This is a genomic window from Pandoraea pnomenusa (assembly GCF_040391475.1).
Classification (GTDB): Bacteria; Pseudomonadota; Gammaproteobacteria; order Burkholderiales; family Burkholderiaceae; genus Pandoraea; species Pandoraea pnomenusa_C.
The window spans coordinates 1-56,981 of the sequence record NZ_JBEBXS010000005.1 but is presented as its reverse complement, the minus strand read 5'-3'; the positions used below and the strand labels follow the sequence as shown (position 1 = coordinate 56,981).

50 protein-coding genes, 1 tRNA gene and 1 pseudogene are annotated in these 56,981 nt (G+C 64.2%); 34 read left to right on the top strand and 18 right to left on the bottom strand.

What is annotated here, in order from left to right:
* Positions 1-49 precede the first annotated feature (49 nt).
* From ABWO90_RS25035 to ABWO90_RS07370, 3 genes and pseudogenes are all read left to right on the top strand, one after another.
* Positions 50-889, top strand: a pseudogene (locus ABWO90_RS25035) (tetratricopeptide repeat protein); the annotation flags it as partial.
* Positions 890-1,120: 231 nt separating this feature from the next.
* Positions 1,121-2,284 (top strand): glycosyl transferase family 8, encoded by a 1,164-nt coding sequence (locus tag ABWO90_RS25030; RefSeq protein ID WP_502922570.1) that lies wholly within the window; start codon positions 1,121-1,123, stop codon positions 2,282-2,284.
* Entirely contained in the window at positions 2,274-3,119 is an 846-nt protein-coding gene (locus ABWO90_RS07370) for an alpha/beta hydrolase (RefSeq protein WP_353190558.1), read from the top strand. Before ABWO90_RS25030 ends, ABWO90_RS07370 begins: the two co-directional genes overlap by 11 nt.
* A gap of 34 nt (positions 3,120-3,153) precedes the next feature.
* Here ABWO90_RS07370 and ABWO90_RS07365 read toward each other — a convergent pair whose 3' ends face one another.
* Both ABWO90_RS07365 and ABWO90_RS07360 read right to left on the bottom strand, forming a co-directional pair.
* The gene (locus ABWO90_RS07365; RefSeq protein WP_353190557.1) at positions 3,154-4,017 is read right to left on the bottom strand and encodes an NmrA family NAD(P)-binding protein; all 864 of its coding nucleotides are present in this window, start codon (positions 4,015-4,017) and stop codon (positions 3,154-3,156) included.
* A 57-nt stretch (positions 4,018-4,074) separates the two neighbouring features.
* Positions 4,075-5,403, bottom strand: a complete 1,329-nt coding sequence (locus ABWO90_RS07360) for an FAD-dependent oxidoreductase (RefSeq protein ID WP_353190556.1) — start codon at positions 5,401-5,403, stop codon at positions 4,075-4,077.
* Positions 5,404-5,518: 115 nt separating this feature from the next.
* Here ABWO90_RS07360 and ABWO90_RS07355 point away from each other — a divergent pair, with 115 nt between their 5' ends.
* From ABWO90_RS07355 to ABWO90_RS07345, 3 genes are all read left to right on the top strand, one after another.
* A complete protein-coding gene (locus ABWO90_RS07355) occupies positions 5,519-6,391 on the top strand; it encodes an AraC family transcriptional regulator (RefSeq protein ID WP_353190555.1) in 873 nt (290 codons plus the stop codon).
* 10 nt (positions 6,392-6,401) lie between these two features.
* Positions 6,402-7,514, top strand: coding sequence for an ArsO family NAD(P)H-dependent flavin-containing monooxygenase (locus ABWO90_RS07350; protein ID WP_353190554.1), 1,113 nt, complete (start codon positions 6,402-6,404; stop codon positions 7,512-7,514).
* A gap of 91 nt (positions 7,515-7,605) precedes the next feature.
* Complete coding sequence (locus tag ABWO90_RS07345; protein WP_353190553.1) at positions 7,606-8,085, top strand: hypothetical protein; 480 nt, start codon at positions 7,606-7,608, stop codon at positions 8,083-8,085.
* 111 nt (positions 8,086-8,196) lie between these two features.
* Here the strand turns inward: ABWO90_RS07345 and ABWO90_RS07340 are convergent, their stop codons facing one another.
* The 4 genes from ABWO90_RS07340 to ABWO90_RS07325 all read right to left on the bottom strand — a co-directional run bounded on the left by ABWO90_RS07340 (position 8,197) and on the right by ABWO90_RS07325 (position 11,585).
* Positions 8,197-8,874, bottom strand: coding sequence for a hypothetical protein (locus tag ABWO90_RS07340; protein ID WP_353190552.1), 678 nt, complete (start codon positions 8,872-8,874; stop codon positions 8,197-8,199).
* 482 nt (positions 8,875-9,356) lie between these two features.
* Positions 9,357-9,441 (bottom strand) — tRNA-Leu (locus tag ABWO90_RS07335).
* A 130-nt stretch (positions 9,442-9,571) separates the two neighbouring features.
* Positions 9,572-10,456 (bottom strand): NAD(P)-dependent oxidoreductase, encoded by an 885-nt coding sequence (locus tag ABWO90_RS07330; protein ID WP_353190551.1) that lies wholly within the window; start codon positions 10,454-10,456, stop codon positions 9,572-9,574.
* A 7-nt stretch (positions 10,457-10,463) separates the two neighbouring features.
* Entirely contained in the window at positions 10,464-11,585 is a 1,122-nt protein-coding gene (locus ABWO90_RS07325) for an ABC transporter substrate-binding protein (protein WP_502922569.1), read from the bottom strand.
* A 387-nt stretch (positions 11,586-11,972) separates the two neighbouring features.
* Here ABWO90_RS07325 and ABWO90_RS07320 point away from each other — a divergent pair, with 387 nt between their 5' ends.
* Genes ABWO90_RS07320 through ABWO90_RS07310 form a run of 3 tightly spaced genes read left to right on the top strand, consistent with a single transcriptional unit; the run spans position 11,973 to position 15,697 of the window.
* Entirely contained in the window at positions 11,973-13,223 is a 1,251-nt protein-coding gene (locus ABWO90_RS07320; protein WP_353190549.1) for a BamA/TamA family outer membrane protein, read from the top strand.
* A gap of 45 nt (positions 13,224-13,268) precedes the next feature.
* On the top strand, positions 13,269-14,456 hold the full coding sequence (locus tag ABWO90_RS07315) for a hypothetical protein (RefSeq protein WP_353190548.1): 1,188 nt from the start codon (positions 13,269-13,271) through the stop codon (positions 14,454-14,456).
* A 5-nt stretch (positions 14,457-14,461) separates the two neighbouring features.
* Positions 14,462-15,697, top strand: coding sequence for a BamA/TamA family outer membrane protein (locus ABWO90_RS07310; protein WP_353190547.1), 1,236 nt, complete (start codon positions 14,462-14,464; stop codon positions 15,695-15,697).
* 54 nt (positions 15,698-15,751) lie between these two features.
* Here the strand turns inward: ABWO90_RS07310 and ABWO90_RS07305 are convergent, their stop codons facing one another.
* Complete coding sequence (locus tag ABWO90_RS07305) at positions 15,752-16,693, bottom strand: CysB family HTH-type transcriptional regulator (protein ID WP_353190546.1); 942 nt, start codon at positions 16,691-16,693, stop codon at positions 15,752-15,754.
* 133 nt (positions 16,694-16,826) lie between these two features.
* Between ABWO90_RS07305 and ABWO90_RS07300 the strand changes: the two genes are divergently transcribed.
* The 5 genes from ABWO90_RS07300 to cobA all read left to right on the top strand — a co-directional run bounded on the left by ABWO90_RS07300 (position 16,827) and on the right by cobA (position 21,702).
* On the top strand, positions 16,827-17,603 hold the full coding sequence (locus tag ABWO90_RS07300) for a sulfite exporter TauE/SafE family protein (RefSeq protein WP_353190545.1): 777 nt from the start codon (positions 16,827-16,829) through the stop codon (positions 17,601-17,603).
* A 104-nt stretch (positions 17,604-17,707) separates the two neighbouring features.
* A complete protein-coding gene (locus tag ABWO90_RS07295; RefSeq protein WP_502922568.1) occupies positions 17,708-18,424 on the top strand; it encodes a phosphoadenylyl-sulfate reductase in 717 nt (238 codons plus the stop codon).
* Between the two features lie 104 nt (positions 18,425-18,528).
* Positions 18,529-19,476 (top strand): sulfate adenylyltransferase subunit CysD, encoded by a 948-nt coding sequence (cysD, locus tag ABWO90_RS07290; RefSeq protein ID WP_353190544.1) that lies wholly within the window; start codon positions 18,529-18,531, stop codon positions 19,474-19,476.
* 94 nt (positions 19,477-19,570) lie between these two features.
* Entirely contained in the window at positions 19,571-20,872 is a 1,302-nt protein-coding gene (locus ABWO90_RS07285) for a sulfate adenylyltransferase subunit 1 (RefSeq protein ID WP_353190543.1), read from the top strand.
* Positions 20,873-20,910: 38 nt separating this feature from the next.
* Positions 20,911-21,702, top strand: a complete 792-nt coding sequence (gene cobA / locus ABWO90_RS07280) for a uroporphyrinogen-III C-methyltransferase (protein ID WP_353190542.1) — start codon at positions 20,911-20,913, stop codon at positions 21,700-21,702.
* A gap of 21 nt (positions 21,703-21,723) precedes the next feature.
* Here cobA and ABWO90_RS07275 read toward each other — a convergent pair whose 3' ends face one another.
* From ABWO90_RS07275 to lptF, 3 genes are read right to left on the bottom strand one after another with little or no spacing between them, the layout of a single operon-like run.
* On the bottom strand, positions 21,724-22,113 hold the full coding sequence (locus ABWO90_RS07275; RefSeq protein ID WP_353190541.1) for a sirohydrochlorin chelatase: 390 nt from the start codon (positions 22,111-22,113) through the stop codon (positions 21,724-21,726).
* Between the two features lie 14 nt (positions 22,114-22,127).
* Positions 22,128-23,267 (bottom strand): LPS export ABC transporter permease LptG, encoded by a 1,140-nt coding sequence (gene lptG / locus ABWO90_RS07270; RefSeq protein WP_353190540.1) that lies wholly within the window; start codon positions 23,265-23,267, stop codon positions 22,128-22,130.
* Complete coding sequence (lptF, locus tag ABWO90_RS07265; protein WP_353190539.1) at positions 23,267-24,391, bottom strand: LPS export ABC transporter permease LptF; 1,125 nt, start codon at positions 24,389-24,391, stop codon at positions 23,267-23,269. Before lptF ends, lptG begins: the two co-directional genes overlap by 1 nt.
* A 91-nt stretch (positions 24,392-24,482) precedes the next feature.
* Here lptF and ABWO90_RS07260 point away from each other — a divergent pair, with 91 nt between their 5' ends.
* Genes ABWO90_RS07260 through ABWO90_RS07250 form a run of 3 tightly spaced genes read left to right on the top strand, consistent with a single transcriptional unit; the run spans position 24,483 to position 26,766 of the window.
* Positions 24,483-25,994: a leucyl aminopeptidase gene (locus ABWO90_RS07260; protein ID WP_353190538.1), complete on the top strand. Its 1,512-nt coding sequence runs from the start codon at positions 24,483-24,485 to the stop codon at positions 25,992-25,994.
* Entirely contained in the window at positions 25,991-26,407 is a 417-nt protein-coding gene (locus tag ABWO90_RS07255) for a DNA polymerase III subunit chi (RefSeq protein ID WP_353190537.1), read from the top strand. The genes ABWO90_RS07260 and ABWO90_RS07255 overlap by 4 nt, the downstream gene beginning before the upstream one ends.
* 2 nt (positions 26,408-26,409) lie before the next feature.
* Positions 26,410-26,766: a DUF2486 family protein gene (locus ABWO90_RS07250; RefSeq protein ID WP_353190536.1), complete on the top strand. Its 357-nt coding sequence runs from the start codon at positions 26,410-26,412 to the stop codon at positions 26,764-26,766.
* 96 nt (positions 26,767-26,862) lie between these two features.
* On the opposite strand, the gene ABWO90_RS07245 is transcribed toward ABWO90_RS07250, so the two are convergent.
* The 3 genes from ABWO90_RS07245 to ilvD (ABWO90_RS07235) form a co-directional block, all read right to left on the bottom strand.
* The gene (locus ABWO90_RS07245) at positions 26,863-27,252 is read right to left on the bottom strand and encodes a c-type cytochrome (protein ID WP_353190535.1); all 390 of its coding nucleotides are present in this window, start codon (positions 27,250-27,252) and stop codon (positions 26,863-26,865) included.
* A 200-nt stretch (positions 27,253-27,452) separates the two neighbouring features.
* Positions 27,453-29,126, bottom strand: a complete 1,674-nt coding sequence (gene ilvD, locus ABWO90_RS07240) for a dihydroxy-acid dehydratase (RefSeq protein WP_353190534.1) — start codon at positions 29,124-29,126, stop codon at positions 27,453-27,455.
* Positions 29,127-29,327: 201 nt separating this feature from the next.
* Positions 29,328-31,196 carry a dihydroxy-acid dehydratase gene (ilvD, locus tag ABWO90_RS07235; protein WP_353190533.1) on the bottom strand — a complete coding sequence of 623 codons (1,869 nt, stop codon included), beginning with the start codon at positions 31,194-31,196 and terminating at the stop codon, positions 29,328-29,330.
* A gap of 107 nt (positions 31,197-31,303) precedes the next feature.
* Here ilvD (ABWO90_RS07235) and ABWO90_RS07230 point away from each other — a divergent pair, with 107 nt between their 5' ends.
* Entirely contained in the window at positions 31,304-32,269 is a 966-nt protein-coding gene (locus tag ABWO90_RS07230) for a LysR substrate-binding domain-containing protein (RefSeq protein WP_353190532.1), read from the top strand.
* 212 nt (positions 32,270-32,481) lie between these two features.
* Positions 32,482-33,372 carry a prolipoprotein diacylglyceryl transferase gene (gene lgt / locus ABWO90_RS07225; protein WP_353190531.1) on the top strand — a complete coding sequence of 297 codons (891 nt, stop codon included), beginning with the start codon at positions 32,482-32,484 and terminating at the stop codon, positions 33,370-33,372.
* 83 nt (positions 33,373-33,455) lie between these two features.
* On the opposite strand, the gene ABWO90_RS07220 is transcribed toward lgt, so the two are convergent.
* Entirely contained in the window at positions 33,456-34,127 is a 672-nt protein-coding gene (locus ABWO90_RS07220; RefSeq protein WP_353190530.1) for a GntR family transcriptional regulator, read from the bottom strand.
* A gap of 337 nt (positions 34,128-34,464) precedes the next feature.
* Between ABWO90_RS07220 and dctP the strand changes: the two genes are divergently transcribed.
* From dctP to ABWO90_RS07190, 6 genes are all read left to right on the top strand, one after another.
* Positions 34,465-35,511, top strand: coding sequence for a TRAP transporter substrate-binding protein DctP (dctP, locus tag ABWO90_RS07215; protein ID WP_502922563.1), 1,047 nt, complete (start codon positions 34,465-34,467; stop codon positions 35,509-35,511).
* On the top strand, positions 35,508-36,107 hold the full coding sequence (locus ABWO90_RS07210) for a TRAP transporter small permease (RefSeq protein ID WP_353190529.1): 600 nt from the start codon (positions 35,508-35,510) through the stop codon (positions 36,105-36,107). The genes dctP and ABWO90_RS07210 overlap by 4 nt, the downstream gene beginning before the upstream one ends.
* A complete protein-coding gene (locus ABWO90_RS07205) occupies positions 36,104-37,447 on the top strand; it encodes a TRAP transporter large permease (RefSeq protein ID WP_353190528.1) in 1,344 nt (447 codons plus the stop codon). Before ABWO90_RS07210 ends, ABWO90_RS07205 begins: the two co-directional genes overlap by 4 nt.
* Positions 37,448-37,516: 69 nt before the next feature.
* The gene (locus ABWO90_RS07200) at positions 37,517-39,070 is read left to right on the top strand and encodes a malonyl-CoA decarboxylase domain-containing protein (protein ID WP_353190527.1); all 1,554 of its coding nucleotides are present in this window, start codon (positions 37,517-37,519) and stop codon (positions 39,068-39,070) included.
* A 45-nt stretch (positions 39,071-39,115) separates the two neighbouring features.
* On the top strand, positions 39,116-39,919 hold the full coding sequence (locus ABWO90_RS07195) for an enoyl-CoA hydratase/isomerase family protein (protein ID WP_353190526.1): 804 nt from the start codon (positions 39,116-39,118) through the stop codon (positions 39,917-39,919).
* Positions 39,920-40,011: 92 nt separating this feature from the next.
* On the top strand, positions 40,012-41,544 hold the full coding sequence (locus tag ABWO90_RS07190) for a malonate--CoA ligase (protein WP_353190525.1): 1,533 nt from the start codon (positions 40,012-40,014) through the stop codon (positions 41,542-41,544).
* 188 nt (positions 41,545-41,732) lie between these two features.
* Here ABWO90_RS07190 and ABWO90_RS07185 read toward each other — a convergent pair whose 3' ends face one another.
* Entirely contained in the window at positions 41,733-42,440 is a 708-nt protein-coding gene (locus ABWO90_RS07185) for an SIMPL domain-containing protein (protein ID WP_353190524.1), read from the bottom strand.
* A 248-nt stretch (positions 42,441-42,688) separates the two neighbouring features.
* Positions 42,689-43,159, bottom strand: a complete 471-nt coding sequence (locus ABWO90_RS07180) for an EVE domain-containing protein (RefSeq protein WP_353190523.1) — start codon at positions 43,157-43,159, stop codon at positions 42,689-42,691.
* 213 nt (positions 43,160-43,372) lie between these two features.
* Here ABWO90_RS07180 and ABWO90_RS07175 point away from each other — a divergent pair, with 213 nt between their 5' ends.
* Entirely contained in the window at positions 43,373-44,161 is a 789-nt protein-coding gene (locus tag ABWO90_RS07175; RefSeq protein ID WP_353190522.1) for a hypothetical protein, read from the top strand.
* A gap of 90 nt (positions 44,162-44,251) precedes the next feature.
* On the opposite strand, the gene ompA is transcribed toward ABWO90_RS07175, so the two are convergent.
* Positions 44,252-44,920, bottom strand: a complete 669-nt coding sequence (gene ompA / locus ABWO90_RS07170) for an outer membrane protein OmpA (RefSeq protein ID WP_353190521.1) — start codon at positions 44,918-44,920, stop codon at positions 44,252-44,254.
* A gap of 422 nt (positions 44,921-45,342) precedes the next feature.
* On the opposite strand from ompA, the gene gyrA reads away from it, so the two are divergent.
* The 6 genes from gyrA (at position 45,343) to aroA (ending at position 53,507) form a co-directional block, all read left to right on the top strand.
* Positions 45,343-47,964, top strand: coding sequence for a DNA gyrase subunit A (gene gyrA, locus ABWO90_RS07165; RefSeq protein WP_353190520.1), 2,622 nt, complete (start codon positions 45,343-45,345; stop codon positions 47,962-47,964).
* Between the two features lie 141 nt (positions 47,965-48,105).
* Complete coding sequence (locus ABWO90_RS07160) at positions 48,106-48,693, top strand: DUF2059 domain-containing protein (protein WP_502922562.1); 588 nt, start codon at positions 48,106-48,108, stop codon at positions 48,691-48,693.
* Positions 48,694-49,001: 308 nt separating this feature from the next.
* Positions 49,002-50,114, top strand: a complete 1,113-nt coding sequence (serC, locus tag ABWO90_RS07155) for a 3-phosphoserine/phosphohydroxythreonine transaminase (protein ID WP_353190519.1) — start codon at positions 49,002-49,004, stop codon at positions 50,112-50,114.
* Between the two features lie 101 nt (positions 50,115-50,215).
* Positions 50,216-51,298, top strand: a complete 1,083-nt coding sequence (gene pheA, locus ABWO90_RS07150) for a prephenate dehydratase (RefSeq protein ID WP_353190518.1) — start codon at positions 50,216-50,218, stop codon at positions 51,296-51,298.
* 14 nt (positions 51,299-51,312) lie between these two features.
* On the top strand, positions 51,313-52,185 hold the full coding sequence (locus tag ABWO90_RS07145; RefSeq protein WP_353190517.1) for a prephenate dehydrogenase: 873 nt from the start codon (positions 51,313-51,315) through the stop codon (positions 52,183-52,185).
* Entirely contained in the window at positions 52,185-53,507 is a 1,323-nt protein-coding gene (gene aroA / locus ABWO90_RS07140; protein WP_353190516.1) for a 3-phosphoshikimate 1-carboxyvinyltransferase, read from the top strand. The genes ABWO90_RS07145 and aroA overlap by 1 nt, the downstream gene beginning before the upstream one ends.
* Positions 53,508-53,586: 79 nt before the next feature.
* Here the strand turns inward: aroA and ABWO90_RS07135 are convergent, their stop codons facing one another.
* On the bottom strand, positions 53,587-54,912 hold the full coding sequence (locus tag ABWO90_RS07135; protein WP_353190515.1) for an Nramp family divalent metal transporter: 1,326 nt from the start codon (positions 54,910-54,912) through the stop codon (positions 53,587-53,589).
* Between the two features lie 129 nt (positions 54,913-55,041).
* Here ABWO90_RS07135 and cmk point away from each other — a divergent pair, with 129 nt between their 5' ends.
* Positions 55,042-55,719, top strand: a complete 678-nt coding sequence (gene cmk / locus ABWO90_RS07130; RefSeq protein WP_502922561.1) for a (d)CMP kinase — start codon at positions 55,042-55,044, stop codon at positions 55,717-55,719.
* Between the two features lie 112 nt (positions 55,720-55,831).
* On the top strand, positions 55,832-56,981 hold a 1,150-nt coding region (gene rpsA / locus ABWO90_RS07125; protein ID WP_353190513.1), incomplete at its 3' end, for a 30S ribosomal protein S1.

Here is a 56,981-nt window from a genome sequence, read left to right as displayed (position 1 = left end):
GAGCGCCGTGGAAGTATCGTGCGGTCGCTACCGCCTTCCCATCCTGTCGATGTCCTCCGCTTCCTCTTCTTCGCCTTCCGGGGCCGCCCACGCGCCGGGCTCGGCCGATGTGCCTGTCGCCGAGACCCTCACGTTTGCTCAGGCGATCGCACGCGCGCATACGCACTGGCAGGCAGGGCAGGCGCCGCAGGCTGAAGTGCTGTGCCGCCGGGTGCTCGAGGCATCTCCCGGACATCCGGATGCACACTACCTGTTGGGCCTGATGGCGCATGCCTATGGCAAGCTCGACATGGCCATCGACCATTTGCGCGAGGTCTGCAAGGTGCCCGGCGTGCCGGCGGCCTGCTGGTCCGATCTGGCCGAGATGTGCCGTCAGGCCGGGCGCCTCGACGACGCATTGAACGCCGCGCAAAAGGCCGTCGAAGTGGATCCGGCGTTTGCCGCAGGATGGAACAACCTGGGCATCGTGCAGCAGGAATCCGGCCAACTGGCGCAGAGCCTGGCGAGCTTGCGGCGCGTGGGCGAGTTGCTGCCCGAGTCGGCGGACGCACAGAATAACCTCGGCAACACGGCCACCCTGCTCGGGCATGCCGACGAGGCCGAGAAACACTATCGTCGGGCGCTCGCCCTCGACCCGCAGCGTGCCGACGCCCATAGCAATCTGGCAGCGCTGTTGCGCGGCCAGCAGCGCCTTGACGAAGCGGCTGGGCTGGCGCGCCGCGCCATCGAAATCAACCCGCAGTTTGTCGACGCGTATCGGAATCTCGCCGACGTCGAACTGGCGCGCGGTAACGTCGACGGCGCGTTGCAGATCGTGGAAGTGATGTCGGCGTTTGCACTGCGGCATCCGTCCACCCTCGTGGCACGGGCGCGCATCTTGCGTCTTGTCGGACGGCTCGACGAAGCTCTCGCATGTGCGCGCGAAGCGATCGGTCTCGTGCCGGAAAGTGCTGACGCGCGCGCGGCGTTGGCCGACGTGGAAGCGGACATGACGGCGCGGGAGCAGGCGCATGCCGACATCGGTGCGCGGAACCGCTCGCAGGCCGGCGCACACGGGGAAACCGACGCAACGGTAACGCCAGCGCCTGCGTCCGACGAGCAGAGCCCGGCGCAAACCGTCATGCATGACGCCATCGCTGCACGCGTTGCCGCGCACGATTTCGCCGGTGCGGAAACGTTGCTGCGTGACATGGTGGCGAAGGGCGCTGCAGCGATGAGCGTCTGGCGATTGCTGGCGATGGTGCTACGCGCGCAAGGCAAGACGAAAGAAGGTTGCGATGTACTCGACATGCTCGCGCGTCAGGTGCCGGGCGATTTTTCCAACCGTTTCGATCTGGCCGAAGCGCTGCTGCTGCTCGGCGACTTCGAGCGCGGGTGGCGCGAGTACCGGTATCGCTACAGCCTCGAGCATACGCAATCGATCGAGCGCAAGGTGCAACGTCCGCGCTGGGACGGGCAGCCGATCCCCGGCAAGACGCTGCTCATTCACGACGAACAGGGCTATGGCGACACGTTCCAGTTCATGCGCATGGCACGCTGGGCGCGCGAGCGTAGTCAGGCACGGGTGATTTTCGAGGTCAACCACGAGGCGCTGTCCATCGCAAAGCGCATGTGGGGCGACACGGATATCGTGGCGCGCGGCACGCTGACCCAGGCATTCGATATGCACTGCGAGCTGATGAGCTTGCCGATGGCGATGGGGCTCAAGCTCGACGATCTGCCGGGCGAGATGCCATACCTCAGTGCCGATCCGGTGCGCGTCGCGTTCTGGCGCGAGCGACTCGCCAACGTGCCGAAGCCGTGGGTGGCGATGGTCTGGGCGGGCCGTCCCGAGCATGTGAACGACCATAATCGTTCGATGACGCTCGAACAACTGGCCCCGCTGGGTGCCTCGGGTGCCACGTTCCTCTCGATTCAGAAGGGCCCTGCGTCGGCGCAGGCGAACACGCCGCCCGCGGGCATGGCAGTGGTCTCGCTCAGCGACGAGATTCGTGATTTCGAAGACACGGCCGCGATTTTGCATCTGGCCGACCTGCTCATTTCGGTCGATTCGTCACCCGTGCATCTGGCCGGCGCGATGGGGCGGCCCGTCTGGGTGCTGCTCCCGTTCGTGCCTGACTGGCGCTGGCTCGAAGGGCGCGACGATTCGCCGTGGTATCCGGGCATGCGTCTGTTCCGTCAGACGGCGAGGGCGGAGTGGACGCCCGTGGCCGTTCGGGCAGCGCAAGCGCTCGAGGCATTCGTGGGCAATTCCGGCATTGCGGCACCCGGTCATGCGCGCTGAACGCTGGGCGTGCGTACTCATTTGCACGTTGGCGGTGGGGCTCATGTCAGGCTGCGCCAGTCTCGATCGCGACGCTCACGCGCAGACGCTCGCCGAGGCGGGCGGGCTGCATCGCGAGACGGTGCAGGGTGGCCCTTTCGTGTTGACGGCTTTTTCCCGCATCACCCGGCCCGACGCGCCGGTGCGCATCTACATCGAAGGCGATGGGCTCGCCTGGCTGTCACGCACCGAGCCGTCGCTCGATCCAACGCCGGTTGCCGCGACAGGGCTCGCGCTGGCAGCGGCGGATACCTCTCCTAATGTGGTCTATCTCGCGCGTCCGTGCCAGTTCACGCCCATGTCGCAGAACCCGACATGCAACGTGAGGTACTGGACCGGCAAACGGTTTGCGCCGGAGGTAGTCGATGCGATGAACGACGCCGTCGGACGTATCGCCGCGCGCGTGCCGGGACAACGCGTGGGACTCGTCGGCTATTCGGGGGGCGGCGCGATCGCGGCGCTCGTGGCCGCACGTCGTGACGACGTCTTGTCGTTGCGTACCGTGGCGGGCAATCTCGACGTGGCCTATGTCAATCGCCTCCACGGCGTGTCTGCCATGCCCGCGTCGCTCAACCCGATCGACACCGCCGCGCGTTTGGCGACGATCGCGCAGTTGCACTTCAGTAGTGCGCAGGACACCGTTGTGCCGCCGGAAGTCGCGAAGCGTTTCGCTGCAGCAGTGGGCGGGTCATGCGTTCGGACGGTGGTGGTGGCCGGCGTCGCACATGACGGCGACTGGGCCACGCGCTGGCCTGCGTTGCTCGCGCAGGCGCCCGGGTGCCACGCGCCCCGATGATCGGTGCGCGAGGCTTGCTGCGCGCGCGCAGCGATCAGGTCTCGCGAACCAGCGCGGCGATCGCTTCGAGCAGCGTGACTTCGCCACGCAGGGTGTGTTTGCCGTCGTCGCGGAACCGGAACGTGCCGTCGTTGAAACCGTCGAGCATCTGAATGCGTGGCAGCGGATTACGCATGCCCTGCGCGCGGAACAGCGGGTCCCAACCGGCACGCGGCACCGCCTCGGCGCTCACGTCGCGCACCAGCGTGCGGGCGAGTGCTTCGGCGATGTCGTCAGGCGAATATCGATCCGGGCCCTCGATTTCCCATACTCGCTCGTCGCTGAAGTCGTCCCGCATGGCGCGTGCCGCGAAGTGGCCGACGTCGCTCGTCGACACCATCGGTATCGCGCGATCCACCGGCGCAAGATAGCTCGGCAGTTCACCGCGCTCGCGTGCGGGCGTAATGTCCCACGCGAAGTTCTCCATCAACCAGGCCGGACGCAGGAAGGTCACCGGCAACTGCAGCGAAACCAGCGCCGTTTCGAACATTTGCAGCGCCGAGAGCAGGCTCGGCGTTTCGGCATCGGCACCGATGCTCGACAGGCACACCACGCGCTTCGGGCGGGTGGCGGCCAGCGCCTGACGAGTGGCGTCGATCAGATGTCGTGCGTGCGAGAAGTCCGGCTCCGGATCGGCGTTCGGCGGCAACATCACGAACACGGCCTCGCTATTGCGGAAGGCGTTCGTGAGCGCTTCGACGTCGCCGTTCTCTGCCACGGCAATCTCGCCGCCGAGGGTGGCCCATCGGCTTGACTTGACGGGGTCCTGAACGACAGCCCGCAGCGGCAGACCTGCCTGAAGCAGATCGTGCCCGATCACCCCGCCGACTCGTCCCGTGATACCCATTACGGTGTACATGGTCACTCCTAGCGCGCAGTCACATTGCCGTAAAAGTAACACGGGAGCGCGGGACGTTCACAGGTGGACGGCGTCGGCGGCAGCGCGTGCTGGCGCGAGTGGTGGGTTACGTCGGGCGTTGAGCAATGCGGCGCCGGCGTCCGCGAGTCGCACGGCTTCCTGCGCGCGCTCGCACATGTCGCGTTCGTAGGCCGTGATCGCCTGCGACAACGTGCGCTGTCCCTGTGCTGCGGCCTGCAGATGGGCGGCCAGTTGGGCGGCATCTCGCAGCGCGGTGTTCGCGCCGAGCCCACCGGCGGGACTCATCGTGTGGACGGCATCGCCAAGGCCGGTCACGCCGTCGACCTGCCACGGCAGAGGGCTCGTGGTGCTGCGCACAGGCATGGTTCTGACGGTGTCGGGTACGGCGTTGGCAAAAAGCGAGCGCAGATGCGGGTGCCACGTGTCGGTCAGCGATTCGATGCGCGCCAGCGGCACCGCACCCGCCGGTTCGGTCGTCGACGACGCGCCGAGCAGCGTTCGCGAAGGGCCGATGAACGCCCAGTACAGATAGTCCGATACAGGCGACAGCGGCATGCGATCCGGTGTGAGCGGCGCCACGGGGGCGGTGCCGGCGCCGGGGGGGCGGCGAAACAGCATGGCTTCGATCACCACCGCAAAGCCGTCGGCGAAAACGACGGTGCTGCCCTCCATGACCGTGGCTTCGCCGTGACGGTCCATCAGCACGAGCAGTGCGGTGGACAGGGGCGTGAGTCCGTAGCAGCAGACGTTGCCGGTGTCGCGCGGTGTCATGCCGGGCAGGACGTAATCGCGCACGCGGGAGTGACTGCCGTCGGCGGCTACGACGAGCCCCGGTGCGCTGTGCGATCCGTCGTCGAAATGGGCGATTCTGCGCCCGTCGGCGGTGATGGTCGTGCGAGCGAAGGCTTTGCCGAAGTGGACGCGGTCCAGAATGCCGTCGAGCAGGATTTCGCGCAGCGTCTGCCGGTGCAGGCTCACGTCGCCGGGGATGTGGTCGGCGCGGGCGATTCGACGCGCCGCGGTTGACGTGCTGCGGCGGGCGGTGGCGCTTGTTTCGGCATGCGCGTCGTGCCAGCTTGGCGGCAGGACGACATCGGCATCGTCGAGTTGCGGGGTGACGAAGCGCCCGCCGGTCCGAGCGACGGCAGCGCGTTCGCGGATACGCGTGAGGTGGTCGCCGGGGAGGCATTGGGCGAGCGCGTCGAGGCCGTTCGCGTCGATCCGCAGGCGATAGCCCTGGAAGCGGGCGGCGGGTGCGTCGTCGCGCTCGTAGACGTCGAACGAAATTCCCGCCCGGCGCAGGCCCTGAGCGAGGCATAGGCCGCCGAGACCGGCGCCGATGATGGTGACATGCAAGGCAGACATGATGTGAATGACCGCCCGAAGGCGGCTGGCAGTGGCACTGCGTTCATTGTCTGCGCGTGCGCGGGTGACCTGATAACATTGTTTGGTCATAAAACAATGCCAATCGGACAAAGCCATGGGCTTCAATCCCGACGCACCGCTCATCTCGCTCGCGGAGTCGCCGTTCGCCCAATACAAGCCGAACGATCGTCTCGACGGGCCGCCCGTGTGGGCATTCGGCGGACACGATAATGAACGCAGCCTGTTCCGGATCGGCACGCGCGAACTCGACTGGCATTCCCATGTGCGCGGGCAGCTGTTCTGCATACACTCTGGGCTCGTGCACGTGCATACGCCCTATGGCGGCTGGGTATTGCCGCCATATCGCGCGGGTTGGATACCGCCGGGCATGACACACCGCGTCTCGCTCGCGGGGGTGGTGAGCGGATGGATCGTGCTGGTCACGCCATCGGCGGCTGCGGGGTTACCGTCGACGCCAAGTGTGGTGGGGGTGTCGGAGTTGCTCGCGGCCCTCGTCAAGCGCGCTGTGTCATGGTCGATGCGCGATGTGCTGACGCCGGAGGAGACGCGCCTGGCGCAGGTGCTCGTCGACGAAATTCAGCGCGCGCCGGCAGAGGCGCTCGGATTGCCGATGCCGAGCGATGCGCGCGTGCAGCGGGTGGCGCGTGCCGTGCTCGCGGATCTGGGGGCGCACACATCGCTCGAAGTGCTCGCGCAACACGCCGGCGTGTCGTCGCGCACGGCGCGGCGGCTTTTCATCGCTCAGACGGGGATGGGGTTCACGCAATGGCGGCAGCAGGCGCGTCTGGTCAGTGCGTTGGAGCGGCTGGCCAACGGGGAGCCCGTGAGTACGATCGCCGATTCGCTCGGCTATTCGACGCCGAGCAATTTCATCGCCATGTTCCGGCGCGCGTTCGGCGAGTCGCCTGGTCGCTATTTCCGGCAGGTCGGGCCGCGCACGTCACCGGATGAAGAGGAAACGACATGAGGGGGAGGGCATGACGGGGCACGACGAACGTCCGCTACGAACGGTCGACACACTGGTCATCGGCGGCGGTCAGTCGGCGCTGGCGACGGCGTATTTCCTGCGTCGCTGGGCAGTGGATTACGTGGTGCTCGACGATCAACCGTCAGCGGGTGGGGCGTGGCAACGTGCGTGGCCGTCGCTGCAATTGTTTTCACCTGCCCAATGGAGCTCGCTTCCCGGGTGGCCGATGCGCGGCGGCGAACGCCAGTATCCGTCGCGCGATGAGGTCGTGGCGTATTTGCATGACTATGAGGCGCGGTATTCGGTGCCGGTCGTGCGGCCGGTGAGCGTGACGTCCGTCTTCGCTGAGGGGGGGGGACTGCGGGTGCAGACGGATGGCGGAGACTGGCTTGCCCGCACAGTGGTCAGCGCGACGGGGTCGTGGCGCACGCCTTATGTGCCGTCGTATCCGGGGCAATCGACGTTTGGCGGACGTCAAGTACATTCGGCGGAGTATGGCGGCGCCGACGCGTTTCGCGGATTGCGCGTGTTGGTCGTCGGTGGCGGCAACTCGGGCGCACAGATTTACGCGGAGGTATCCGGAACGAGCGAGGCGACGTGGGTCACGCTCGCGCCACCGTCCTATTTGCCGGATGACGTGGACGGGCGCGTGCTTTTCGAACGGGCGACGGCGCGATGGCAGGCGGCGCAGAAAGGTCTGCCAGACCCTTATCCCGACAGTGGGTTGGGGCATATCGTGATGGTCCCGTCGGTCCGCGCTGCGCGCGAACGCGGAGCGTTGCATGCCGTGCGACCGTTCGAGCGATTTGTCGACGACGGTGTGATCTGGCACGACGGCTCGCATTCGGCAGTCGATGTCGTTATCTGGTGTACCGGGTTTCGGCCGGCGCTGCGGCATTTGCAAGGGTTGTCGATCACCGATGTCGAAGGGCGAATTCGCGTGGACGGCACGCGTGCCGTCGACGAACCGAGGTTGTGGCTCGTCGGTTATGGCGAGTGGACCGGGTATGCGTCGGCGACGTTGATCGGCGTGATGCGAAGCGCACGCGCTACGGCGCAGGAGGTCGTCGCGTATCTCGAGACGCAGGCGGCGACGACTACGCAGAGCCGAAAGGGCGGGTAGCGGCGTAGAGTGGTTCTCAAGCAGTGACGGGAACCGAAGCGCGACGGCGAAAGTCGTTCGAATTCTCAGCGGAATTTGCGTGAGAACTCCCGTGACGCACTTCATTTTTCAATGCGTCGACGCCGGCGATTCGCTGGTCGGGACGCGGCAGAAGGTGCTGACAAAGATGGGAACACTCCGGAAGTTGGATCCACGAGCGACGAGATCGAAAGCCAGTGGTCCAGATGGCAAACACACACACGACGAATTACGGTTGAACGACCGCGTCACGAAGATCGAGGCCGTCCTGCCGACACTTGCGACGAAGGAGGATCTGGCGCGCGAGGTCGGTACCGTTCGCTCGGAAATGCATCAGGGGTTCGGGGAATTGCGTAGTGAGATGCATCGCGAATTCGGCGAGGTGCGACGTGAGTTCGCCAGCGAAATCGCTGATGTCCGCCGCGACGTACATGCGATGGGAGCGAATCTCCATTTGGAAATGCATCGGCAGACCTGGCGCCTGATCGGAACGATCGTTACCGTCAGCACGGCGTTGGTCGCGGCAACGCACTTTCTGTCCCGGGCGGGGTGAAAGCGAAATGCCCGTTGTCACGGACGTGGGCACATTCTCGGGGCGGCATCGAAAAGATCGAACGGTCGAACGGTCGATGATCCGCCGTGTGAGGCAGATCATCGAGCCACGTCATCCCATCAGCTTTGGCGGCTTTCCGGGGCCGGGTGAGTGAAGCACCCGGCAAGGACTGATGAACTTGTCACAGGCGACAGCGGCTTGCGCGAACGTGTCGAAGTAGATCGCGTGATCGGCATTTTCCACGTGGGCTTTCTCAATCTCCGACACCGCTTCGTTCCACGCAAAGCCAAGGTATTGGCCATGATGGTGGAACCACACGACAAAACCTTCACGGGGCAGCGACGTGGGGAGTTTCAGCGTCTGCACCTCGGTTAGCCTGCCCGAATCGCGACTTCGCGCGGTTGCGGGCGTCCGTCGAATTTTCTCCCGCGAGCCGGGAGCGAACCCTGGCATTTGCGCCGTACTTTTGCTTGCGTCACTCGCGGCGTGGGGCGCGCGCCGCGCGGACTTGTGAGCGTGCAGCGAGGTGACGTTGGTCGTTGCCTGCACTGTGATGTCACCTTCGGATTCGACGGCTCCGCCTGCAGGCGCCGACTCCCGACGCGAGAGCCCTTTCTCCTCTGCACCTTCGGCCATATCGGATGGGCAATCGGCTTTGATGTGCCGACGCCGCGACTTTGCGCGCGCACTCAATGACGTCGTGTACGAATGGCCGGATCCGGCATCCTGGCATTCCGGTTTTTCGCGCTTATTTTGAGACTTATCGGTGACATCCTTCGGACGACTCATAGGACTCTCCATGAAGTTACCCCGCCGAAACTTGGGGGACTCGTCCATCATGGCAGCCGTAAAGTGACCTGGGTTTCAGTAACGTCCGAATCACCCGGGGAGGTGTGACTCGCAGACAGGATCCGCGTGTTTCCGGAATCCGGCTGTACGCGGGAAGCCGCGCTATTTCTGCATGCTAGCCGACTTGTCCGCAATGGGCGGAGGCGATTGGGTATCGGAGTGGGATTCGGACTGCCCCCATCAACGCGCGTTACGGTTTTTGTGGACGATACGCGGCTTGCGGCCAGTCACCCAAATCGAACAGTTGCAGCCACGCGGTTCGGAAATCGTTCCGGCACGCGTGGAGGGGCAAGTGTTGATGTCAAACGATGTGGAGTCTTCAGTCCGTTCAGGGCTTCCGAAACGCAAAGCGAGTGAGGACGTGTTTTGAGAGGGGATGCTCGGCAGAGATGGGCGGAGTCGCCGGATGCCTTGGAATACTTTGGTGCCCAGGGCCGGAATCGAACCGGCACGCCTTGCGGCGGGGGATTTTGAGTCCCCTGCGTCTACCAATTTCACCACCTGGGCAGGTGTGCGTTCACCGGACGGTGTCGCAGCGTGACTCGTTCGGAAAATCCTTGGATTCACCGGACGAAGGCGAGATTATGACCGAAATTTCCCCCGGCCACAAGCCCGCCATCGCGTCTCGCATGTCCGCTCAATGGACCTTCTGCTGACCCTCGAGCACGCGCAGCAATGACGACGTGTCGTCGTGGCCCCAGCCATGCGCCATCAGCGCAGACAATTGGTTCTTCACCAGTGACAGCGCGGGCAACGACAGCCCGGCGTCGGCCACGGCGTCGAGAATCATCGTGAAGTCCTTGTCGTGCAACCGCGCCTCGATGCCCGCAGCAAAGTCGCGATGCGCCATTTTGGGCCCCATCATTTCGAGCATGCGACTTCCCGCCAGACCCTGCGAAATCGCATCGATGACCTTGTCCTGATCCACGCCGTTGCGCGCCGCAAACAGCATCGCCTCGGCAATCCCCTGAATATTGATCACCTGAACGATCTGGTTGCACGCCTTCGCCACCTGACCCGCCCCAACGTCGCCCACGTGAGTGATCGTCTTGCCCAGGATGGACAACAGCGGTTTGACCTTCTCGAAAACCTCGGGCGAAGCCCCCACCATGATGGACAGCGAGGCATCGGCCGCCCGCGACGGACCACCCGACACGGGCGCGTCCACCAGCGTGATCTCATGCCGCGCGAGCCGCGCCGCCATGCGTCGTGTCGCGTCGGCCGAAATCGTGCTGTGATCCACGCAGATCGTGCCGGGACGTGCCCCATGCACCACGCCATCGGTACCCAACAGCACGGCCTCGACGTCCTGCGTGGTCGTGACGTTGGTCACGACGAAGTCCGCGCCCGCAGCGGCCTGCGCAGGAGTGTCGAATAATTGCGCGCCCAATTCGACGTATGGCGCAGCGGCCTCCGGGCGGCGCGCATACACATGCAACCGATGGCCTGCCGCGATCAGATGGCGCACCATCTGACCGCCCATCGCGCCCAGTCCGATAAACGCTACGGTGTAAGTCGTCATGCCGTCATCAGTCCGAGACGTAGACGAACTTGCCGTTCTTGATCTGGCCCATGACGCCGGCACGCTGATCCAGCCCCACGTGATCCTGCGGGCTCAGATTCATGATGCCGTTCGGAATGGCCAGGTTATGGGTCGACTCCAGCGCGTCGCGCAGCGCCACGCGGAACGCGGGCGTGCCCGGTGCTGCCGTCTTGGCGGCACGCGGTACGGCATCGTTGAGCAGATCCCAAACCCCATAGGCGTCGGCGGCGAATTGCGTGACGGTGTCGGCGCCGTATTTCGCCTCGTACTGCTTGGTGAACGCCAGCGCGGCGGTACGCGCCGGATGGCCGGCCGGCAACGTCTTGGCGACCACGCCCGGCTGCGTCGGGAACAGGGTGCCTTCGACATCCTTTCCGCCAACGCGAACGAAGTCATACGTGGCGATGCCGTGCGTCTGATAAATCTTGCCGGGGTAGCCGCGCTCCTGGAGCGTGCGTTGCGGCAGCGCGGCAGGCGTGCCAGAACCGGCGACCAGAATGGCGTCAGGCTTGGCCGACATCAGCTTGAGCACCTGACCGGTAACGCTCGTGTCCGTGCGGTTGAAACGCTCCTGCGCCACCAGCTTCAGCTTGCGAAGCTCCGCAAACTTGGAGAATTCCTTGAGCCAACTCTCACCGTAGGCGTCGGCAAAACCGATGAAGGCCACCGTCTTGATGCCGTGGTTCGCCATGTAGCGCGTCATCACGTCAGCCATGGCCGAGTCGTTCGCCGCCATCTTGAAGGCCCAGCGGCGCTTCGCGTCCTGCGGCTCCACCACGACCGCCGAACCGATCAACGTGATCATCGGCGTTTCCGCTTCCGAGACCGGATCGAGCATGGCCAGCGCGCTCGGCGTGATGTTCGGGCCGACGATCACATCGACCTTGTTCTCACTGATGAGCTTGCGCGTGTTCTTCACGGCGGTGCCGGGATCGGAGCCGTCGTCCAGGAAGATGTAATGCGCCTTCTGTCCGCCGATCTGGGTCGGCCAAAGCTGCATGGCGTTCTTGCTGGCAATGCCGATGGCCGCCGCCGGGCCGGTTGACGACAGATCGATGCCGACCGTGATGTCGGCGCGCGCCGTTGTCACGATGCCGGTCAGGGTCATGGCCAGCACCACGCCCGACAGGCGGATGCCGCGAAGAGATAAGCGCATGGGGTCTCCTTTTGGTCGAATCGCGTAAGCATACCGCACCGCTTGCGTTCGGCCGGAGAAGAAAAATACTCGTCGTGGTGGCTTCGTTCGTCCGCCTAAACGTGCCCCGACGGTCCGGTCACTACGCATGCCGTCCACGATTCGCGACGATATTCCAGATGAATGAAATTAATTTTTGACTTCGAGGTGCTTGCTGATTTAGTGTTTTATTGAAATTAATTGCCTTTACGTTATTTATTGGTAATTAAATGGTAATTAAAATTACTCGATTGAAATTCTGAAATTAATTTTAAAAGAAGGCGACTTCGGACTCCCGTGCCCGTATGGAGAGAGCGGCCAATGCAAAGACTGTCGGGTGAGAAGCCGCGAGAATGGGCGGCGCAGCACGCATTGGCGATTTTCTTCGCAGTCTTCGGCGCGGTGTCGCTTTCTTGCGCCAATGCGCAGTCACAGGACATGCCCGCAGCATCCGTGACGCAGGCCGAGGCGCCGGTCGTCGTGCCGGGGGAACCGGCGGCGCCGCAAGCGCGGCCACAGCGCACGTCGTGGCGCTCGCCCGAGGACGACAAGTTCGACGCCAGCGAATTCCTGCTCAACCGCAGCGGCGCGCTCCCGGTGCCGATGATCATTACCGAGCCAGCGATTGGTTATGGTGGTGGCGTGGCCCTGATGTTCTTCTCCGAATCGATGGCCGATGCGGCCCGAAGTGCGAAAGAATCCGGCGTAATGTCGCCGCCGAACATCACGGCGGTCGGTGGGATGTACACCGAAAACGGTACTTGGGGTGCCGGCCTGATGCATTTCCACACGTGGGGCGGCGATTCAATTCGGTATCTCGGGGGACTCGCGAAAGTGAATATGAAGACGGACTATTACGGGCTGTCGAATTCACCGCGTTCGTATCAGCTCAACGGCTGGCTGCTTGTTCAGCAGGTGTTGTTTCGCATCGCCAATTCGCATTGGTATATCGGTCCGCGCTACACCTATTTCGATTCGAATACCCATTTCACCGGCGAAGTCGCGCAGGAAGTCGGGCTCCCCGATGCGCAACGCCGCATCGGCAAAGTGGGGCTGGTGATCGACTACGACTCGCGCGACAACATGTTCTTCCCCAATCGCGGCAGCTACATGGAGTTGGAGATTCAGGCGGCGCGTCCGTGGGCGGGAAGTTCGCAATCGTTCGAAACGTACAACGGCCGTGGCTACACATGGCTCCCGATCGGACGCGCCTGGGTGCTGGGTCTGCGGCTCGACGGCCGGTTCTCTGCGGGCGACACGCCTTTCTACGCACAGCCCTACGTGAAGCTGCGCGGTGTACAGCAGGGCCGCTATCAGGATCGCAATGCCGCGATGGTCGAGGCGGAACTGCGCTGGAACGTCACGCCACGCTGGTCGGTGCTCGGCTTCACCGGGGCCGGGCGGGCATGGGGGCGATGGCGGTCGTTCTCCGATGCCGACGCGGTGGTCAGTGTCGGTGTCGGCTTTCGCTATCTGATCGCCAGCAAACTCGGGCTCGGCGTTGGCATCGATATCGCACACAGTAAGGAAGAGAACGCCTTCTATGTCCAGGTCGGCAGCGCCTGGCATTGAGGGTGTTTTGCGTCGCAATCAATTTCTTGATGACGGGAAACACGCATGCAAAGGTGGGGGAGCGCGAGACATTGGGGGGCCGTGGCGGGCGTGATCGCCGCGCTGGGAGGAGCGTCCCGCGAGGCGGGGGCCTGGGGCGCAGGGGCGACCGGCGCCACGATGATTGCGCCGATGCCCGCGGAGGGTGAAGGTGTCACGACGCACCGTGGCTGGTACCGCGGCGTGATCGGGCCGACGGCTACGCCGTCGACCTCGCCATCGACGTCGGCGGCTGAATCCGCAGCGCCCGCCGCATCGTCAACGCCGGACGACGCAGCAGCGGCGAACGCGTCGGCATCGTCGAGCGGTGCTGCGGCACCGCAAGCCGCCGCGCCGACACCCACTGCCACGAGGCACTGGGACCGTGCGCTGCCATTCTTTGCGCAGCGTGTCATCGACCGCGGGTATCACCTGCCGAATCCGTATGACGTCGGCTATTCGTACTTCAACGGTGCGCAACGCTATCAGCTGAGCAACCTGATGGTCGGCGCGAACGGCAATCCGTTGCGCTCCGCCGACTTCGTCCAGTTCGATCAGTCGCACATTCGCAGCGAGTCGAACCAGTTTCAGCTCGGCGCCTGGCTGTTTCCGTTCATGAATGTGTACGCCATCGTCGGCAATGTGCGCGGTGGCGGCGACATCGACATCAACTTCTCGTCGCTCACTGCGCTCGAACAGTTCTTCGGCCTGAATATCGGCTGTGCTGGCAGGCGGCCGCCCCCGAATTGCGCGAATCCGATCAAGCTGCCGACGGCCCGTGCCGATTACAGCGGCCACACGTATGGCGGCGGATTCACGCTTGTCGGTACCTACGGCGATCTCTTCTTCTCGCTGCCCGTGACTTACACGGTCTCGGACATCTCCATGTCCGAATCGCTCATCCATTCCTGGAACATCTCGCCACGCGTGGGCTGGAACCTGCATCTGGGATCGGCGGGCATTCTCACACCATATGTCGGCGCCACCTGGTTCCGCACGCGCGCAACGATCACCGGCCATTTCGATGTCCCCATCGAGGCCGCGGGTGGCCAGACGCAGCGGCTCGATTACCGCATCGACCAGTCGGTGAGCGGAAGCTGGAGCGGGGTGGCCGGCCTGAGTTGGGCGGCGAGCAAGCGCTTCGGGCTGCTGGCGGAGTTCGGTTACGGGTACAACCGTAACGACGTCATCCTCACGGCGTTCCTGAGGTTCTGATGCGCATGACGCTGCCCGCCGGATGGAGACGGGGTGCGCGCAACGGCGCGTTTGTGGCGATGGTCGTCGCGAGCTTCGCAAATTGCGGCGAGGCCAGCGCCGACGACAGGAGGGCCGATGCATCGGCGGCGGCCCCATCGACGACTGCGCCTGCGACGCCCGCCGAGCAACAGGGCTGGCTCGACCGGTTGTTGACCAAGCTGGGAGCGGCCGACAAGGTCGACGTCAGTCATGGCATGGATTGGGGCGTCATGCCGGGACCGTTCTATAACCCGGAGATGGGGTTCGGCATCGGCGCGGCGGCCGTGGGGCTGTACAAGACGCGCGACGCGCTGCCCACGACGCAACTCTCCACCATGACACTCCACGGCTTTGGCACGACGACAGGCGCCTTCGGCATCGGTGTGGACAACACCACCTTCTTCGCCGACGATCGTTTCCGTTTCGTCTTCGCGGGCGCACTCGTCAATATGCCCACGCAGTACTGGGGTATCGGGTACGACCGGGCGAGCAACGACGATAACCGGGAGAAGTACACCAAGCGCAGTGCCTTCGTGCGTGCGACGTTTCTCTGGCGCTTGTGGCCCAACGCCTTCGGCGGCTTCGGCGTGGACGCGCATTTCGACTCGGCGGTCAATCGCGACAAAGGCGACCAGAGCGCCTTCCTGACCGATCCTGCCAACCCGGCGGGGCCCTACGTTCGTAGCATCGGTCTGAGCGCCAACTTCTCCTACGACACGCGCGACTTCATCCCGAATCCGTATCGCGGGCAGGCCCTGACGCTCACAAGCACGGTCTACCGTCGCGCGTTCGGCAGCAGTACGGCGTTCGAGTCGTTCGAATGGTCCTACGACCACTACACGCGGTTTCGCGAGCGCGATGTGCTCGCCGTCGATGTCTACGGGAAGTTCAGCTGGGGAGACGTGCCCTGGAGCATGATGCCGACGTTCGGTGACGGCAAGCACATGCGCGGCTACTTTCTGGGGCAGTACCGGGACCGAAACATGGTGACGGCGCAGGTCGAGTACCGGATGCACATCGTCGGACGCCACGGCGCCGTCGTCTGGATCGGCGCCGGTTCCATTGCGGACCGGCCCGGCGCGCTAGCTACGGGGCATTGGCTGCCCAATGGCGGGTTCGGCTATCGCTTCGAATTCAAGCCGCGGGTGAATGTGCGGTTCGATGTCGGCTTCGGACGGCAGACGCGCGGCGCCTACTTCCAGATCAACGAAGCATTCTGAGAGGACGTTGCCGCCGAAGCGCCGGTCACCCGGGTACGCGGCGGCGGCACCGCATCAAAGCTCGTAACTCTCGTGTTCGCCGCGCAGGGCCTGTTCAACCAGCTTGCGGGTCAGGATGGGCGAGAGCAGCTCGACCATCGTGAAGACGTAACCGCGCAGATAGGCGCCTTGCTTGAGGGCCACACGCGTCACGTTCGTGCCGAAGAGGTGCCCGACCTGAATCGCACGGAGATTGCGGTCACGCTCCGGATCGAACGCCACCCCCGCCAGAATCCCCACGCCCAGCCCAAGCTCGACATACGTCTTGATGACGTCCGCGTCGATGGCTTCCAACACGATGTCCGGCTGGACATGCCGCAGCGCGAACGCCTGATCGATCTTGGCGCGCCCTGCGAACTGCGGGTCGTAAGTAATCAGGGAGTACTTGGCGAGATCCTCGATGCCGACCGACGACAGTTGCAGCAACGGATGGTCGGGCGGCACCACGGCCACGTGCTGCCATTGATAGCAGGGCAGCGAGACCAGATCCTTATAGCCGGCGATGGCTTCGGTCGCAATCGCCAGATCGGCCTGGTCGTGCAGCACCATCTCGGCGATCTGCGTCGGGCTGCCCTGAAGGATCGAGAGTCGCACCTTCGGATAACGCTTCTTGAACTCGGCCACCGCGTGCGGCAGCGAATAGCGTGCCTGCGTGTGCGTCGTGGCGATCGTCAGGCTGCCCTGATCCTGGGCGGCATAGTCCTTGCCGATCCGCTTGAGGCTTTCCACCTCCATGAGGATGCGCTCGACAGACTCGAAAATGATGCGCCCGGGCTCCGTCAGATTACGGATGCGCTTGCCATGCCGGGCAAAGATGTCGACGCCGAGCTCTTCTTCCAGCTCGATGATGGCCTTCGACACCCCCGGCTGGGAGGTAAACAGCGCCTTGGCAGCCTCTGTCAGGTTGAAATTCTGACGGACGGCCTCGCGCACAAAACGGAACTGGTGCAGGTTCATTTGTATAACTTTAGAAAATATACAAACAATTTTTAATTCGTTTGAAGTATATAGCGTTTTCATTACAGTGGGTGCCACTGTTTCGATAACGTTATTCCCGTCAGGCATTTAGACCCCACCAGGAACGTCATCCATGTCGCTGTGGCTCGAACCCCTCTCCGGATTTGGCGTCGGCCTGCTGGTCGGCCTGACCGGTGTCGGAGGCGGTTCGCTGATGACGCCGCTGCTCACGCTGCTGCTCGGCTATGCCGCGCCGGTGGCGGTGGGGACGGATCTGGCGTTCGCCGCCATTACCAAGAGCTTCGGCACGGTCGCGCACCGGTCCCACGGCCACGTGAAGTGGCACATCGTGCGGCGTTTGACGCTCGGCGCCCTGCCGGCGGCGCTGGTCACGATTCTGTGCCTGAAGCAACTGGGCGGCATCGGCGACGCAGCGCTGCATGTCATCAAGCTGACGATTGCCGGCTCGGTGCTGCTCACAGTGCTCTCATTGCTGTTTCGCGCCCGGCTGCTCGCCGCCCTGCGCGCCCATCCGAGCTGGCAACTGACCGGCCGCACGCAGGCGGTGGCCACCGTCGGGGTGGGGGCGGTGATCGGCGTGCTCGTCACGATTTCCTCGATTGGCGCCGGTGCCGTCGGTGCGACGCTGATCCTGATGCTGTACCCGCAACTGGAACCGGCCGAAGTGGCCGGAACGGACATTGCCTACGCCGTGCCCCTGACGGCGATTGCCGCCCTTGGTCATATCTGGCTCGAGACGGTGCACTGGACACTGCTCGGCAGCCTGCTGATCGGCTCGCTGCCCGGAATCTGGCTGGGCGCGAAACTGACTCGCCATCTGCCCGAGCGCATCGTGCGCGGGGCGCTGGCGGCAACGCTCACGCTCGCTGCCGTAAAGCTGGTCGGCTGACGCACTATCTATAAGAAGGAGTTCGCGACATGCGAAACGAATCCCGCTGGGAACCCACCCCGGCCGCCGTGCCCGCCAACGTGACCGATGTCGAACATCAGGACATGGCGTTGCTCGACGAAATGGAGTCCGTGCTGGTCGAGCGCCTGACCCGCATCGCAGGGGCGCATCGTAACGTGAAGTTCGCCAGCAGCCTGGCCGCGGAAGACATGCTGATCACGCACGTGATCCTGCGCCATCAGTTGCCGATCACCGTTTTCACGCTCAATACCGGACGTCTGCATGACGAGACGCTGGGCATGATCGAGAAGATCAAGGCGCGCTACGGCCACGACGTCGTGCAATACGCACCGCAGGCCGACGCCGTTGAGCAATACGTCACCCAACACGGTGCCAATGCTTTCTACGAAAGCGTCGAGCTTCGCAAGGCGTGCTGCCAGATTCGCAAGGTCGAGCCGCTCGGGCGCGCGCTGGCCGACGCCGATGCCTGGCTAACCGGCCAACGCCGCGAGCAGTCGGTCACCCGTGGCGAACTGGCGCTGGCCGAGCACGACGACGCGCGCGGCATCGCCAAGTACAACCCGATCTTCGACTGGACCGAAGCGCAGGTGTGGGCATACCTCACGTCGCGCGACGTACCGGTCAATCCGCTGCATGCACGCGGCTACCCGAGCATCGGCTGCGAGCCGTGTACGCGCGCGATCCGGCCGGGCGAAGACAGCCGCGCCGGCCGCTGGTGGTGGGAGTCGCGCGACAGCAAGGAATGCGGGCTGCACGCGGGCAACCTGAGCAAGATCCCCGTGACGGTGCAGTCGAACTGACGCACCGCGCAAACAGGATGGAGGGCGATGTCGGCGCCGAGCCGGCGTGACATCGCAACCAACACAATCTCGGAAATCTCGGAATCGTCAAGGAAGGGAACACTATGGGTGCGATGCACGAAGTCGCGCAGGCCAATGGCTCGCGAATGGATCATCTGGACTGGCTCGAAGCCGAATCGATGTACATCCTGCGCGAGGTCGTGGCGGAGTGCCGCAAGCCCGCGCTGCTGTTCTCGGGCGGCAAGGACTCGGTCGTCGTGCTGCACCTGGCGCTCAAGGCTTTCGGCCTCGGCCCGGATCGCAAGACCGTGCTGCCGTTCCCGCTGGTGCACATCGACACCGGTCACAACTATCCGGAAGTGATCGAGTTCCGCGACCGTCACGCCAAGGCGCTCGGCGCCGAGCTGGTCGTGGGGCACGTGGAAGATTCGATTGCACGCGGTACGGTTCGCCTGCGTCGCGAGAACGATTCGCGTAATGCGGCCCAAGCCGTGACGCTGCTCGAGACCATCGATCACCACGGCTACGACGCCATGATCGGCGGCGCGCGTCGCGACGAGGAGAAGGCCCGCGCCAAGGAGCGTATCTTCTCGTTCCGCGACGAGTTCGGCCAGTGGGACCCGAAGGCGCAGCGCCCGGAACTGTGGCATCTGTTCAACGCCCGTTTGCACAAGGGCGAGCACCTGCGCGTGTTCCCGATCTCGAACTGGACCGAGCTGGACGTGTGGCAATACATCGCCCGCGAGAACCTCGATCTGCCGTCGATCTACTACGCCCACGAGCGTGAAATCGTCCGCCGCAATGGTCTGCTGGTGCCGGTCACGCCGCTCACGCCGAAGCAGGACGACGAGTCGAGCGAACTGGCATCGGTGCGCTTCCGTACGGTTGGCGACATCAGTTGCACGTGCCCGGTGTCGAGCGTCGCGTCGAGTCCGGTGGAGATCATCGCCGAGACGGCCGTGACCGACATTACCGAGCGAGGCGCCACCCGCATGGACGACCAGACGTCCGAAGCGGCCATGGAGCAGCGCAAGAAACAAGGGTACTTCTGAGGCACGCTGTCGCCCAGTTTCCGTTCAGACACCAGAGCCCGCCGGGCGCGCCGCTTCGACGCGCCGGGGGCCAAGTCATCGAGTTGAAAAGATCATGAGTCTCACCCCGCATCAGGAAGACCTCGGCGTGCTGCGTTTCATCACGGCAGGTAGCGTCGACGACGGCAAGAGCACGCTCATCGGCCGTCTGCTGTATGACAGCAAGTCGGTGCTGACCGACCAGCTCTCGGCGCTCGCCCGGGCCAAGCACAAGCGCACCGCCGGAGAAGACATCGACTTCTCGCTGCTCACCGACGGCCTCGAAGCCGAGCGCGAGCAGGGCATCACCATCGACGTTGCCTATCGCTACTTCACCACCGCCCGGCGCAAGTTCATCATCGCCGACACGCCGGGGCACGAGCAGTACACGCGCAACATGGTGACGGGCGCCTCCACCGCGCATGCCGCGATCATTCTGGTCGACGCCACGCGCGTGACCGAAGTCGACGGCCGTACCGAATTGCTCGCCCAGACCAAGCGACACAGCGCCATCGTCAAGCTGCTCGGCTTGCAGCACGTGATCGTCGCGATCAACAAGATGGACCTGATCGACTACAGCGAAGCGGCGTTCGACGCCATTCGTGCCGCGTATCTGGAGCTGGCCCAGCGTCTGGGGCTGCAGGACGTGCGCTTCGTGCCGGTCTCGGCACTCAAGGGCGACAACATTGTGTACGCGAGCGAGCGCATGCCCTGGTATCAGGACGAGCCGCTGCTCGACGTGCTGGAGTCGCTGCCTGTCGCGCAGTCCGGCGGCGAACTGCGTTTCCCGGTGCAACTGGTGGCGCGTCAGGACGGCTCGCATGCCGACGACTTCCGTGGCTACATGGGCCGCGTGGAGTCGGGGTCGGTGCGCGTGGGGCAGGCGCTGCGCGTGCTGCCCGCCGGGCGCACGGCGAATGTTGCCGAAATCGTTGGCCCGCGTGGCTTGCTCGAAGAGGCCTTCGCCGGCCAGTGCGTCACGATTCGTCTGACGGAAGATGTCGACGTGTCGCGTGGCGACACGTTCGTGGCCGAGGCATCGGTGCTGGAACCGTCGCGCAAGCTGTCTGCCGACGTCTGCTGGTTCGACGAGGACGCGCTCGCGCCGCAACGCAAGTATCTGCTCAAGCAGGCCACGAGCACGGTGTACGTGAAGGTCGGCAGCGTGGATACGGTGCTCGACGTGAGCACGCTCTCGCACGGCACGGACAAGACCACGCTCGCCATGAACGACATCGGCCGGGTGCAGTTGAGCCTGCAAAAGCCGGTGGCAGCGGATCTGTACGATGCCAATCCCGCGACGGGCGCCTTCGTGCTCATCGACGAAGCCACGCATCACACCGTGGCCGCCGGCATGATCCGCGCGCTTGCTGCGTGATCGCCTGACTTTCGCTTACGTTTGCATCGGTGCGCATCATGACGACGACACGCTCCTCTACCCCCGCATTGCCGGGCAAGGTCTTTCTGGTCGGCGCCGGTCCCGGTGCCGCGGATCTCATCACGGTGCGCGGCGCCCGGTTGCTGGCGCAGGCCGACGTGGTGCTGCACGACGCCCTGGTCGAGCCGGACATGCTGGCGCTGTGCCCGCAGGCCAAGCGCGTCGCGGTTGGCAAGCGTTGCGGCAAGCACTCCAGTGCCCAGCACTTCATCAACAAGCAACTGATCGATCACGCCCGTACGCATGCCCTCGTGGTGCGCCTCAAGGGTGGCGATCCGATGCTGTTCGGGCGGGCTGATGAAGAGATACGCGCGCTCGAAGCTGCAGGCATCGAAGTGGAAGTCGTGCCCGGTATCACGGCGGCGCTGGCGAGTGCCGCAGCGCTCGGGCGCTCGCTGACGTTGCGTGGCGTCGCCCGAAGCGTGGCCTTTGCAACGCAAAGCCGTGCGGCCGATTCGGCGGAGATCACGGCGCAGGCGTCGGCGGATTCGCTCGTGTACTACATGGGGCGAGATGCGGCACAACGCATCGCAGGTGAACTGATCGCGAACGGCAAGCCTCGCACCACGCCGGTCGCCATCGTCGAGGCCGCCACGACGGTGCGCGAGCGCCGTGCGTTGCTCTCGCTGGGCGATCTGGCGGATGGCCTCGCGGCACCGTGGTTCGATGCGTCGCAACCGAGCGTGCTGCTTATCGGGGAAGTCTTCGCCGGGGCAAAGGCCGAGTCGCTGACGCAACTCGCACAGCAGGCGGCACGACAGGCCGCCTGATCGGCTGGCAGGACCGGGCGCTCAGCCCGGGGCGTGCCGGTCGAGTTCGCTGGCGCAGTAGGCGGCCAGTGCTTGCAGCACGGCGTCGTTTTCTCCCACCGCATCGCTTACCCGCACCGTGACATCGGGATGTGCCTGACGGCACGCGTCTGCCAGCACCGGCAGGTCGCGGCGCACATGGCCGCCTTGTCCAAGGAAAACCGGGATCACGGTGACCTCGCGGCAGCCACTGGCCGCGAGATCGGCAATCGCCTCGCCGAGACTGGGTGTCATCAGTTCGAGAAATGCCTGCCGGATATCGGCGTCGGGACGTTGTGCACCCAACAGCTCGCGCAACCGCGCGAACGGCTCGGCCCAGCGCGGATCGCGCGAGCCGTGTGCGAACAGAACGAGGCCGGGCCTGGCGGACATGACGGTGGCGACGGTCAGTGCTTGTCCACCCAGCGCAGCGCCCCGATGGCGAGCACCAGATAGAGCAACGATGGCAGCGCGGCGGTGAACCATGAGGGCCACGTATTGAGCATGCCCAGATGCGAGAACAGGTTGTTCAGCAACTGGAAGCTCATGCCGAGCATGATGCCGCCGAACACCTTCAGGCCGATCGCGCCCGCACGGGCATGCAGATAGGCGAACGGCAGCGCCAGTGCCATCATCACGAACACGGCGAACGGGTACAGCAGCTTCTGCCACAGCGCGAGGGTGTAGCGATCGGTGTTTTGCTGGTTCTCACGCAAGTGACCGATGTAGCGATACAGGCTGCCGATGGCCATGTTGTCCGGCGAGACCATCAGCACCGACAGGATCTGCGGCGTAAGCTCCGAGCGCATCTGCACCGTGTCGATGTGCACCTGCTTGCTCTGCACGAGCGCACGCAGCGGGTCGGTGTTGGTCGTTGCATCGTCCGTGGCGCTGAATACGGTCTCGGAGACATTCGTCAGCTTCCAGTAGTTCGGCGCGTCGAACTGCCCCTGCTTGGCCAGACGCACGCTGTTCAGGCGCAGCTTGTCGTCGAACTCGTAGATATGGACATCCGCAATCGTGTTGTCCGGGTTGAGCGTGCCCACATTGATGAAGCGGGTCACGCGCGAGCCGTTCAGATCGACGGTGTCCTTGACCCAGACACCCGAGCGGAATCCCGCCGACACGGAACTGCCCAACGCTTCCAGACGAACCTTCTGTGCGAGCTGTTCGGCGTTCGGCGCGACATACTCGCCGATGACGAACGTGATCAGCACGATCGGAAAACCGATCTTCAGCAGCGAGCGCAGTGCCTGGCCGGTCGAGAGTCCCGAGACGCGGAAAATCGTGAATTCCGAGTTCCCCGCCAGTTGTGCGCACACATAAATGGCGGCGATAAGCGAGGCGACCGGAATGATTTCGTACATGCGCTGCGGTGCGAACAGCAGCACATAGGCCAGCGCATGCTGGAAGCGATAGCCGCCGCGGCCGACATCGCCCAGTTCGCTCACGAGGTCGAAAAAGACGAACAGGCCGACGAAGGCCAGCAGCACGAACAGGAACGCCAGGTAGATCTGGCGCGCAAAGTATTTCTCGTAGACGCGCATCAGCGAGCCCCTCCCGATGCACGCGTGCCACCGGTGCCGTTCTTGCGGCGCCCGAACAGGCCACGGAAGCGCACGCGGCGCACGTAAAGCAGCACGATCACGCACAGCGCCAGGGCATGCAGCAGCCACACGCCGATGGCGAGCGGCAGACGTTCCTGGGCGACATACGCCTGCGACAGACTCAGCAGGTTGGTATAGCCCAGATAGATCAGCACGGCCATGACCAGGTTGATGGTGCGACCGTGGCGTGGGTTCTGATAGGCGAGCGGCACGGCCAGCAGCACCAGTGAAAGCGCGAGCAGCGGCAGGCCGATGCGCCAGACAATCTCACCGCGGAAGATCGGATTCTGGATCTCGCGGAACAGGCGGGCGGTCGGCACCCCCTTGGTCGGGGTGTTGTCGGTCTCGGCGGCGGCCGGGTTGTCGATCTTCACGCCGTAGCGCTCGAACTCCATCACGCGGTAATCGGGCTGGCCGGGAATGCCGTCGTAGCGGCGGCCGTTCTCCAGCACGATGTAGCGGTTGCCGTCCTTGGCCGTTTCGATATGACCGTCCTTCGAGACGACCACGTTCACCTTGCCGGCCTCGGTGCCCGAGACGAAGACGTTATGCACCCGGGTCGCGTCGGGCGAGACCGTCTCGACGAAGAACACCCGGTGGCTGGCGGCGCTTTCGCGGAACTGGCCCGGCGAGATCATGGAGACGTCGTCGCGCTGGGCGAAGCGGGCTTCGAGCGCGGATATCTTCTGGTTCGCCCACGGCCATGCCACGAGCGCGCAGAACGCGATCACGGCCAGGTACGGCGCGGCAAAGCGCAACACCGGCTTGATGAAGTCGGTGATCGAGAGTCCCGAGGCAAACCACACGACCATTTCCGAGTCGCGATACCAACGGGTGAGGACGAACAGGATCGAGACGAACAACGTCACGATCAGAATGACCGCCAGGTAGCCGATCACGGCCAGGCCGATGAGCACGAGGACATCGCGCGGGTCGGCTTTCCCCGACGCGGCGAAGCCCAGGATGCGGATCATCATGGTGGTGAGCATGACGGTGATCAGCACCATGAAGACGGCCCCGGCGGTGTAGTTCAGCTCGCGCTGCAGGGAACGCTGAAAAATCATGTGATGGCGATAGGGGTGCTCTCGCGGTTGGGCGAGCGGGGAAAAAAGCGGATAATTGCGGCTCGTACGAATTTTACCCGAGGAAAGCGCGATGGACTTTAGCACAAAAGCCTTCGATTCGACCAAGGCAGGTCAGGCCGACCTGGCCAACGCAAAGACGGAGTGTCTGGTGGTCGGCGTGTTCGAGCAGCAGCCGCTTGCGGGGCTCGCCAAGGCGCTCGACGCCGCGAGCAAGGGACTGCTCACCCGCATGGTCAAGCGTGGCGAACTCGACGGCAAGCTCGGCAGCACGCTGATGCTGCACGAAGTCGCCGGCTGGAGCCCGGCACGTGTGCTGTTCGTCGGCCTCGGTCGTGAAGACCAGCTCTCCCAGAAAGGGTTCAACGACGCCACCCGCGCCGCCGTGCGCGCGGTGCTCGCCTCGCGCGCGTCCGACGCACTCTGGACGCTGGCACAGACCAAGGTCGCCAATCGCGACACCGCCTGGGCCGTGCGCGCCTCGGTGCTCGCACTGCGCGACGCCACCTACCGCTTTACCCAGATGAAGAGCAAGGCAGAACCGTCGAACACGGTGCTGCGCAAGGTCATCTTCGCCGTCTCGCCCGACGAACTGAAGGCGGCCAAGCTTGCCGCCAAGCACGGCGACGCGATCGCCAACGGCATGACGCTGACGAAGGACCTCGGCAACCTGCCGGGCAACGTCTGCACGCCGACCTATCTCGCCGACACCGCCCGCAAGCTCGCCCGCGAATTCAAGCTCAAGGCCGAGATCCTCGGACCGAAGCAGATCGAGGCGCTCAAGATGGGGTCGTTCCTGTCGGTCGCGCGTGGCTCGGTGCAACCGCCGCAGTTCATCGTGCTCAAGTACGACGGCGGCAGCGCCAAGCAGGCGCCGATAGTGCTGGTGGGCAAGGGCGTGACGTTCGACACGGGCGGCATCTCGCTCAAGCCGGGCGAGGGCATGGACGAAATGAAGTACGACATGTGTGGCGCGGGGTCCGTGCTCGGCACGATCCGCGCCGTGGCCGAGATGGGACTCAAGCTCAATGTCGTCGCCATCGTGCCGGCCACGGAAAACATGCCCAGCGGTCAGGCGACCAAGCCGGGCGACGTGGTCACCAGCATGTCCGGCCAGACCATCGAAGTGCTCAATACCGACGCCGAAGGCCGTCTGATCCTGTGCGACGCCCTGACCTATGCCGAGCGCTTCAAGCCGGCAGCGGTGATCGACGTCGCCACGCTCACCGGGGCCTGCATCATCGCGCTAGGTCACGTGAATTCGGGACTGTTCTCGAAGAGCGACACGCTGGCCGACGAACTGCTCGCCGCCGGCCGTACCACGGGCGACACGGCGTGGCGTCTGCCGGTCGAAGACGAGTACCAGGAGCAGCTCAAGTCGAACTTTGCCGACGTGGCAAACATCGGCGGGCGTCCGGCGGGCAGCGTGACGGCAGCCTGCTTCCTGGCGCGCTTCACCGAGAAGTATGAGTGGGCCCACCTGGACATCGCCGGTACGGCATGGAAGAGCGGTGCCGCCAAGGGCGCAACGGGCCGTCCGGTGCCGCTGCTCACGCAGTTCCTGATCGATCGCGAAGCCCGGTGACCCGCGTCGACTTTCACACGCATGTGGCGAACCGGGTCGAATACGCGTGCCGGTTCGCGCGCAAGGTCTACGGGGCGGGGCAGACGCTCGTGGTCGTTGGCGAACCCGACGTGCTGCGGGCATTCGATCAGACCCTGTGGACCTTCTCGCCGCTGGAGTTCGTGCCGCATTGCTTCACCGGCGACCCGCTCGCCGCGCAAACACCTGTGGTGCTCGCCGCCCCCGACGAGGAGGCGGCGCATCATCAGGTGCTGCTCAATCTCGCGGGCAGCGTGCCCACGCACTTCGCGCGTTTCGAGCGCGTGGTCGAAATCATCGGCGACACCCCGGACGACCTGTCGGGGGCCCGTGAGCGGTACCGCTTCTATCGAGATCGCGGCTACACCCTGAATAACTACGACCAGAGAGGCTGACCGTGACGAACGAGCCCGAGCGCACCGATCCCGGCATTCCCACGCTGACCGAAGTGCTCGCGCCCGGCGAGGTTGCGTCGCCACCTCAGGCAGCGCCGGCACCGGTTGCGGAGCAGGGGGTGCCCGCCGATGTCGCGGTCTTTGCCGAGCGCGTCAGCGCGCGGCTCACATTGCAACTGGCCGATGAAATCACGACGATGGTCGAGCGCCGCTGCCACGACGCGCTGATCGATCAGACGTCGTGGCTCGTGCAACTGATCGGCAAGCAGGTCGCCGACGCCTTGCAGGCGCAATTGCCTGACCGGATACGGCAGGCCGTCATTGAAGAAGTCGCGAAGCAGGTTCGCTCGCAGGGGTGACCCGGCAGGACGATCGAGGCGCGGATCGCGTCCCGATCGCGCGCGCTCTCCCATCCGACAGGTTTTGGAAGCACCGTGCCGGTGCCGGACCGACGCTTAGCGCGTGACGCCCAGAATCCAGTGCGCCAGACGGCTCGCCTCGCCCGGGGCGAGTTGCGGGCTGGCGGGCATCGGAATGCTGCCCCATTTTCCCCGGCTGCCGTCGGCAATCGTGTGCGTGAGCACCTCGGCGGCGTCGGGTTGCCCCGCGTAACGCCTGGCGATGTCGCGGTAGGAGGGGGCCAGCAGCGTCCGGTTGGTAGCGTGACACGTCATGCAGTTACGCGAGCGGGCAAGCGCTTCCATTGCACGGGCGTCGAGCGTGTCCTGTGCGTCCTTTGCATCGGCAGCGGGTTGCGGACTCGTCTGGGCCGTTACCGCGCTTGCCGCGGCCATCAGCCAGACACCCATCATCATCCCCGCGCCTATACCGGTCATGGTTTTCATTCGATTCGAAGATCCGGAAATGGCTGGCGACGTCGGTGAGCGAACGGTCGGCCAGCCTCGATAGGGCTGGCAGCAATATAGCATTTGTCGGATGACGGTCCGCCCGGCAAAAAAACGGCACGTCTGCGCCGTACGCGTGACGTGCCTTCCGACGGCCATCGCGAGGCCGTCGTCATGCGGTGAACGGCCGAACCGCCGGATCAGCCGGTCGAGCCGCCCTTGTTGGCCGGTTGCGCCAGCGCGGCGTACTTGGCCAGCACGCCTCGCGTGTAGCGTGGCGCAGGCGCCTGCCAGGCCGCTCGACGCCGTGCGAGCTCGTCGTCGGCCACGTTCAGTTGCAGCAGCAGCTTGTGGGCGTCGATGGTGATGGAGTCGCCCTCCCGGACCAGTGCGATGGTGCCGCCCACGAACGCCTCCGGCGCCACGTGTCCGACGACCATGCCCCACGTACCGCCCGAGAAACGGCCGTCGGTGATGAAGCCGACCGACTCGCCGAGCCCCTTGCCAATGATCGCCGACGTCGGTGCGAGCATTTCCGGCATGCCCGGTCCGCCCTTCGGCCCGAGATAGCGCAGCACGAGGATATCGCCGGCCTGGATCTTGTCGGCGAGGATCGCGTCCATTGCACTCTGTTCGTCGTCGAACACCCGGGCCGGCCCGGTGATGACCGGGTTCTTCAGGCCGGTGATCTTGGCGACGGCGCCGTCTACAGCCAGATTGCCCTTGAGAATGGCGAGATGGCCTTGCTTGTACAGCGCCTGATCGATCGGGTAGATCACGTGCTGATCGGCACGCGGCACCGAAGGTACGTCCTTCAGTTCTTCGGCGAGGGTGCGCCCGGTGATGGTCATGCAGTCGCCGTGCACGAGTCCGGCGTCGAGCAGGATCTTGAGCACTTGCGGAATGCCGCCGGCCTTGTGCAGATCGGTCGCCACGTACTTGCCCGAAGGTTTCAGGTCGCAGATGACCGGCACGCGGGCACGAATGCGCTCGAAGTCCTCGATGGTCCACTCGACGTCCGCCGCGTGGGCGATGGCCAGGTAGTGCAGCACGGCATTGGTCGAGCCACCGGTCGCCATGATGAGCGCCACGGCGTTCTCGATCGATTGGCGCGTGATGATGTCGCGCGGCTTGAGATCTTTCTTGACGGCCTCGACGAGCACGCGTGCGGACTCGGCGGCGGAGTCGACTTTTTCCTGATCGGGGTTGGCCATCGTCGACGAGTACAGCAGCGACATGCCCAGCGCCTCGAACGACGAGCTCATCGTGTTGGCGGTGTACATGCCGCCGCACGAGCCGGTCGACGGGCAGGCGTTCTTTTCGATGCCCTTGAAGTCGGCCTCGGTCATGCGCCCGGCGGTGAATTCCCCCACGGCCTCGAACGACGACACGATGGTGAGATCCTTGCCCTTCCAGTTGCCCGGCTTGATCGTGCCGCCATACACGTAGATGCCCGGCACGTTGATGCGCGCCAGCGCAATCATGCCGCCGGGCATGTTCTTGTCGCAGCCGCCGATCACGACCACGCCGTCCATCCATTGGCCTTGCACGGCCGTTTCGATGCAGTCGGCGATGACTTCGCGCGAGACGAGCGAATACTTCATGCCCTCCGTGCCCATCGACATGCCGTCGGAGATGGTCGGGGTACCGAAAGTCTGGGGATTGGCCTGATGCGACCGGATGGCGTCGACGGCGGCGTCTGTCAGCCGTTGCAACCCCGCGTTGCACGGGGTGATCGTCGAATGGCCGTTGGCCACGCCGATCATCGGATTGTCGAAGTCTTCTTCCTTGTAGCCCAGCGCGTAGTACATCGAGCGGTTGGGCGAGCGCGCCACGCCTTGCGTGACGTTTCGCGAACGACGGTTGAATGCCATGACGTCTCTCTCCTGTGGGGATGCGCCACGCCACGGGCTGTCGCAGCGTCGCACATAGGCGTTGTTGTATCACGCTGTTGCGATGGCGGTGGCTTCCATGACGCGAAGCGCCGCCCGCTGTGCTGCCGTACTGCACGGGCGCGGCGGCTCGCGCCAGGCTTGCCGCTGCGCCCGTTTCAACCGATCGCTACGTTGCCGGTATTACCCGCGTTTGCCGAGCTTGAGCTGCGACAGGTCGCGCACGGCGCCGCGGTCGGCCGAGGTGGCCAGTGCGGCGTAGGCTTGCAGCGCCTGCGAGACAACTCGCTCGCGGTTCACCGGCTGCCATGCCTGATCGCCACGGGCTTCCATGGCGGCGCGACGGCGCGCCAGCTCGTCGTCGGACACGGCCAGATGCATCTTGCGTTGCGTGATGTCGATTTCGATCACGTCTCCGTCTTCCACCAGACCGATGGTGCCGCCCTCAGCCGCTTCGGGCGACGCGTGGCCGATCACCAGACCCGACGAACCGCCCGAGAAGCGGCCATCCGTGAACAGGGCGCAGGTCTTGCCCAGGCCCTTCGACTTCAGGTACGACGTGGGGTAGAGCATTTCCTGCATGCCCGGGCCGCCCTTCGGACCTTCGTAGCGAATCACGACCACGTCGCCCGGCTGGACCTGGTCGCCCAGAATGCCCTCGACGGCGTCGTCCTGGCTTTCGTACACGCGCGCGCGGCCCGTGAACACCCATTGCGATTCGTCGACACCGGCCGTCTTCACGATACAACCCTTCTCGGCGAGGTTGCCGTACAGCACGGCCAGACCGCCGTCCTTCGTGTAGGCGTGTTCCTTGTCGCGGATGCAACCGGTTTCGCGGTTCACGTCGAGCGACGGATAGGTCGACGACTGGCTGAAGGCGATGGTCGTGGGCACACCCCCCGGGGCGGCGCTGTAGAAGGTTTGCGCCTTGTCGTTGGCGCTGTTCTTCACGTCCCATGCCTCGATGGCGTTACCCAGCGAGCCGCTGTGCACGTTGCCGCACGAGGTGTCGAGCAGACCGCCGCGCGCGAGTTCGGCCAGAATGCCGATGATGCCGCCTGCGCGGTGCACGTCTTCGATGTGGTACTTGTCGGTCGCCGGTGCGGCCTTGCACAGGCACGGCACGTTACGCGAGATGCGGTCGATGTCCGCCATCTTGAAGTCGACGCCGGCTTCCTGTGCGGCGGCCAGCAGGTGCAGCACGGTGTTGGTCGAGCCGCCCATGGCGACGTCGAGCGTCATGGCGTTTTCGAACGCGGCCTTGGTGGCGATGTTGCGCGGCAGCACCGAGGCGTCGTCTTCCTGGTAGTAGCGGCGGCACAGGTCGACCACGAGGCGGCCGGCTTGCTCGAACAGCCCGCGACGCCAGGCGTGCGTGGCCACGATGGTGCCATTGCCCGGCAGGGCGAGACCGATGGCTTCGGTCAGGCAGTTCATCGAGTTGGCGGTGAACATGCCCGAGCACGAACCGCACGTCGGGCAGGCGCTGCGCTCGACTTCGGCGACTTCGGCGTCGCTGATCTTCGGATCGGCGGCCTTGATCATGGCGTCGATCAGGTCGATCTTGGCGATGACCTGACCGTCGCCCGACTTGACCTTGCCCGCTTCCATCGGACCGCCCGAGACGAACACGACCGGAATGTTCAGGCGCATGGCGGCCATGAGCATGCCCGGGGTGATCTTGTCGCAGTTGGAGATGCAGACCATCGCGTCGGCACAGTGCGCGTTGACCATGTACTCGACGGAGTCGGCGATCAGTTCGCGCGACGGCAGCGAGTACAGCATGCCGCCGTGACCCATGGCGATACCGTCGTCCACGGCGATGGTGTTGAATTCCTTGGCCACACCGCCGGCAGCCTCGATTTCCTTGGCGACGATGGCGCCCAGATCGCGCAGGTGCACGTGGCCCGGCACGAACTGCGTGAAGGAGTTCACCACGGCGATGATCGGCTTGCCGAAGTCGCCGTCTTTCATGCCGGTGGCGCGCCACAGGGCACGGGCGCCGGCCATGTTGCGGCCGTGGGTGGAGGTGCGGGAACGGTATTCAGGCATGGTCGTCTTCCGTGAAGCTTGTCTTATAGGGAGGACGTCAAGATTCGTCTTTCCTTGGATGCTTGTCAAATATATTATTTGACTCGGATTGAGTCGAAAAACATATCATGGACTTACGTCAGTTCCGATACTTCGTGGCCGTGGCCGAAGAGCGACATTTCGGGCGTGCCGCCCAGCGGCTCTCGATGACGCAACCGCCGCTGTCGCAGCAGATCCGGGCGTTGGAGGCATCGCTCGGCGCACCGCTTTTCGTGCGCACGAACCGGTCGGTCGAGCTTACGGCGGTCGGGCGCCAGTTGTTGCCGGAGGTGCGCCGCATTCTGGCCGACGCCGATGCGCTGCCCGCGCTGGCGCAGGGGTTGGCGCATGGCGAAGTGGGCACGCTGTCGCTGGGCTTCGTTTCCACGGCCGACTACGGCATTCTGCCGCCGCTGCTGCGCGAGTTCGGCGAACGGTATCCGCGCGTGCGCCTGCAACTGCTCGAAGCGACGAGCGACGTGCAGGTCGAGGCGCTCATGGACGGCCGCATCGACGCGGGCCTGTTCATTCCGCCGGTGCCCGCGCGCTATGCCAACGAACTGTCGTATCTGCCGATCGTGCGCGAACCGTTGATGCTGGCCTTGCCGGCGGCGGGGGCGGGGGCGGCCGAAGCGGAAGAAGTTGACGAAGCGGCCGACGGGGCCGTCGGGTTGCCGCACGCACCGGTCAGTCTGGCCGACTACGCCGACGCGCCGCTCGTGATCTTCCCGCGTCGGGTGGCGCCCGCGTTCTACGACATCATCATGGGGTGCTACGCCGCGCTGGGGCTCACGCCGCGCGTGGGACAGGAAGCAATCCAGATGCAGACCATCGTGAGCCTGGTGTCGGCGGGCATGGGCGTGGCGCTCGTGCCGCAGTCGCTGTGCCACTTGCGACGCACGGGCGTGACCTATCGGGCGTTGCGCGAGTCGAGCACGCTCATCGAGACGGGCTTGCTCTGGCGGACTGCGGAAGTCACGCCAGTACTCGAAGGCTTCCTGGAGACCGCGCGCGCCGTCGCGCAGACACCGCCTGGCGCGACGCTCGACACCTGACGACCGCGGCGGCGGTGCATCGTCGGGGGCACCGCCGGGCGGACATTGGGACATTGGGGCATTGGGACATGAGGTCGTGCGTGGTATTGTGCAGCCCAACGCGTGCACGCTTGGTGCGTAAGTCGGCGCGGGCAGCATTGCCGCCGCTTGCGGCGGCGCCGCACGTTCGTCTTCTGGCGGAACTTTTGTTCACGAATCGATTCTTCTGATCCATGCTGATTCATCCTCAATTCGACCCGGTCGCGATTCATCTCGGCCCGCTCGCCATCCGCTGGTACGGCCTGATGTATCTGGTCGGCTTCATTCTCTTCCTGCTCGTGGGCCGGCTTCGTATTCGTCAGCGCGCCATTGCCGCGCAAGGCTGGAAGGGACAGGATCTCGACGACATGCTGTTCTACGGCGTGCTCGGCGTGATTCTCGGCGGCCGCCTGGGCTATGTGATCTTCTACAAGCTGTCGTTCTACCTGGCGAATCCGCTCGACATCTTCAAGGTGTGGGAAGGCGGCATGTCGTTCCACGGCGGCTTCCTCGGTGTGCTCGTCGCCATGTGGCTGTTCACGCGACGTCGCGGGCACTCGCTGCTCGAAGGCACCGACCTGATCGCGCCGATGATTCCGCTGGGCCTCGCCGCCGGACGTCTGGGCAACTTCATCAACGGCGAACTGTGGGGGCGCGTGACATCGCCCGATTCGCGCTTCGCGATGCTGTTCCCGCAGGCAGCCGCCGAAGACGCGCAGTGGGTCCTCGCGCATCCGCAGTCGATGGCCGATCATGCGATGGCGATGGTCTTTGCGCAGTTCCATGGCCTGCCGCGTTTCCCGTCGCAACTGTTCGAATTCGCACTCGAGGGCGTGGCGCTGTTCCTGCTGCTGTGGATCTTCGCGCGCCGGGCGCGTCCGGTGGGCGCCGTGTCCGGCATGTTCCTGGTGGGCTACGGCACTTTCCGTTTTCTCGCGGAGTTCACGCGTGAGCCGGACGCGTTCCTTGGTCTGCTCTCGTTCGGCCTGTCGATGGGACAGTGGCTCTCGCTGCCGATGATCGTGGCGGGCGTGATCATGCTGGTGTGGTCGTATCGCCGCCGTCCGGTGACGTCGCACGCGTAAGGCGTCAGGACATCGCATCAATGCAAAGGGCCGCCGGAGGTTTCTCCGGCGGCCCTTTGCGTTTTATCCCGCCCGCTGGTTAGCTAGCCCGCCTTACGTTCGAGCGCCCGCAGCGACGCCATCAGATCGGCAAAGCGCTCGCCCTGCACCGTGACGTGCCCGCGCAAGTGTTCCGACGCCGCGTCGGCATCGCCCGCTTCGATCGCGCGGAAGACGGCGTCATGCTCGGAGAACGACTGATGCGGCCGGTCGCGCACCCGTAGTTGCAGGCGACGGTACACGCGCAGGCGCCGGTGCAATTGCAGCGCGGTCTCTTGCAGATAGGCGTTGTGGCTCGCCTGATAGATCAGCGCATGGAAATGCGCATTCACCTCGTAGTACGTGTCGATGTCGCGCGCCTCGGCCGCCGCACGGCTGGCCTCGTGCGTCTCGCGCAGCGCCACCAGTTCCTCGTCGGTGATGCGGCGTGCGGCGAGGCGTCCGCACATCGATTCCAGTTCGGCCATCACTTCGAACATTTCGCACAGCCGCTGCGGATCGATCTGCGCGACGACCGCCCCCCGGCGCGGCCGGATCTCGATCACGCCCGACGACGCCAGTTGAATCAGCGCTTCACGCAGCGGCGTGCGCGACACGCCGAATGCGGTGGCGAGCTCGACCTCGTCAAGGCGCATGCCGGGCGGGTACTCACCCACGGCAATCTTCTCCTCGATGGCCTGTCGCAGCGCTTCCGATCGCTTCGGTTTTACGGTCATGACGCACTCGCTCGGTCGTGGTCCACCGCCCGTGAAGTGGGGCGGACTCGGTTGCATGGTTGCCAAAGTACCGCGCTACCTCACGCTTGAAGATCGGGGTATACGCGGAAAATGTATTTTTTGTGGCGGTGATTTGTATACACCGTGATGGATTGACTATACGATTTCAATCCGAGAGCGGCAACTCGCGCACTCGAAATATCAAAAAACAAGCAGTCATCCGTACATGCAGTGCCGGCGGGCCGGTGGTGCACCCGGGGTCGGTCTCACCGTGCTCCGGGCGATGTCAGCACCTGGCCTCGCTGGTTCATCACTGACACAAGTGACAGGAGACGCCATGGAGACAAACCATTCCCCGCTTCGGCGGCAACTCATGCTCGGCGCCGCGTCGGCGCTTGCCACCGGTGGCCTGGCCGGCCCTTGGGGCCATGCCTTTGCGCAGTCGGGCCCGCTCAAGATTTCCCACCAGTTCCCCGGCGGCACCCTCACGGAAGGCGACTTCCGCGACCGGCTGTGTCGCAAGTTTGCGCAGGAAGTCGACAAGCGCACCAACGGCGCGCTGAAGTTCCAGGTCTACCCGGGCAGCTCGCTCATGAAGACCAACGCGCAATTCTCGGCCCTGCGCCGCGGGGCGCTCGACCTGTCGCTCTATCCGCTGCCGTATGCGGGCGGCGAGGTGCGCGAGTTGAACATCGGCCTGATGCCGGGACTGGTGACGTCCTACGCGCAGGGCACGGCATGGCGCAACGGCGAGATCGGCAAGGTACTCACCGACGTACTTGCCGAGAAGAACATCGTGATCGTGAGCTGGGTGTGGCAGGCGGGCGGTGTCGCGAGCCGCGCCAAGCCGCTCGTGGCGCCGGAAGACGCCAAGGGCCTCAAGGTTCGTGGCGGCAGCCGCGAGATGGACATGATGCTCAAGGAGGCCGGCGCCGCCGTCATCTCGTTGCCGTCGAACGAACTCTATGCGGCCATGCAGACGGGCGCGATGGATGCGGCGATGACGTCGTCGACGAGCCTCATGTCGTTCCGTCTCGAGGAGGTCTCGAAGCATCTGACGACCGGACGCAACAAGTCGTACTGGTTCATGCTCGAGCCGCTGCTCATGTCCAAGCAGATCTTCGACAAGCTGCCGAAGGACCAGCAGCAGGTGATTCTGCAGGTGGGCGCAGAGCTGGAGTCGTTCGGCACGGAAGCGGCCAAGGCCGACGATGCGCAGATCGCCAGCGTCTACACGAAGGCCGGTGCGAAGGTGTATGACCTCGACGAGGCCACGGTGATGAAGTGGCGCGATATCGCCCGGCGTACCGCGTGGAAGGATTACGCGAGCAAGTCGGACACCTGCGCGAAACTGCTCGCGCTTGCCGAGAAGGTGCCTGCATGAGCGGGGCTGCCGTGAGCACGGAACCGGCGGTGGTGCGCACGCGCGTGCTGCGGCGGCTCGACGCCTTGCTCCAGGGCGTGAGCCGTCTGCTCATGATCGTGTGCATGCTGGCGCTCGTTGGCGCCGCGCTGGTATTGAGCTACAGCGTGTTCGCACGCCACGTGCTCAAGCTGGCGACCGACTGGCAGGACGAAGCCGCCGTGTTCCTGCTGGTGGGCGCGACCTTCGTCTCCGCTGCGCACGTGCAGCACCTGCGCGGACATATCGGTATCGAAGCCATCACGACGTTGCTCTCGCCGCGCGTGAACCGCGTGCGGCGCTGGGTCGTCGACATCGTCACCTTCGCGTTTTGCACTTTCTTCGCCTGGAAGTCGTGGACGCTGTTCTGGGAAGCGTACGTCGACGGCCAGACGAGCAGTTCGACCTGGGGACCACCACTGTCGATTCCCTATGGCCTGATGGCGTTCGGCATGACGCTGCTCTCGGTACAACTCCTGCTGCAGGTGGCGATTGGCGCCTGCGAGCTGGGTAAAGCGCCGGGCGGTGCCGTGTCGGCCGCCGCGCATTCCAACGATCGCCGTGGAGGCCACGCATGAGCGAGCTTGGTATCGGATTGCTCTATGGCGGCGCCACGCTCGTCGTCATGTTCTCCGGCATGCCCATCGCGTTTGCGTTGGGGGCGGTCGCGGTGGCGTTCATGTTCGGCTTCATGCCGACATCGTCGCTCGACACGATTACGCAGAACGTCTATGAGGAGATGGCCAGCATTACGCTGCTGTCGATTCCGCTGTTTATCCTGAAGGGCGCGGCCATCGGCAAGTCGCGTGCCGGGCAGGACCTGTATCTCGCGCTGCACGCGTGGATGCGCCGCATTCCCGGCGGGCTGGGCATTGCCAACGTGTTCGCCTGCGGTCTGTTCGCGGCCATGGCGGGATCGAGTCCCGCGACGTGTTCGGCCATCGGCAGCGCGGGGATTCCGGAGATGCGGCAACGCGGTTATTCGCCGGGGTTCGCGGCCGGGATCATCGCGGCCGGCGGCACGCTGGGCATTTTGCTGCCGCCGTCGATCACGATGATTCTGTATGCGGTGGCTGCGGAGCAGTCGCTGGGACGCCTGTTCCTGGCGGGGATCGTGCCCGCGTTGCTGCTCGTCGGGCTGTTCTCGTGCTACGCGGCGTGGCGCTACCGTCGGGAGTATGTGAGTGCGCAAGCGGCCCTGGCGCGCGACGGCACGCCGTCGCCGTTCCCGGTCGAACCGCCCACGACAATGCGCGAGAAGCTGGCGTTGCTGCCACGCGTGCTGCCGTTCGTCACCCTGCTGATCGGCGTGATGGCGGCACTTTACGGCGGCTATGCCACGCCCTCGGAGACGGCCGGACTGGGCGGCTTGCTGGCGCTCGCCCTCATCGCGGTGATCTACCGCATGTGGCAGCCGCGGCAGATCGCGCCGATTCTCACAAGCACGCTGCGCGAATCGACCATGCTCATGTTCATCATCGGCATGTCGCTGCTCTATTCCTACGTGATGAGCTACCTGCACATCAGCCAGTCGGCGGCCCAGTGGATCGTGGGGCTGCACCTGTCGCGCTGGGTGTTGCTCACGGCGATCCTGCTCATGGTCGTGGTGCTCGGTTTCTTTCTGCCGCCGGTCAGCATCATTCTCATGACGGCGCCGATCATCCTGCCTCCGTTGCGCGACGCCGGATTCGATCTCGTATGGTTCGGCGTGGTCATGACGATTGTCATGGAGCTGGGGTTGATCCATCCGCCCGTGGGGCTCAACATATTCGTCATCAAGAATACGGCACCCGACATCGCGTTGCGCGACATCGTCTGGGGAGTGCTGCCGTTCGTGATACTGATGGTGCTCGCCGTCGTGCTCATCTGCCTGATGCCGGGGCTGTCGCTCTGGCTGCCGGATCAGTTGATGGGATGACGCATGCGGTGGTAGTGGTAAAGGTTTCGCAAGCGCAATGAGAGGAATGTCATGAAGGATGAGCCGATCATGTCCGCAATGTCTGTGCCCGTGTCGTTGAGTTCGGTGTCGTCGATGGCGGAAGAACGATCGTCACCGTCCGCTTCGGTGGCGTCGTCGCCGGGGCGCAATGCGCCCGAGAACGTGACCGAGGTCAGCGCGCCGGTGCCGTCGCCGAAGCCCTCGCTGGGCGCGCGTCTGGGGCAATGGTTCGGACGCGGTGGCAAGTCGGGCGGCCCGGGCGGTGCGCCGAAGGACGGCAAGGGCGATGGCAAGGTCGTGGCGGCCAAGTTGTCGCCGCGAGCGGAAAGTGCGCTGCGGCGTCAGTTGACGCAGTGCTTGTCGGCACGGCTCACCGACTCGGCGGCGAACGAGGCCGCACGCGAGTTCATGACCCGCTACAGCGCCGCGCCGCCGGAAGCGCAGTTGGCTTTGCTCGCCGTCGTGGCCGACATCTGCGCGAGCGACGGACATACGGAAGCGGGGAAGGATGGCAAGGACGGCAAGGACGCGGATGGCGCCAGTGCGAAGCGTGCCGCCAGCGGGCTGGCCGGTGCGCTGGGCAGCAATCGCGTGCGCTTTCTCAAGCGCTTCAACGCGTTGCCCGACGGCTTGCCTTTCCTCGTGCGCTGGCGCGCCGACATGCTCGATCATCGCGCCGCATTGCCGGGGCTGGCGTCGCTGGAAGAGGATCTCGGCAGTCTGTTCTCGACCTGGTTCGATGTCGGCCTGCTGGAACTGCATCCGATCACGTGGGATTCGCCGGCGTCGCTGCTCGAGAAGCTGATGCGCTACGAAGCGGTGCACGAGATTTCGTCGTGGGCCGACCTGCGCAACCGGCTCGATTCCGACCGGCGCTGCTATGCGTTCTTCCATCCGCGCATGCCGCGCGAGCCGCTGATTTTCGTCGAGGTGGCCTTCGTGCCGGACATGGCTGCGGATGTGCATTCGTTACTCGACGAGAAGGCGCCGCTCGAAGACCTGCGCCGCATTCGCTGGGCGATCTTCTATTCGATTTCGAATACGCAGCCGGGGCTGCGCGGCGTGAGCTTCGGCAATTTCCTGCTCAAGCGCGTGATCGACGAGCTGCATGAGGATTTCCCGAAGCTGCGCAATTTCGCCACGCTCTCGCCGATTCCCGGCTTCAACGACTGGCTCCGGCAGTTGACGGCGCAGGCGCTGGCGCAAGTGCTGGGGCCGAAGCGGGTGAAGCTGCTCGCGCAGGACGCTGCCCTGGCGGCAGATCCTTCCGGCGCGCAGATGGTCGCGTGGCTGCAGTCGTCGCAGGATCGCAAGGGCGGGCAGGCCCTGCAGCGCAGTCTGGGCGAGGCGCTGGCCGCACACTATCTGGCGCACGAGCGCGTGCGCGGGCAACCGCGCGATCCGGTCGCACGGTTTCACCTCGGCAACGGCGCAAGTGTGGAGCGGATCAACTGGCATGCCGACCTCTCGAAGAAGGGCGCGAAGCAGTCGTGCGGCATGATGGTGAATTACCTTTACGAGCCCGACGAGCTGGACGCCAATCTGCAACGCCTCATCGATGGCGAGCCGGCGCTCGGACGCGCCGTGGCGCGCCTGCTTTGAGACCGGGGGCGAGCGCCCCCTTGAACGGTCGATGTGCGCATCGACATGACGGAGACACCTGTGAGTGAAGTTCTGCGCGACGACAGTCGGCTCGACGAAGGATGGGTCACCCTGACGCTATCGAATCCCGGCAAGCTCAATGCCATTTCGGTGGCGATGTGGCGTGCGTTGCGTGAGCACGTTCAGGCGCTCGACGACGACGCACGCGTGCGCGCCGTTGTCATTCGTGGCGCGCAGGGCAACTTCGCCGCCGGGGCGGACATCGAGGAGTTTCCGGTCGAGCGCGGCAGCTACGATACGCTGCGTCGCTACCACGGCGAAGTCATCGGGCCGACGCTGGACGCGCTGGCACGCTGCCGGCATCCGAGCGTCGCCCTGATCGAGGGCGTATGTGTGGGAGGTGGGCTGGAGATCGCAACGCATTGCGATTTGCGCATCGCGGGGGAGGGCGCACGTTTCGGCGTGCCCATCAACAAGCTCGGCTTTCCGATGGCGCCCGGTGAGTTGCGCGGCGTGCTCGCGCTGGCCGGGCGAGCGGCGGCGCTCGAAATCCTGCTGGAAGGGCGGGTGTTCGGTGCGGCGGAAGCCCGCGAGAAGGGATTGCTCACGCGCGTGGTCGCCGACGAAGCGATCGAGGATGCGGGCGAGGCCTGCGCCCGACGGCTTGTCGCCGGCGCACCGCTCGCCGCACAACTGAACAAATGGCTCATCGCGCGGCTGTCGCCGCCGGTGCCACCGCTGTCCGAGGCCGAGTGGCAGCAGGCGTTCTCGTATTGGGACTCGCACGATCACCGGGAAGGCGTTACGGCGTTCCTCGAGAAGCGGCCCCCTGATTTTCGCGGGCGCTGAGTCGACATCGCACCCGGATACCCGTCACCCGAATCCTCTCTTTCGTTTTTCTCCGGTTTCGAATCTCTCGAACCGTTTTATCGACTCTGTTTATGACGCAAGACGCCAACCTCTACCGCCTTTTCGCGGATCGTTTCCCTGCCGATCGCTCGGCCTGTGCCATCGAAACGGCCGAAGGGCTCTACTACAGTTGGAGCGATATCGAGCACGCCAGCGCACGCATCGCCAATTTGCTCGCGAGCCTCGATCTGGCACCGGGCGCGCGCGTGGCCGTGCAGGTCGAGAAGTCGCCCGAAGCGTTGCTGCTTTACCTTGCGACGCTGCGCGCTGGGTTGGTCTACCTGCCGCTCAACACGGCGTACCGTGAGGCCGAAATCGGCTACTTCGTCGGCAATGCCGAGCCGGATGTGGTGGTGTGCAGCCCGACCAACTTCGGCTGGGTGTCGAAGATCGCCTTCACGAACGGCGCGAAGCACGTCTTCACGCTCGGCGACGACCGTACCGGCTCGTTGCTGGAGCGCGCGGCATGGTTCGACGATACCTTCGAGACGGTGCCGCGTGCGCCCGACGATCTCGCCGCAATTCTCTATACCTCGGGTACCACGGGGCGCAGCAAGGGAGCGATGCTCTCGCATGGCAACCTCGCGAGCAACACGCGCGTGCTGCATCGGTTCTGGGGATGGGACGCGTGTGAAGGGCGCGACGTGCTGCTGCATGCGTTGCCCATCTTCCACGTGCACGGGCTGTTCGTGGCGAGCCATGCGGCGCTGTACTCGGGCAGCAAGATGATCTGGCTGTCGAAGTTCGATGCGCGCGAAGTGCTGCATCAACTTCCGCGTGCCACCGTGTTCATGGGGGTGCCGACGTACTACGTGCGCCTGCTCGCCGAAGCGGGGCTGAACCGCGACGTATGCCGCAACATGCGATTGTTCATCTCGGGCTCGGCGCCGCTGTTGCGCGAGACGTTCGATGCTTTCCGCGAGCGCACGGGGCACACGATCCTCGAGCGCTACGGCATGTCGGAGACGGTGATGCTCGTCTCGAATCCGTATCACGGCGACGCGGCAAGTGTGCGCCGTGCCGGGACGGTCGGGGTGCCGTTGCCGGAGGTGACGGTGCGCGTGGTCGGTGACGACGGGGTGCCCGGCGCACAAGGCGAGATCGGTCACATCCAGGTGAAGGGGCCGAACGTGTTCGCCGGGTACTGGCGCATGCCGGAGAAGACCGCCGAGGAGTTCACCGAAGACGGTTTTTTCAAGACGGGTGACGTGGGCAAATTCGACGAGGACGGCTACGTGCATATCGTCGGCCGCTCGAAGGATCTCATCATCTCCGGCGGGTACAACGTCTATCCGAAGGAGATCGAGGGCTTCATCGACGAGATGGACGGCGTGGCCGAGTCGGCGGTGATCGGCGTGCCGCACCCGGACTTCGGCGAGGCGGTAGTGGCCGTTGTCGTGCCCCGACCGGGGGCGACAGCGCCCGACGAGCGCGCGGTGATCGACGCGCTCAAGCAGCGTATCGCCAACTTCAAGGTACCCAAGCGCGTGCATATCGTCGCCGAGCTGCCGCGCAACACGATGGGCAAGGTGCAGAAGAATCTGCTGCGCGAGCAGTTCAAGTGAAGCGTTCCCGCTAGCGTGAAGCGACACGTTGCCGCATGCGAAGTCGTTGGGCTTCGCACTGCCACGACGTGCCGCGCCCGATGTGTGCGCTGCATGAAAAAAACCGCCCTCGAAAGGGCGGTTTTTTTGTGGGGGGGCGACGATCCGGCTGTCGCCTCGATGCGAAGCGAATCGCGGTGATTGACGCGTTAGCGCATCTGCACGGTGCCCGAGACGGTCACGGTGACTTGCGTCTTGCCACCTTCGAATTGCATCGGCGGCGCGGCGTCGGCGCTGGCGCTCATGGGCATGGCCTTCATCGCAAACGTACGCGGCATCATCGGCGCGTTTGCACCGACCTGCACCTGACGGATCGTGTAGCTGCTGTAGCCGAAGGCGCGCGTGTTGCTCTGCGCCTGATCGCGGAAGGCCTGGATCGCCTGGTTGGTCAGCTCGGACTGCGTCTTCTCCTGCGCTTCACGCGAGAGCGAGAACGACACGCCATCCATCTGCATCTGCGTGGAGATCTGGCTCGCCAGACGCGACGCGGCGCCGAAGTCCTTCGACGTCATTTGCAGTTCGGTGCGGCCGCGCCATGCGGTGATCTTGCCGTCGCGATTGGTCGTCGGGTAGAGCGAGACGTTGCCGGTCTGGACCTGCACGCCATTCTGCCCCTTGGCGATGGACATCGCGCTGTTGGCCTTCTGCGTGAGATTGCGCGACACGGTGGCCGCGTCCGGGCCCTGTTCCTGCGCAGACATCGTGATATGCACGGTGTCCTGTTCGACTTCCTTCGTGGCGTGAGCTTCGAGACCCAGTACTCCGGAGACCTGACGGTTCATGTCGTCACCCGATTGAGCGTAGGCCGCATTGGCGGCAGTCGCGATCAGAAGAGCAGCAGCGAGAGATTTGCGCATAGGTTTGTCCTTTTTCGAATGAGAGTTCGCGTCTTGGCGGCGAACATTTGACCGGTCGTCGACACGGCGTTCCGGCAGCTTTCGCTATCGCCGGTGTGGCCACAATTGTCGTACTACTCAGCGTAGACGCAGGGAGCACCTGCTGTGAGTAGGTACGCACTATGCGTGTGTCGATAACGTTATACAGACGCTATCGCAGCAAAATTGGTTCCCTCCTGTGCAGTCAGGCCCCGGATGTCGGGCTGTGCTCAGCCTCTAAGTAAGTGCTTGCTGATGAACTTCCAGTGTTCGGGGGAAACGGGGGTGATGGACAGGCGGTTGCCGCGCGCGAGTACCAGCATGCCATCGAGTTCGGGGGTCTCGCGCATTTCCGTGAGTGGCACGAGCCGTGTCTTGCGATCCAGCTTCACATCCACCAGCAGCCAACGCGGCGATTCCGGCTTCGACTTGGGATCGAAGTAGGGACTCTCGGGGTCGAACTGCGTAGGGTCGGGATACGGCGTGGAGGCAACCGTCGCCAGACCCGCGATACCGGGCACGGCGCAACTCGAGTGATAGAACAGCACGCCGTCGCCCACGCGCATGTCGTCGCGCATGAAGTTGCGCGCCTGATAGTTGCGCACCCCGGTCCACGCAAGGGTCTGGTGTTTGGCGCTGGCGAGGTCGTCGATGCTGGCTTCCTCGGGTTCGGACTTCATCAACCAATAGCGTTGCGTCATGTCTTATTGGAGTTCAAGTGGGCGCAACCGTGGCAAACATCGTGCAAAGCGCCCGAAGGCGACGTCTTTGTCATCGATGGGTTGCCGCGCTGCGGTATTAGGCCAATTCCTATACTATGCCCTTGTGACCTTTGTGTGACGTTTCATGTGACGAAAGCAGGCCAGGTTCGTCGCGGGTGCGCTCAACCCCCTATGCCGATAGGAGAGTGTGTCATGGCAGCAGAGCCGTCTGTCCGAAACAACGCGTTCATCTTCTACTCCCTCGCCACGGTGTCGTTCATCGAGACCAGTGTTCCCGAGTTTGTCTCCACCCTCAATCAGATGTACGGCGGCGACGCCGAGATGACGGCGTGGCTGCGCGAGACGTGGTTACCCGAAGAGGTCGAGCACGGACGACTGGCACGGGACTACCTCGCGCGCGTCTGGCCCGAATTCGACTGGGAGAACGCCTATGACGCGTTTCTGGCCCGCTACAAGCCGCGCTGTGAGGTGCAGTACATGCGGCCGTCGCTGGCGCTCGAGGCGCTCTCGAGGTGCGTGACAGAGACGCAAACTGCCATGATCTACCGTTGCCTCGAATCGTATATGCCGACGGAAGAGCTCAAGCAGATGATGCACAAGCTGAGCACCGAGGAAGTCGGGCATTACCGCTACTTCCGCAAGACGTTCGACCGTTATAACGCGGTGGAGCAGCACGGCGTCATCAGCCGGTTGCGCACCATGGTGGCGCGTAGCGAACTGGTGCGCGACGAAGACATCGCCTTTGCCTTCGAGCCACTCAACCACTTCTGGCGCACGGACCCGCCGTTCGAGGTTCTGGACTGGGAGACGTTCCTGACGATGTCGGGCGATGTCATGAAACAGTACATGCCGGTGGATGCTGCGGCACGCATGATGTTCAAGCCGCTGGAGACGGGGTCGTGGTGGCGCGACCGACCGGTCAAGGCGTTGCTGTCGTTCATGGTCAAACGCCAGTATCCGCAGTTGGGCAGCGAGGCCTGACAGCGCCTTGTGCCATGTGCCCCGGAGGGAAACCGAGGGCGAAAAAAAACCCCGCCGAGGCGGGGTTTTTTCGTAGTCGGGCGAACCGTATTACTTGTTCGTGCCGACGACTTCGACTTCCACGCGACGATCCGGTGCGAGGCAAGCCTTGAGTGCCGGGGTAGCCTTGGTACCCTTGCAATCCGTCGTAACCGGGTTACGCTTGCCCTTGCCTTCCGTGTAGATACGGTTGGCTTCGACGCCCTTGCTGACCAGGTATGCCTTGACAGCTTGAGCACGGCGCATCGACAGACGGTCGTTGTACTTGTCGGTACCGATACGGTCGGTGTGGCCCGTAGCAACCACGACTTCCAGGTTCAGGCCCTGGATCTTCGAGGCCAGGTCGTCCAGCTTCTGCTTGCCGGCCGGCTTCAGGATAGCCTTGTCGAAGTCGAACAGCGCGTCAGCTTGGTAGGTGACCTTTTGCGAGACCGGAGCGACCGGGGTCGGTGCCGGTGCCGGGGCTGCAGCCTGGGCAATGATCGAACCGTCGCACTTGGCGTTAGCCGTGGCCGGGGTCCAGAAGGCATCGCGCCAGCAGTACTCGTCCGTACCGTTCTTCCAGACCCACTCGCCGCTGCCGTTCACCCAGTTATCGTTCACAGCCTGCTTCGAGGCCGCGATCGGACCCGGAGCCGTCTGGACATAATTTTGAGCCATGGCCGAAGCAGCCATCACTGCGGTAGCTGCAACGATCGCGAGCTTAGCGAATTTATTCATATTTCTCCTCTCGAAATGAGATTCCGCAGGTTTACTGCGAGCCTAGACGACAGAACCAAAGTCTTACATCGCTCGAAGTATAACATCGGCTAGTGCGCGAAAGCATGGCCCATGCACTTCGAATAATGTCTAACTTATGCCACGGCATTTTGCCATAGCGCTTCCGCCAGCCGCGAGTAAAACCCCAAGTTTGCCGCCCGTCGTGGCGCAGTTGTGGTTTGAGCGCAACACCTTTTGAGGCCCCTCGCCAACCGTTTCATTCCGCATCGAAGTTCGTCGTTTTGGTGTACCAGATATGTCTTGTGCATTGCATCACGCCCCGCATCATGCCCATTTAGGATGCCTATAGCGGGCATGTTAGAATCACGGGATCATATCGCCGGCAGCCGCCTATCGCGATTAGAGTTTGATAGACGAGAATAATGGATCAGTTCGCCAAAGAAACTCTCCCGATTTCGCTCGAAGAAGAAATGCGGCGGTCGTACCTCGATTACGCCATGAGCGTGATCGTCGGCCGCGCATTGCCGGACGTTCGCGACGGTTTGAAGCCTGTTCACCGCCGTGCGCTGTTCGCCATGCACGAGTTGAACAACGACTGGAACCGGGCGTACAAGAAATCGGCGCGTATCGTCGGTGACGTCATCGGTAAATACCACCCCCACGGCGACGCGTCTGTATACGACACCATCGTTCGCATGGCTCAGCCGTTCTCGCTGCGCTACATGCTGGTCGACGGGCAGGGCAACTTCGGTTCGGTCGACGGTGACAACGCCGCCGCCATGCGATACACCGAAGTGCGCATGGCCAAGATCGGCCATGAGCTGCTCGCGGACATCGACAAGGAAACCGTCGATTTCGGTCCGAACTACGACGGCAGCGAAAAAGAACCCCTGATTCTGCCCGCCCGAATCCCGAACCTGCTGCTCAACGGCTCGTCGGGGATCGCGGTCGGCATGGCCACCAACATCCCCCCGCACAACCTCAACGAGGTGGTCGAGGGATGCCTGTACGTGCTGAAGAACCCGGAGGCCACGGTCGACGAGCTCATCGAGATCATTCCGGCGCCGGACTTCCCGACCGCCGGCATCATCTACGGTATCTCGGGCGTGCGCGAAGGCTACCGCACCGGGCGCGGCCGCGTGGTGATGCGAGCAAAGACTCACTTCGAGGATATCGATCGCGGCCAGCGCGTGGCGATCATCGTCGACGAGCTGCCGTACCAGGTGAACAAGCGCTCACTGCTCGAGCGCATTGCCGAGCTGGTCAATGAGAAGCGCCTCGAGGGTATCTCCGATATCCGCGACGAATCCGACAAGAGCGGCATGCGTGTCGTGATCGAGCTCAAGCGCGGCGAAGTGCCGGAGGTTGTGCTCAACAATCTCTACAAGCACACGCAACTGCAGGACACGTTCGGCATGAACATGGTGGCGCTGGTCGACGGCCAGCCCAAGCTGCTGAACCTGCGCGAGATGCTGGTCCACTTCCTGGCGCACCGCCGCGAAGTGATCACTCGCCGTACGATCTACGAACTGCGCCGTGCCCGCGAACGTGGCCACGTGCTCGAAGGTCTGGCGGTAGCACTCGCTAACATCGATGACTTCATCGCCATCATCAAGGCCGCGCCGACGCCGCCGATCGCGAAGGCGGCGTTGATGGAGAAGTCGTGGGATTCGTCGGTCGTGCGCGACATGCTCTCGCGTGCCGAGAGCGAGACGCAGGGTGGCCGCGCGGCCTACCGTCCGGAAGGGCTGGACGCCGATGTCGGCATGCAGGCCGACGGCCTGTACCGCCTGTCGGAGACCCAGGCGCAGGAAATTCTGCAGATGCGTCTGCAACGCCTGACCGGTCTGGAGCAGGACAAGATCGTCTCCGAGTACAAGGAAGTGATGGCGCAGATTGCCGACCTGCTCGACATTCTGGCGCGTCCGGCGCGCGTGACGGCGATCATCAGCGAAGAGCTGACGTCGGTGCGCGCCGAGTTCGGCGACGCCCGTCGCTCGACCATCGAACACAACGCCACCGAACTCGACACCGAAGATCTGATCACGCCGCAGGACATGGTCGTGACGTTGTCGCACTCCGGTTACATCAAGTCGATGCCGCTGTCCGAGTATCGCGCCCAGAAGCGCGGTGGCCGTGGCAAGCAGGCGGCGGCCACGAAGGACGACGACTGGATCGACACGCTGTTCATCGCGAACACGCACGATACGATCCTGTGCTTCTCGAATCGCGGTCGCGTGTACTGGATCAAGGTGTACGAAGTACCGCAAGGTTCGCGGAACTCGCGTGGCCGTCCGATCGTCAATATGTTCCCGTTGCAGGAAGGCGAGAAGATCAACGTGGTGCTCCCGGTCAAGGAGTACACCGAAGATCGCTTCGTGTTCATGGCAACCAGCCTGGGTACGGTCAAGAAGACGCCGCTCGCGGCCTTCAGCCGTCCGCTCAAGAAGGGCATCATCGCGGTCAACCTCGATGACGGCGATGTGCTGATCGGCGCGGCCATTACCGACGGCGCCCATGACGTCATGCTCTTCTCCGACGCCGGCAAGGCCGTGCGCTTCGACGAGAACGACGTGCGTCCGATGGGACGGGAGGCTCGCGGCGTTCGCGGTATGCAACTCGAAGAGGGGCAAAACGTGATCGCGCTGCTGGTCGCGGAAAACGAACAGCAGTCGGTTCTCACGGCGACGGTGAACGGTTACGGCAAGCGCACGTCGATCACCGAATATACCCGCCACGGCCGTGGCACTAAGGGTATGATTGCGATCCAGACGAGCGAGCGCAACGGCCGGGTGGTCGCAGCGACGCTGGTCGAGCCGGATGACGAGATCATGCTCATCACGACCGGTGGGGTGCTGATCCGTACGCGCGTGTCGGAAATTCGCGAAATGGGCCGTGCCACGCAAGGGGTGACGCTGATTAGCCTGGACGAAGGCACAACGCTTTCGGGCCTGCAGCGTATCGTTGAGTCCGACGCCGAAGTTGCGGACAACGGCGACGCCGAGGGTGACGACGAGACGCCCGAAGCGGATGTCACGGAGTAATACCGGCGTAACTCGATGTAAGCTAGGGGTGCATTGCCCCGAAAAGTCAGTAGAATCTGGCCCGATGCAGTGAAGTGCCCAGGCGAGGATGCATCTATTTATCGTTGGCGAGAGCTGGCGAACTTTGGAGTGACTATTACTATGCAACACAACGTCAAGAAGTGGATGTGGCTGCTGCTCGCAGCACCGGCAATGGCAATGGCTCAGCAGAGCGCTCCGCTCGACGCTGACAAGAAGGCTGCCATCAAGGAGCTGCTCGACGCCATCGATTCGACCAAGCTCGTCTCCGCGATCGCCGAAGGCGCGCAGGGTCAGGCGAAGCAACTGGCACCGCAAGTGCTGGAGCGTCAGCTGGTCGAGAACAAGACGTTGACCGACCAGCAGAAGCAGGCCATCGTGCCGACGCTGCAACAGAACTCGGTGCAAAAGCTCGTGGACGGTGCAGGCAAGGTCTTCACGACGGATGCCTTCAAGAACGACGCAACGCAAGCGCAGTACAACGCTTACGGCAAGTTCTACACTACCGACGAAATCAAGGGTCTGACGGCGTTCTACAAGAGCCCGGTCGGCCAGAAGTACATCAAGGTGCAGGATCAGGTTGGCCAGGAAGTCGTTGGCGGTCTGATGCAGAAGTACATGCCGCAATCGATCGACGCGACCAGCAAGCAAGCTGACGCCGAAATCGCCGCGGCTGCCAAGTCGGCACCGAAGGCTCCGGCCAAGAAGTAAATTCGGCAGGTCCCGACGGGATTTGACCGATAATGGCCGTTTGCGAGCGATCGCAAACGGCCATTTTGCATTGATGGGGAAATTCGGCAGCTTTCACTCGGAAGGATCCGAAAGGCAGTCGTCCTGCGCCGGATTTGAGGGGGATGCCCGCACGTGAAGGCCAACTGGCGGTATAGTGAGCCTTCGTCGTCGCCAGGCGACCGGCGTTTAGCGACCGGATCGCCGCGAATCATCGTCAGATGTGAAACGCAAGCCGCACGGGTCCAGCACCGCCGGCTTGCGTTTCACTTTTACTGCTGCAAACGATTATGACGCGCGCTTTCAATTTTTCCGCCGGCCCGGCGGTGCTGCCTGCCGAGGTACTCAAGCAGGCGGCCGACGAGATGCTCGACTGGCACGGTGCCGGGATGGGCGTGATGGAAATGAGCCATCGCGGCCGCGAGTTCATGAGCATCCTGGCAGACGCGCAGGCGAACCTGCGCGAACTGCTCGCCGTGCCCGACAACTACCGCATTCTGTTCATGCAGGGCGGGGCGCTCGCGGAGAACGCGATTATCCCGATGAACCTGCTCGGCGGGGCGCGCGCGGGCGAGCGTCGCACGGCGGATTACGTCGTCACGGGTTCCTGGTCGGTGAAGTCGCAGAAGGAAGCGCGCAAGTATTGCGACGTCAACATCGCGGCGAGCACCGAGGAAGGAAAGTTCACGCGTCTGCCGAAGATGGACGAGTGGCAGTTGTCGAAAGATCCGGCCTACGTCCATATCTGCACGAACGAAACGATTCACGGCGTCGAGTACTTCTGGACGCCGGATCTGGCGTCGGCCGGTCTGCCCGACGTGCCGCTCGTGGCGGACGTGTCGTCGCATATCCTGTCGCGTCCGATGGACGTGTCGAAGTTCGGCGTGATGTACGGCGGTGCGCAAAAGAACATCGGCCCGTCGGGGCTGACGGTCGTCATCGTGCGCGATGACCTGCTTGGCCGGGCGCTGTCGATCACGCCCAGTGCGTTCGACTGGAAGATCGTGGCCGAGAACGATTCGATGTTCAACACGCCGCCGACCTACGCCATCTACATTGCGGGTCTGGTGTTCCAGTGGCTCAAGCGCCAGGGTGGCCTGGCCGCGATGGAAGCGCAGAACAAGGCGAAGGCCGAGTTGATTTACGGCTGTCTGGACAGCAGTGACTTCTACCGCACCACGGTCGAGGCAGACTGCCGCTCGCGCATGAACGTGCCGTTTTTCCTGCACGACGACGCACTGAACGAAGCTTTCCTGGCCGGCGCTCGCGAGCGCGGCCTGCTGCAACTCAAGGGCCACAAGTCCGTGGGCGGCATGCGCGCCTCGATCTACAACGCGATGCCGCTCGACGGCGTCCGGGCGCTGGTCGACTATCTGCGCGAATTCGAGCGCAGCCACGGCTGACGAGGGCGAACGCCCGGCGCGACGAGTCCACCTGAACGTCCTTCGGGACGCCGCGCCGGAGCCGCCCGACCATGTCCCATCGCAAGAAGACAATACGCTCCATGGATGAAGATCTGAACGCATCGCTGCGCCCCTTGCGCGAGAAAATCGATGCCATCGACGCGCAACTCCTGAAGTTGCTCAATCAACGCGCGGCCGTCGCCCTGGAAGTCGGGGAGGTCAAGAAGCGTTTCGGCGCGCCGGTGTTCCGGCCCGAGCGCGAGCTGCAGGTGATTTCACGCCTCCAGCAGGCCAACGATGGTCCGCTGTACGGCGACAATCTGGCGTCGATCTGGCGCGAAATCATGTCGGCCAGCCGTGCACTGGAAAAGGTGCTGACCGTTGCCTATCTCGGGCCGGCTGGCACCTACAGCGAACAAGCGGCGTTCTCCTATTTTGGCCAGAGCGTGAAGGGCCTGCCGTGCCCGACGATCGACGAAGTGTTCCGCGCGGTAGAAGCGGGCAGCGCCGACTTCGGCGTTGTGCCGGTCGAGAACTCCACCGAAGGGGTGGTCTCGCGCACGCTTGATTTGTTGCTGCAGAGCCCGTTGACGATCGGTGGCGAAGTCGCCCTGCCGATTCATCACAATCTGATGTCGAAGTCCGGCACGCTCGATGGCGTCACGCGCATCTGCTCGCACGCCCAGTCGCTCGCACAGTGCCAGCACTGGCTGACGGCACACTTCCCGACGCTCGAGCGTCAGGCGGTGTCGAGCAACGCCGAGGCGGCGCGCATGGCGGCTGCCGATCCGGCGGTTGCGGCGATTGCAGGCGAGGCCGCGGCCACGCAGTATGGGCTCCAAATTGCGTACACGCATGTGCAGGACGATCCGCATAACCGCACGCGCTTCGTCGTGATCGGCACGCAGGATCCGACGCCGAGCGGGCGTGATCAGACCTCGCTGATTCTGTCCGTGCCCAATCGCGCAGGGGCCGTCGTCGCCCTGCTCGAGCCGCTCGCGAACAACGGCGTGTCGATGACGCGTTTCGAGTCGCGTCCGGCCAAGAGCGGCGCCTGGGAGTATTACTTCTACATCGATTTCGAAGGGCATCGCGACGATCCCAACGTTGCCAAGGCGCTCGAATCGCTGCGCCAGAACGCGGCGTATTGCAAAGTGCTCGGGTCGTACCCGCGTTCCGCATAAGCGGGGGCGACACCATGAGTCTGAACAAACTCGTCATCTGCGGCGTTGGCTTGATCGGTGGCTCGCTTGCCAGGGCGTTGAAGTCCGGGGGCGCGGTGCGGGAGGTCGTCGGTGTGGGGCGCAGCGAGGCATCGCTTGCGCGTGCCTGCGAACTCGGCGTGATCGATCGCGCCGCGACATCCGTAGCCGACGCGGTGACGGATGCCGACATCGTCGTGCTCGCGGCACCGGTTGCCCAGACGCCCGCGCTGTTGGCGGCGATCCGTCCGCATCTCGGCGGACAAACGATTGTTACGGACGCCGGCAGCACCAAATCGGATGCCGTTGCTGCAGCCAGGGCGGCGCTGGGCGATGACGTCTGGCGTTTCGTGCCGGGTCACCCGATTGCAGGTGCCGAACATTCCGGTGTGGATGCCGCGAAGGTTGATCTCTATCGCGATCGCCGTGTGGTGCTGTGTCCGCAACCGGGCAATCGCGCCGAAGACGTGGCGCGCGTTCGTGCCATGTGGGAGACCACCGGGGCTCGCGTGTCGGAAATGTCGGCGACGCAGCATGACCGTGTCTTCGCCTCGGTCAGTCATTTGCCGCATGTCCTCTCATACGCGCTGATCGCGCAAATTCTCGACGCCCCCGATGCCGCGCTCAAATTCGGTTTCGCCGGCGGGGGCTTCCGCGATTTCACGCGCATTGCCGCATCGAATCCGGAGATGTGGCGTGACATCTGCGTGGCCAACCGTGAGGCGTTGCTTGCCGAACTCGATGGCTACCTCGCCACGCTCGGCACGCTGCGACAATTGATCGACGCCGGTGACGGCGCGGGTCTCGAGGCCGTGTTCGCGCGCACCAGTCAGGCACGCTCGGACTGGGCCAAGCAACAGGAAAAGTAATGGAAACGCTCGATCTCGGCCCGTACGGCCACGCCGAAGGCACACTGCGCCTGCCCGGCTCGAAAAGCATCTCGAATCGCGTGTTGCTGCTCGCGGCGCTCTCGCGTGGCACGACCCGTGTGCGCGAACTGCTCGCCTCGGACGACACGCAGGTGATGCTCGACGCGCTGGCTGTGCTCGGCGTCAAATGCACGCAAGTGGGCGATACGCGCGATTTCATCGTCGAGGGTTGCGGCGGGGTGTTTCCCGTCAAGGCTGCCAAGCTCTTCATGGGCAATGCGGGGACCGCGATTCGTCCGCTGACGGCAGCGCTGTCGCTCAGCCACGGCGATTACGAAGTCTCCGGTGTCGCGCGCATGCATGAGCGCCCCATCGGCGACCTGGTCGACGGTCTGCGCCAACTCGGCGCGCATATCGATTATCTCGGCAACGCGGGATATCCGCCGTTGCACATCAAGCCCTCCGATGTGGCAGCACCGGCCGATCCGATCCGGGTGCGGGGCGACGTGTCGAGTCAGTTTCTCACTGCATTGCTGCTTACGCTGCCGCTGTTGCCGTCGGCGTCGGGCGAGATCGTTGTCGAAGTCGAGGGTGAGCTGATTTCGAAGCCCTATATCGATATCACGTTGCGCCTGCTGCGTCGCTTCGGCATCGATGTGCGTCAGGACGGTTGGTCGCGGTTCACGTTGCCGGCCGCCGGTGCCGACGGTGCGAAATACCGCAGTCCCGGTGAGATTCGTGTCGAGGGCGATGCGTCGTCGGCGTCGTACTTTCTCGCGGCCGGCGCGATCGGTGGCGGCCCGCTGCGCGTGGAGGGGGTGGGGCGCGACAGCATTCAGGGCGACGTGCGCTTCGTCGAGGCGCTCGAGGCCATGGGCGCACGCGTAACGATGCATGACGATGCCATCGAGGTGCATGGCATCGACACGCCGAGCGGCAAGCTGCGTGCGCTCGACATGGACTTCAATCACATTCCCGACGCGGCCATGACTATCGCCGTGGCGGCGCTGTTCGCCGACGGCACGACCACCTTGCGCAACATCGCGAGCTGGCGTGTGAAGGAGACGGATCGTCTGAGCGCGATGGCGATCGAGCTGCGCAAGGTGGGCGCCACGGTGGAAGAGGGCGCCGATTATCTGCGTGTGACGCCCCCCGCAACACTGACGCCGAATGCCGCCATCGACACTTACGACGACCACCGCATGGCCATGTGTTTCTCGCTCGTGAGCCTTGGCGGCGTGCCCGTGACCATCAACGATCCGAAGTGTGTGGGCAAGACGTTCCCGACTTACTTCGCCGAGTTCGCTCGGGTTGCTTCTTAACTGAACGGCCGGTCGCGGTGTCGGGTTGACGGATTAGGTGTGTTTGCGTGCGATGCATGCGGGTCGACGGGGCGGTGCGTCATGCGCCCTGACCCGTCAGCGTTTGCCAGAGCAGCACGCCATTGAGCGCAACGATGGCCGCTGCGATCAACCACGCGGCGCCCAGCAGCGTCCCGCGCACGCGCCATTCCCCCATGAGCTTCGCGTCGGCGGCAAACCGCACGAGCGGGATCACGGCGAATGGCAATTGCAGGCTCAGTACGACCTGACTGAAGATCAGCAGGTTCGTTGTCTGCGCTTCGCCTCCATGACCCACGATCAGCAGGGCAGGCACGAGCGCGAGTGCTCGGGTAATGAGCGCACGCTGCCACGGTTTCATCCGCAGATTGAGAAACCCTTCCATCGTGACCTGCCCGGCGAGCGTGGCCGTGACCGTCGAGTTCAGGCCGCAGGCAAGCAGTGCGACCGCGAACATCACGCCGGCCCACTGGTTGCCGAGCAATGGTGCAAGGAGTTTGTGGGCGTCGCCCAGCGATTCCACGGAGACGTTGCCACTGGCATGGAAGACGGCCGCTGCGAGAATCAGTAGCGCGCCATTGATGAGGAACGCGAAGCCGAGCGAGAGCGTGGTATCCCAGTGCGTGGCACGCAGTGCGCGTCGCATGGCGGGCAAGGTGCGTTCGGGCATGGCTTCGCCGCGCATGCGCAGCAGGGCCGAGTGCAGATAGAGGTTGTGGGGCATGACCGTGGCGCCAAGAATGCCCGTCGCGAGCCAGAGCATGCCAGCCTGGGCAACGATTTCGCTGCGCGGACGCAGGCCCGCGGCCGCTGCCGCCCAGTCGGGATTCGCCAACGCGAGCTGCGCGGCAAAGCAACCCGCCGTGAGCAGGATCAGGGCGGCCACGGCCCCTTCGAGGCGCCGTTGCCCAAAACCTTGCAGGCCCAGCATGGCGAAGGCGAGCGCACCGGCGACCAGCACGCCCATGGGCAGCGACAGGCCGAACAGTAGTTGCAGCGCGACCGCGCTGCCGATGATCTCGGCCAGATCGCAGGCGATGATGGCGATCTCGCAAAGCGCCCATAACGCCAGCGAAGTGCGTTGGCTATACTGGCTACGAGAGAGTTGTGCGAGATCGCGTCCGGTCACGAGGCCCACGCGTGCCGCCAACCACTGTAGCAACAATGCCATCACGCTCGAGAGCAGTACCACGCTCAGCAGCGTGTATCCGTAACGGGCGCCCCCGGCGATCGCCGTGGCCCAGTTGCCCGGGTCCATATAACCGACCGCGATGAGCGTGCCCGCACCGGCGAAGCCCATCCACCGCTGCGCGCGGCGCGGCGCAGGGGGCTGGGGGTCGGGCGGCACCCATTCGGGACCGGCTAAGGGATAATCGCGGCTTTGCATGACGGTCACATCTTCCAGTGGCGCGGGTAGCGTCTGTATCTAAATGATAATCATTATTATTTAGATGGGAAGTTTTATTTTTCAATGTGTTGAATAGACTGAGATAAAGGAATGCCTGATTTAACGGTGATGGACGACTCGATTCCGGTCATTACGGTGGATGGCCCGACGGCATCCGGCAAGGGCACGGTGGCGCACCGTGTGGCCGACGCGCTGGGCTTTCACTACCTCGACAGCGGGGCGCTCTATCGGCTCACGGCGCTTGCGAGTGCCCGCCATGGGATCGACCCCGACGATGTCGGGGCGCTGGCCGTGCTTGCGGAGACGCTGGACGTGCGTTTCAAGGACGAGCGCATCTGGCTCGCGGGCGAGGACGTGACCGACGCCATCCGGGCGGAAGCGATCGGCAACCGGGCATCCGGCATTGCCGTGCACAAGGCGGTCCGGCAAGCGCTCACGGCGCTCCAGCGGGGCTTCAAGACGGCGCCGGGCCTGGTGGCGGACGGCCGCGACATGGGCACGGTGATCTTCCCGGAAGCCGAATTGAAGGTGTTTTTGACCGCCACGCCACAGGCGCGTGCCGAGAGGCGGTATAAGCAATTGATAGAAAAAGGATTTTCTGCTAACATAGACAGTCTCATGCTGGATTTGGAGGCGCGTGATGCGCGGGATCGTACCCGTGCCGAGGCGCCGCTCAGGCCGGCAGAGGGTGCGCGGGTACTCGACACGTCGGAGCTCAACGTCGAACAGGCGGTGGCTCAGGTGCTCGAATGGTTCGCGCAGGCGCAGTACCCGCAAGGCGCCTGACCGGATGTTTCATGCAGTCATCCGGCCTGGCTTTGTCTAACCTTTAACCCAACCGTTGTACGTTAGCGTCAGCCCCCTCGGTAGACGGACGTCAGCGGCGTAATCCACTTTTATGTCCGACCTGCAAACCTCGACCAACGAATCTTTCGCGGCGCTTTTCGAAGAGTCGCTCTCCCGTCAAGACATGCGTGCTGGTGAAGTCATCAGCGCTGAAGTCGTTCGGGTTGACCACAACTTCGTGGTCGTCAACGCCGGCCTCAAGTCCGAAGCGTACATCCCCATCGAAGAATTCCTGAATGATCAGGGCGAGGTCGAAGTTCAGGCCGGCGACTTTGTTTCCGTGGCGATCGACGCCCTGGAAAACGGCTACGGCGACACCGTGCTGTCGCGCGACAAGGCCAAGCGTCTGGCCTCGTGGCTGCAACTGGAAAAGGCCCTCGAATCGGGCGACCTCGTGACCGGTACGATCACCGGCAAGGTCAAGGGCGGCCTGACCGTGATGGTCAACGGCATCCGTGCATTCCTGCCGGGTTCGCTGGTTGATACGCGTCCGGTCAAGGACACGACCCCGTACGAAGGCAAGACCCTCGAATTCAAGGTTATCAAGCTCGACCGCAAGCGCAACAACGTTGTGCTCTCGCGCCGTGCCGTGATCGAAGCCACCCAGGGTGAAGAGCGCGCCAAGCTGCTCGAAACGCTCAAGGAAGGCGCGATCGTCAAGGGCGTGGTCAAGAACATCACCGACTACGGTGCGTTCGTCGACCTCGGCGGCATCGATGGCCTGCTGCACATCACCGACATCGCATGGCGTCGTGTGCGTCACCCGAGCGAAGTTCTGTCGGTTGGCCAGGAAGTCACCGCCAAGATCCTCAAGTTCGACCAAGAGAAGGGCCGTGTTTCGCTGGGCGTCAAGCAACTCGGCGAAGATCCGTGGGAAGGCATTGCTCGCCGTTACCCGCAAGGCACCCGCCTGTTCGGCAAGGTCACCAACATCACCGACTACGGCGCATTCGTCGAAGTGGAATCGGGCATCGAAGGCCTGGTTCACGTGTCGGAAATGGACTGGACCAACAAGAACGTTGCCCCGACCAAGGTTGTCCAGCTGGGCGACGAAGTCGAAGTCATGGTGCTCGAGATCGACGAAGACCGTCGTCGTATCAGCCTCGGCATGAAGCAGTGCAAGCCGAACCCGTGGGATGACTTCTCGCGCAACTTCAAGAAGGGCGACAAGATCAAGGGCGCAATCAAGTCGATCACCGACT

Bases quoted from the DNA above. Each gene is read 5' to 3' on its own strand.
- ABWO90_RS25030 (WP_502922570.1), top strand. From the start codon at position 1,121: ATGCATGACGCCATCGCTGCACGCGTTGCCGCGCACGATTTCGCCGGT.
- ABWO90_RS07370 (WP_353190558.1), top strand. From the start codon at position 2,274: ATGCGCGCTGAACGCTGGGCGTGCGTACTCATTTGCACGTTGGCGGTG.
- ABWO90_RS07365 (WP_353190557.1), bottom strand. From the start codon at position 4,017: ATGTACACCGTAATGGGTATCACGGGACGAGTCGGCGGGGTGATCGGG.
- ABWO90_RS07360 (WP_353190556.1), bottom strand. From the start codon at position 5,403: ATGTCTGCCTTGCATGTCACCATCATCGGCGCCGGTCTCGGCGGCCTA.
- ABWO90_RS07355 (WP_353190555.1), top strand. From the start codon at position 5,519: ATGGGCTTCAATCCCGACGCACCGCTCATCTCGCTCGCGGAGTCGCCG.
- ABWO90_RS07350 (WP_353190554.1), top strand. From the start codon at position 6,402: ATGACGGGGCACGACGAACGTCCGCTACGAACGGTCGACACACTGGTC.
- ABWO90_RS07340 (WP_353190552.1), bottom strand. From the start codon at position 8,874: ATGAGTCGTCCGAAGGATGTCACCGATAAGTCTCAAAATAAGCGCGAA.
- ABWO90_RS07330 (WP_353190551.1), bottom strand. From the start codon at position 10,456: ATGACGACTTACACCGTAGCGTTTATCGGACTGGGCGCGATGGGCGGT.
- ABWO90_RS07325 (WP_502922569.1), bottom strand. From the start codon at position 11,585: ATGACCCTGACCGGCATCGTGACAACGGCGCGCGCCGACATCACGGTC.
- ABWO90_RS07320 (WP_353190549.1), top strand. From the start codon at position 11,973: ATGCAAAGACTGTCGGGTGAGAAGCCGCGAGAATGGGCGGCGCAGCAC.
- ABWO90_RS07315 (WP_353190548.1), top strand. From the start codon at position 13,269: ATGCAAAGGTGGGGGAGCGCGAGACATTGGGGGGCCGTGGCGGGCGTG.
- ABWO90_RS07310 (WP_353190547.1), top strand. From the start codon at position 14,462: ATGACGCTGCCCGCCGGATGGAGACGGGGTGCGCGCAACGGCGCGTTT.
- ABWO90_RS07305 (WP_353190546.1), bottom strand. From the start codon at position 16,693: ATGAACCTGCACCAGTTCCGTTTTGTGCGCGAGGCCGTCCGTCAGAAT.
- ABWO90_RS07300 (WP_353190545.1), top strand. From the start codon at position 16,827: ATGTCGCTGTGGCTCGAACCCCTCTCCGGATTTGGCGTCGGCCTGCTG.
- ABWO90_RS07295 (WP_502922568.1), top strand. From the start codon at position 17,708: ATGGCGTTGCTCGACGAAATGGAGTCCGTGCTGGTCGAGCGCCTGACC.
- cysD (WP_353190544.1), top strand. From the start codon at position 18,529: ATGGGTGCGATGCACGAAGTCGCGCAGGCCAATGGCTCGCGAATGGAT.
- ABWO90_RS07285 (WP_353190543.1), top strand. From the start codon at position 19,571: ATGAGTCTCACCCCGCATCAGGAAGACCTCGGCGTGCTGCGTTTCATC.
- cobA (WP_353190542.1), top strand. From the start codon at position 20,911: ATGACGACGACACGCTCCTCTACCCCCGCATTGCCGGGCAAGGTCTTT.
- ABWO90_RS07275 (WP_353190541.1), bottom strand. From the start codon at position 22,113: ATGTCCGCCAGGCCCGGCCTCGTTCTGTTCGCACACGGCTCGCGCGAT.
- lptG (WP_353190540.1), bottom strand. From the start codon at position 23,267: ATGCGCGTCTACGAGAAATACTTTGCGCGCCAGATCTACCTGGCGTTC.
- lptF (WP_353190539.1), bottom strand. From the start codon at position 24,391: ATGATTTTTCAGCGTTCCCTGCAGCGCGAGCTGAACTACACCGCCGGG.
- ABWO90_RS07260 (WP_353190538.1), top strand. From the start codon at position 24,483: ATGGACTTTAGCACAAAAGCCTTCGATTCGACCAAGGCAGGTCAGGCC.
- ABWO90_RS07245 (WP_353190535.1), bottom strand. From the start codon at position 27,252: ATGAAAACCATGACCGGTATAGGCGCGGGGATGATGATGGGTGTCTGG.
- ilvD (WP_353190534.1), bottom strand. From the start codon at position 29,126: ATGGCATTCAACCGTCGTTCGCGAAACGTCACGCAAGGCGTGGCGCGC.
- ilvD (WP_353190533.1), bottom strand. From the start codon at position 31,196: ATGCCTGAATACCGTTCCCGCACCTCCACCCACGGCCGCAACATGGCC.
- ABWO90_RS07230 (WP_353190532.1), top strand. From the start codon at position 31,304: ATGGACTTACGTCAGTTCCGATACTTCGTGGCCGTGGCCGAAGAGCGA.
- lgt (WP_353190531.1), top strand. From the start codon at position 32,482: ATGCTGATTCATCCTCAATTCGACCCGGTCGCGATTCATCTCGGCCCG.
- ABWO90_RS07220 (WP_353190530.1), bottom strand. From the start codon at position 34,127: ATGACCGTAAAACCGAAGCGATCGGAAGCGCTGCGACAGGCCATCGAG.
- dctP (WP_502922563.1), top strand. From the start codon at position 34,465: ATGGAGACAAACCATTCCCCGCTTCGGCGGCAACTCATGCTCGGCGCC.
- ABWO90_RS07210 (WP_353190529.1), top strand. From the start codon at position 35,508: ATGAGCGGGGCTGCCGTGAGCACGGAACCGGCGGTGGTGCGCACGCGC.
- ABWO90_RS07205 (WP_353190528.1), top strand. From the start codon at position 36,104: ATGAGCGAGCTTGGTATCGGATTGCTCTATGGCGGCGCCACGCTCGTC.
- ABWO90_RS07200 (WP_353190527.1), top strand. From the start codon at position 37,517: ATGTCCGCAATGTCTGTGCCCGTGTCGTTGAGTTCGGTGTCGTCGATG.
- ABWO90_RS07195 (WP_353190526.1), top strand. From the start codon at position 39,116: ATGACGGAGACACCTGTGAGTGAAGTTCTGCGCGACGACAGTCGGCTC.
- ABWO90_RS07190 (WP_353190525.1), top strand. From the start codon at position 40,012: ATGACGCAAGACGCCAACCTCTACCGCCTTTTCGCGGATCGTTTCCCT.
- ABWO90_RS07185 (WP_353190524.1), bottom strand. From the start codon at position 42,440: ATGCGCAAATCTCTCGCTGCTGCTCTTCTGATCGCGACTGCCGCCAAT.
- ABWO90_RS07180 (WP_353190523.1), bottom strand. From the start codon at position 43,159: ATGACGCAACGCTATTGGTTGATGAAGTCCGAACCCGAGGAAGCCAGC.
- ABWO90_RS07175 (WP_353190522.1), top strand. From the start codon at position 43,373: ATGGCAGCAGAGCCGTCTGTCCGAAACAACGCGTTCATCTTCTACTCC.
- ompA (WP_353190521.1), bottom strand. From the start codon at position 44,920: ATGAATAAATTCGCTAAGCTCGCGATCGTTGCAGCTACCGCAGTGATG.
- gyrA (WP_353190520.1), top strand. From the start codon at position 45,343: ATGGATCAGTTCGCCAAAGAAACTCTCCCGATTTCGCTCGAAGAAGAA.
- ABWO90_RS07160 (WP_502922562.1), top strand. From the start codon at position 48,106: ATGCAACACAACGTCAAGAAGTGGATGTGGCTGCTGCTCGCAGCACCG.
- serC (WP_353190519.1), top strand. From the start codon at position 49,002: ATGACGCGCGCTTTCAATTTTTCCGCCGGCCCGGCGGTGCTGCCTGCC.
- pheA (WP_353190518.1), top strand. From the start codon at position 50,216: ATGGATGAAGATCTGAACGCATCGCTGCGCCCCTTGCGCGAGAAAATC.
- ABWO90_RS07145 (WP_353190517.1), top strand. From the start codon at position 51,313: ATGAGTCTGAACAAACTCGTCATCTGCGGCGTTGGCTTGATCGGTGGC.
- aroA (WP_353190516.1), top strand. From the start codon at position 52,185: ATGGAAACGCTCGATCTCGGCCCGTACGGCCACGCCGAAGGCACACTG.
- ABWO90_RS07135 (WP_353190515.1), bottom strand. From the start codon at position 54,912: ATGCAAAGCCGCGATTATCCCTTAGCCGGTCCCGAATGGGTGCCGCCC.
- cmk (WP_502922561.1), top strand. From the start codon at position 55,042: ATGGACGACTCGATTCCGGTCATTACGGTGGATGGCCCGACGGCATCC.